Source organism: Curtobacterium oceanosedimentum, assembly GCF_020297365.1.
Classification (GTDB): domain Bacteria; phylum Actinomycetota; class Actinomycetes; order Actinomycetales; family Microbacteriaceae; genus Curtobacterium.
The window spans coordinates 114,330-160,757 of sequence record NZ_JAIXIG010000004.1; the positions used below are offsets into that span (position 1 = coordinate 114,330).

The 46,428-nt window shown below is 72.5% G+C and carries 46 protein-coding genes (1 of these 46 cut by a window edge); 29 read left to right on the forward strand and 17 right to left on the reverse strand.

The window, feature by feature from the left end:
• The 3 genes in view from LEL83_RS02930 to LEL83_RS02940 are tightly spaced (at most 10 nt apart) and all read left to right on the forward strand, a layout consistent with a single transcriptional unit that may run on beyond the window.
• A protein-coding gene (locus LEL83_RS02930; RefSeq protein ID WP_198658169.1) for a carbohydrate ABC transporter permease crosses the window boundary here: on the forward strand, positions 1-16 show its 3' portion. It extends 941 nt beyond the left edge of the window; 16 of the gene's 957 nt are visible here — the last part of the coding sequence; its start codon lies off the left edge, out of view; its stop codon occupies positions 14-16.
• Positions 13-924, forward strand: a complete 912-nt coding sequence (locus LEL83_RS02935; protein ID WP_225557692.1) for a carbohydrate ABC transporter permease — start codon at positions 13-15, stop codon at positions 922-924. Before LEL83_RS02930 ends, LEL83_RS02935 begins: the two co-directional genes overlap by 4 nt.
• A gap of 10 nt (positions 925-934) precedes the next feature.
• A complete protein-coding gene (locus tag LEL83_RS02940) occupies positions 935-3,391 on the forward strand; it encodes a TIM-barrel domain-containing protein (RefSeq protein WP_225557693.1) in 2,457 nt (818 codons plus the stop codon).
• Between the two features lie 116 nt (positions 3,392-3,507).
• Here the strand turns inward: LEL83_RS02940 and LEL83_RS02945 are convergent, their stop codons facing one another.
• Entirely contained in the window at positions 3,508-4,554 is a 1,047-nt protein-coding gene (locus LEL83_RS02945; RefSeq protein WP_225557694.1) for a LacI family DNA-binding transcriptional regulator, read from the reverse strand.
• Between the two features lie 295 nt (positions 4,555-4,849).
• Here LEL83_RS02945 and LEL83_RS02950 point away from each other — a divergent pair, with 295 nt between their 5' ends.
• The 3 genes from LEL83_RS02950 (at position 4,850) to LEL83_RS02960 (ending at position 7,319) form a co-directional block, all read left to right on the forward strand.
• On the forward strand, positions 4,850-5,848 hold the full coding sequence (locus tag LEL83_RS02950; protein ID WP_225557695.1) for an AraC family transcriptional regulator: 999 nt from the start codon (positions 4,850-4,852) through the stop codon (positions 5,846-5,848).
• A 132-nt stretch (positions 5,849-5,980) separates the two neighbouring features.
• Positions 5,981-7,093 carry a fatty acid desaturase family protein gene (locus LEL83_RS02955; protein WP_198658173.1) on the forward strand — a complete coding sequence of 371 codons (1,113 nt, stop codon included), beginning with the start codon at positions 5,981-5,983 and terminating at the stop codon, positions 7,091-7,093.
• Between the two features lie 7 nt (positions 7,094-7,100).
• On the forward strand, positions 7,101-7,319 hold the full coding sequence (locus LEL83_RS02960; RefSeq protein ID WP_308009852.1) for a cold-shock protein: 219 nt from the start codon (positions 7,101-7,103) through the stop codon (positions 7,317-7,319).
• Between the two features lie 163 nt (positions 7,320-7,482).
• Here LEL83_RS02960 and LEL83_RS02965 read toward each other — a convergent pair whose 3' ends face one another.
• From LEL83_RS02965 to LEL83_RS02985, 5 genes are all read right to left on the reverse strand, one after another.
• On the reverse strand, positions 7,483-7,902 hold the full coding sequence (locus LEL83_RS02965; RefSeq protein WP_225557696.1) for a hypothetical protein: 420 nt from the start codon (positions 7,900-7,902) through the stop codon (positions 7,483-7,485).
• 80 nt (positions 7,903-7,982) lie between these two features.
• A complete protein-coding gene (locus tag LEL83_RS02970; RefSeq protein ID WP_225557697.1) occupies positions 7,983-9,740 on the reverse strand; it encodes a hypothetical protein in 1,758 nt (585 codons plus the stop codon).
• Entirely contained in the window at positions 9,740-10,024 is a 285-nt protein-coding gene (locus LEL83_RS02975) for a hypothetical protein (RefSeq protein WP_225557698.1), read from the reverse strand. The genes LEL83_RS02970 and LEL83_RS02975 overlap by 1 nt, the downstream gene beginning before the upstream one ends.
• A 123-nt stretch (positions 10,025-10,147) precedes the next feature.
• The gene (locus LEL83_RS02980; protein ID WP_225557699.1) at positions 10,148-10,657 is read right to left on the reverse strand and encodes a hypothetical protein; all 510 of its coding nucleotides are present in this window, start codon (positions 10,655-10,657) and stop codon (positions 10,148-10,150) included.
• Positions 10,658-11,147: 490 nt separating this feature from the next.
• Positions 11,148-11,828, reverse strand: a complete 681-nt coding sequence (locus LEL83_RS02985) for a hypothetical protein (RefSeq protein ID WP_198657756.1) — start codon at positions 11,826-11,828, stop codon at positions 11,148-11,150.
• A 212-nt stretch (positions 11,829-12,040) separates the two neighbouring features.
• Here LEL83_RS02985 and LEL83_RS02990 point away from each other — a divergent pair, with 212 nt between their 5' ends.
• On the forward strand, positions 12,041-12,535 hold the full coding sequence (locus LEL83_RS02990; RefSeq protein ID WP_263867111.1) for a GNAT family N-acetyltransferase: 495 nt from the start codon (positions 12,041-12,043) through the stop codon (positions 12,533-12,535).
• A gap of 40 nt (positions 12,536-12,575) precedes the next feature.
• On the opposite strand, the gene LEL83_RS02995 is transcribed toward LEL83_RS02990, so the two are convergent.
• Together LEL83_RS02995 and LEL83_RS03000 are read right to left on the reverse strand one after the other, a co-directional pair.
• A complete protein-coding gene (locus tag LEL83_RS02995; RefSeq protein WP_225557701.1) occupies positions 12,576-13,805 on the reverse strand; it encodes an MFS transporter in 1,230 nt (409 codons plus the stop codon).
• Positions 13,802-14,335 carry an ArsR/SmtB family transcription factor gene (locus tag LEL83_RS03000; RefSeq protein WP_225557702.1) on the reverse strand — a complete coding sequence of 178 codons (534 nt, stop codon included), beginning with the start codon at positions 14,333-14,335 and terminating at the stop codon, positions 13,802-13,804. The genes LEL83_RS02995 and LEL83_RS03000 overlap by 4 nt, the downstream gene beginning before the upstream one ends.
• Positions 14,336-14,583: 248 nt before the next feature.
• Between LEL83_RS03000 and LEL83_RS03005 the strand changes: the two genes are divergently transcribed.
• The 3 genes from LEL83_RS03005 (at position 14,584) to LEL83_RS03015 (ending at position 16,937) form a co-directional block, all read left to right on the forward strand.
• Positions 14,584-15,504 carry an ABC transporter ATP-binding protein gene (locus LEL83_RS03005; protein ID WP_225557703.1) on the forward strand — a complete coding sequence of 307 codons (921 nt, stop codon included), beginning with the start codon at positions 14,584-14,586 and terminating at the stop codon, positions 15,502-15,504.
• Positions 15,501-16,364 carry an ABC transporter permease gene (locus tag LEL83_RS03010; protein WP_225557704.1) on the forward strand — a complete coding sequence of 288 codons (864 nt, stop codon included), beginning with the start codon at positions 15,501-15,503 and terminating at the stop codon, positions 16,362-16,364. The genes LEL83_RS03005 and LEL83_RS03010 overlap by 4 nt, the downstream gene beginning before the upstream one ends.
• 93 nt (positions 16,365-16,457) lie before the next feature.
• Complete coding sequence (locus tag LEL83_RS03015; protein ID WP_225557705.1) at positions 16,458-16,937, forward strand: hypothetical protein; 480 nt, start codon at positions 16,458-16,460, stop codon at positions 16,935-16,937.
• A 12-nt stretch (positions 16,938-16,949) separates the two neighbouring features.
• Here LEL83_RS03015 and LEL83_RS03020 read toward each other — a convergent pair whose 3' ends face one another.
• Positions 16,950-17,555: a dihydrofolate reductase family protein gene (locus tag LEL83_RS03020; protein ID WP_225557706.1), complete on the reverse strand. Its 606-nt coding sequence runs from the start codon at positions 17,553-17,555 to the stop codon at positions 16,950-16,952.
• Positions 17,556-17,701: 146 nt separating this feature from the next.
• Here LEL83_RS03020 and LEL83_RS03025 point away from each other — a divergent pair, with 146 nt between their 5' ends.
• The 6 genes from LEL83_RS03025 to LEL83_RS03050 all read left to right on the forward strand — a co-directional run bounded on the left by LEL83_RS03025 (position 17,702) and on the right by LEL83_RS03050 (position 25,759).
• A complete protein-coding gene (locus LEL83_RS03025) occupies positions 17,702-19,624 on the forward strand; it encodes a family 43 glycosylhydrolase (RefSeq protein ID WP_225557707.1) in 1,923 nt (640 codons plus the stop codon).
• A gap of 290 nt (positions 19,625-19,914) precedes the next feature.
• Complete coding sequence (locus tag LEL83_RS03030) at positions 19,915-20,790, forward strand: EamA family transporter (protein WP_225557708.1); 876 nt, start codon at positions 19,915-19,917, stop codon at positions 20,788-20,790.
• A gap of 183 nt (positions 20,791-20,973) precedes the next feature.
• Positions 20,974-21,906, forward strand: a complete 933-nt coding sequence (locus LEL83_RS03035; protein ID WP_225557709.1) for a phosphate/phosphite/phosphonate ABC transporter substrate-binding protein — start codon at positions 20,974-20,976, stop codon at positions 21,904-21,906.
• A 135-nt stretch (positions 21,907-22,041) separates the two neighbouring features.
• On the forward strand, positions 22,042-22,878 hold the full coding sequence (gene phnC, locus LEL83_RS03040; RefSeq protein WP_225557710.1) for a phosphonate ABC transporter ATP-binding protein: 837 nt from the start codon (positions 22,042-22,044) through the stop codon (positions 22,876-22,878).
• The gene (locus LEL83_RS03045; protein ID WP_225557711.1) at positions 22,875-24,653 is read left to right on the forward strand and encodes a PhnE/PtxC family ABC transporter permease; all 1,779 of its coding nucleotides are present in this window, start codon (positions 22,875-22,877) and stop codon (positions 24,651-24,653) included. The genes phnC and LEL83_RS03045 overlap by 4 nt, the downstream gene beginning before the upstream one ends.
• A complete protein-coding gene (locus LEL83_RS03050; protein ID WP_225557712.1) occupies positions 24,650-25,759 on the forward strand; it encodes a TIGR03364 family FAD-dependent oxidoreductase in 1,110 nt (369 codons plus the stop codon). Before LEL83_RS03045 ends, LEL83_RS03050 begins: the two co-directional genes overlap by 4 nt.
• A gap of 4 nt (positions 25,760-25,763) precedes the next feature.
• Here LEL83_RS03050 and LEL83_RS03055 read toward each other — a convergent pair whose 3' ends face one another.
• From LEL83_RS03055 to LEL83_RS03065, 3 genes are read right to left on the reverse strand one after another with little or no spacing between them, the layout of a single operon-like run.
• Positions 25,764-26,882 carry an alpha-D-ribose 1-methylphosphonate 5-triphosphate diphosphatase gene (locus LEL83_RS03055; RefSeq protein ID WP_225557713.1) on the reverse strand — a complete coding sequence of 373 codons (1,119 nt, stop codon included), beginning with the start codon at positions 26,880-26,882 and terminating at the stop codon, positions 25,764-25,766.
• Complete coding sequence (locus tag LEL83_RS03060) at positions 26,879-27,949, reverse strand: alcohol dehydrogenase catalytic domain-containing protein (protein WP_225557714.1); 1,071 nt, start codon at positions 27,947-27,949, stop codon at positions 26,879-26,881. The genes LEL83_RS03055 and LEL83_RS03060 overlap by 4 nt, the downstream gene beginning before the upstream one ends.
• Entirely contained in the window at positions 27,946-28,641 is a 696-nt protein-coding gene (locus LEL83_RS03065) for an HAD family hydrolase (RefSeq protein WP_225557715.1), read from the reverse strand. The genes LEL83_RS03060 and LEL83_RS03065 overlap by 4 nt, the downstream gene beginning before the upstream one ends.
• 173 nt (positions 28,642-28,814) lie before the next feature.
• Here LEL83_RS03065 and LEL83_RS03070 point away from each other — a divergent pair, with 173 nt between their 5' ends.
• Positions 28,815-29,531, forward strand: a complete 717-nt coding sequence (locus tag LEL83_RS03070; RefSeq protein ID WP_225557716.1) for a GntR family transcriptional regulator — start codon at positions 28,815-28,817, stop codon at positions 29,529-29,531.
• A 157-nt stretch (positions 29,532-29,688) separates the two neighbouring features.
• Positions 29,689-31,107 (forward strand): protein kinase domain-containing protein, encoded by a 1,419-nt coding sequence (locus LEL83_RS03075; RefSeq protein WP_225557717.1) that lies wholly within the window; start codon positions 29,689-29,691, stop codon positions 31,105-31,107.
• 196 nt (positions 31,108-31,303) lie between these two features.
• On the opposite strand, the gene LEL83_RS03080 is transcribed toward LEL83_RS03075, so the two are convergent.
• The gene (locus LEL83_RS03080; protein WP_225557718.1) at positions 31,304-32,101 is read right to left on the reverse strand and encodes an SDR family NAD(P)-dependent oxidoreductase; all 798 of its coding nucleotides are present in this window, start codon (positions 32,099-32,101) and stop codon (positions 31,304-31,306) included.
• 110 nt (positions 32,102-32,211) lie between these two features.
• Here LEL83_RS03080 and LEL83_RS03085 point away from each other — a divergent pair, with 110 nt between their 5' ends.
• The gene (locus LEL83_RS03085) at positions 32,212-33,117 is read left to right on the forward strand and encodes an AraC family transcriptional regulator (RefSeq protein ID WP_225557719.1); all 906 of its coding nucleotides are present in this window, start codon (positions 32,212-32,214) and stop codon (positions 33,115-33,117) included.
• A gap of 119 nt (positions 33,118-33,236) precedes the next feature.
• Entirely contained in the window at positions 33,237-33,458 is a 222-nt protein-coding gene (locus LEL83_RS03090; RefSeq protein ID WP_225557720.1) for a PLDc N-terminal domain-containing protein, read from the forward strand.
• Positions 33,459-33,464: 6 nt separating this feature from the next.
• Here LEL83_RS03090 and LEL83_RS03095 read toward each other — a convergent pair whose 3' ends face one another.
• The 4 genes from LEL83_RS03095 to LEL83_RS03110 form a co-directional block, all read right to left on the reverse strand.
• Positions 33,465-33,950: a tetratricopeptide repeat protein gene (locus tag LEL83_RS03095; protein WP_225557721.1), complete on the reverse strand. Its 486-nt coding sequence runs from the start codon at positions 33,948-33,950 to the stop codon at positions 33,465-33,467.
• Complete coding sequence (locus LEL83_RS03100) at positions 33,947-34,756, reverse strand: DUF6807 domain-containing protein (RefSeq protein ID WP_225557722.1); 810 nt, start codon at positions 34,754-34,756, stop codon at positions 33,947-33,949. Before LEL83_RS03100 ends, LEL83_RS03095 begins: the two co-directional genes overlap by 4 nt.
• Positions 34,757-34,766: 10 nt before the next feature.
• Positions 34,767-35,450 (reverse strand): class I SAM-dependent methyltransferase, encoded by a 684-nt coding sequence (locus LEL83_RS03105; RefSeq protein ID WP_225557723.1) that lies wholly within the window; start codon positions 35,448-35,450, stop codon positions 34,767-34,769.
• A 225-nt stretch (positions 35,451-35,675) separates the two neighbouring features.
• Positions 35,676-36,425 carry a FadR/GntR family transcriptional regulator gene (locus LEL83_RS03110; RefSeq protein WP_225557724.1) on the reverse strand — a complete coding sequence of 250 codons (750 nt, stop codon included), beginning with the start codon at positions 36,423-36,425 and terminating at the stop codon, positions 35,676-35,678.
• A 230-nt stretch (positions 36,426-36,655) separates the two neighbouring features.
• Between LEL83_RS03110 and LEL83_RS03115 the strand changes: the two genes are divergently transcribed.
• From LEL83_RS03115 to rlmN, 9 genes are all read left to right on the forward strand, one after another.
• Positions 36,656-38,053, forward strand: coding sequence for an MFS transporter (locus tag LEL83_RS03115; protein ID WP_225557725.1), 1,398 nt, complete (start codon positions 36,656-36,658; stop codon positions 38,051-38,053).
• Complete coding sequence (locus tag LEL83_RS03120) at positions 38,050-39,780, forward strand: dihydroxyacetone kinase family protein (RefSeq protein ID WP_225557726.1); 1,731 nt, start codon at positions 38,050-38,052, stop codon at positions 39,778-39,780. Before LEL83_RS03115 ends, LEL83_RS03120 begins: the two co-directional genes overlap by 4 nt.
• 26 nt (positions 39,781-39,806) lie before the next feature.
• On the forward strand, positions 39,807-40,292 hold the full coding sequence (locus LEL83_RS03125) for a ribose-5-phosphate isomerase (RefSeq protein WP_225557727.1): 486 nt from the start codon (positions 39,807-39,809) through the stop codon (positions 40,290-40,292).
• Positions 40,292-41,092 (forward strand): triose-phosphate isomerase family protein, encoded by an 801-nt coding sequence (locus tag LEL83_RS03130; RefSeq protein ID WP_225557728.1) that lies wholly within the window; start codon positions 40,292-40,294, stop codon positions 41,090-41,092. The genes LEL83_RS03125 and LEL83_RS03130 overlap by 1 nt, the downstream gene beginning before the upstream one ends.
• Complete coding sequence (locus tag LEL83_RS03135) at positions 41,089-41,934, forward strand: sugar phosphate isomerase/epimerase family protein (protein WP_225557729.1); 846 nt, start codon at positions 41,089-41,091, stop codon at positions 41,932-41,934. Before LEL83_RS03130 ends, LEL83_RS03135 begins: the two co-directional genes overlap by 4 nt.
• Positions 41,931-42,848 (forward strand): phosphogluconate dehydrogenase C-terminal domain-containing protein, encoded by a 918-nt coding sequence (locus tag LEL83_RS03140; RefSeq protein ID WP_225557730.1) that lies wholly within the window; start codon positions 41,931-41,933, stop codon positions 42,846-42,848. The genes LEL83_RS03135 and LEL83_RS03140 overlap by 4 nt, the downstream gene beginning before the upstream one ends.
• A gap of 338 nt (positions 42,849-43,186) precedes the next feature.
• Complete coding sequence (locus tag LEL83_RS03145) at positions 43,187-43,381, forward strand: hypothetical protein (protein WP_225557731.1); 195 nt, start codon at positions 43,187-43,189, stop codon at positions 43,379-43,381.
• 193 nt (positions 43,382-43,574) lie between these two features.
• Positions 43,575-44,459, forward strand: coding sequence for a C40 family peptidase (locus tag LEL83_RS16140; protein WP_225557732.1), 885 nt, complete (start codon positions 43,575-43,577; stop codon positions 44,457-44,459).
• A gap of 92 nt (positions 44,460-44,551) precedes the next feature.
• Positions 44,552-45,784, forward strand: a complete 1,233-nt coding sequence (rlmN, locus tag LEL83_RS03155) for a dual-specificity RNA methyltransferase RlmN (RefSeq protein ID WP_225557733.1) — start codon at positions 44,552-44,554, stop codon at positions 45,782-45,784.
• Positions 45,785-46,428 lie beyond the last annotated feature (644 nt).

A 46,428-nucleotide genomic window follows, 5' to 3' on the forward strand; every position in this document is an offset into this window, starting at 1 on the left:
CCTGCGACTCGCATGACCGCCATCGACTCCCGCCCACCCACCGACACCCGTGCGGTGACCACCGGCGGCGCCGGACGCTCCGGCCGTGGCCACCGTCGTCGCCTCGGCGGCACCAACTGGACCCTGACCGTCCTGCTCGGCCTCGCGTCGCTGACCGTGCTGATCCCGCTGTACGTCACGCTCTCGATGGCGTTCAAGACGAGCGAGCAGTCCGTCGACGGCAACGCGCTGTCGCTGCCGTTCCCGTTCAACCCCGGCTCGTTCGCCGAGGCCTGGCAGCTCACGCGCTTCCCGGTGTCGTTCTCGGTGTCGCTCGGCGTCGCGGCGCTCACCGTGGTCGCGACGCTGCTGCTCAGCTCGTTCGCCTCGTACGCGATCGTCCGGAACTGGCACAAGCGGTTCTTCCGGTGGTCGTTCGTGTACCTGCTCGCGGCGATGTTCCTGCCGTTCCCCGTGGTGGCGCTGCCGCAGATCAAGCTGACCGCCGAGATCGGGCTCGACAACCCGGTCGGTGTCGGGATCCTGCACGCCATGTTCCAACTGTCGTTCAGCGTGCTGCTCTACTCGGCGTACCTCCGGTCGATCCCGGTCGAGCTCGAGGAGAGCGCCCGCATCGACGGGGCCTCGACGTGGCAGATCTTCTGGCGGATCATCCTGCCGCTGCTCGGCCCGATGAACGCCACGGTGGGCATCTTCGCGTTCCTGGCGTCGTGGAACGACTTCATGATGCCGTCGCTCATCACCGCGGACCCGGGCCTGCAGACGCTGCCCGTCGTGCAGAACATCTTCCAGAGCCAGTTCGGCACGAACTACAACGTCGCCTTCGCCTCGTACCTCATGGCGATGGCGCCGACGATCATCGTCTACCTGTTCGCGCAGCGCTGGGTCATCAGCGGCGTGACGCAGGGCGCGGTCAAGAGCTGAGAGGCACCACGTGAGCAGCACCACCGACACCAGCCTTCCCACCATCCGGCCGTTCCCGGGGTCCGACCCGGTCGCCGACCCAGCGGCCGTCGTCACCGGCGACCACTGGCGCATCACCGTGCTCGACGCCGGCGCCTTCCGGGTCGAGTGGAGCGACGACGGCGGGTTCGAGGACCGCGCGTCGACCTTCGCGATGCGCCGCCGACTGCCCGTGCCGACGTTCACCGTCGAGCCGGTCGGCACCGGCGTCCTGGTCACCACCGAGCGGGCACGACTGCGCTACGACGGCCGTCCGTTCAGCCCGAGCGGCCTGGTCGTCGAGACGATCGGGCCCGACGCGAACCGCTGGCGCTGGGGGCAGGAGCCGCGCGACCTCGGCGGCACCGGCCGCACCCTCGACGACGTCGACGGCCGGATGCCGCTCGAGCCGGGGATCCTGGCCCGCGACGGGATCACCGCGCTCGACGACAGCGAGTCGTTCCTGTTCGCCGACGACGGCTGGATCGGCACCCGCGTGCCCGGTCGCCGTGACGTGACGGTGTTCGCGTACGGCCGCGACTACGGCGACGCGCTCCGGGCCTACCACGCGGTCTCCGGGGCACCGTCGCGCATGCCGCGGTGGGCGCTCGGCAACTGGTGGAGCCGGTACCACCCGTACAGCGACACCTCGTACCTCGAGCTGCTGGACCGCTTCGCCGACGAACACCTGCCGTTCTCGGTTGCCGTGATCGACATGGACTGGCACCGGGTCGACTCGGTCCCACCGCGCTTCGGCAACGGCTGGACCGGCTACTCGTGGGAGCCGTCGCTGTTCCCGGACCCGTCGGCGTTCCTGGGCGAGCTGCACCGCCGGGGCATGCGCACGACGCTGAACCTGCACCCGGCCGACGGCGTGCGGGCGTTCGAGGACGCCTACCCCGCTGTGGCACGGGCGATGGGCGTCGACCCCGATACCGAGCAGCCGATCCCGTTCGACCCGACGGACCGGCGGTTCCTGCAGGCCTACTTCGAGCAGCTGCACCGCCCGCTCGAGGAGCAGGGCGTCGACTTCTGGTGGATCGACTGGCAGCAGGGCCGCGAGACCGGGCTGCCCGGGGTCGACCCGCTCTGGCTGCTCAACCACTTCCACCTGCTCGACTCGGCGCGGGACACGGCGTCCGGCGACGCGGGCTCGGACGCGCCCGCCGACGCAGCCTCGGCCGCGACCGCCGACGCGACCGCAGCCGCCGCCCCCGTCGACGGCATGACCTTCTCGCGCTACGCCGGCCCCGGCAGCCACCGGTACGCCGTCGGGTTCTCCGGCGACGCCGTCGTCTCGTGGGCGTCGCTGGCGTTCCAGCCCGAGTTCACCGCCACCGCCGCGAACATCGGCTACCCCTGGTGGAGCCACGACATCGGCGGTCACACCCGAGGGGTCCGCGACGACGAGCTCGCCACGCGCTGGGTGCAGTTCGGGGTGTTCTCGCCGATCATGCGCCTGCACTCGGCGAACAACCCCTTCATCCGCAAGGAACCGTGGGTGTTCCCGGCCGAGGCCCGCGCCGCGATGGGGGAGGCGCTCCGCTTCCGTCACCGCCTGGTGCCGTACCTGCACACGATGAACCACGGCACGGCCGACGGGACCGCCCTGGTGCGTCCGCTGTACCACCTGGAACCTCGCCGCGACGAGGCCTACCGCGCCCCGAACACCTACGCGTTCGGCTCCGAGCTGCTCGTCGCCCCGATCGTCGCACCGCGCGACCCCGCATCCCGGCACGGCGTGGCCCGGGCCTGGCTGCCGCCGGGCACCTGGACCGACGTCTTCACCGGCACGGTGTACGCCGGCGACCGCTTCGTCGACCTGCACCGGACGCTCGACACCGTCCCGGTCCTGCTGCGCGCCGGCGGGATCCTGCCGCTCGCCGCCGAGGACCAGCTCGACGCCACCGCGAACCCGACCGCGTTCGAGGTCCTCGTCGCCCCGGACGCGCCGGGAGACCTCACCCTGGTCGAGGACCGTGAGGGCGAGGGCAGCCGGACCGCCCGGACCCGCCTGAGCTGGGATCCCGAGCTCGCCGAGTTCCGGGTGCACGCGACCACCGGTGCCCTCGACGTCGTGCCCGCACGTCGCGAGTGGCGGGTCACGTTCCTCGCCGCGCCGGCGGACGGACAGCAGACGTCGACCCGGACCGCCGACCGGTTCTCGGTCGACCTGTCGGTCGACACGGTCGACGGGGCGGTCCTCGCACTCGCCGGGCCGCCGGTCGTGGGCGTGGACGCTCGGGACGCCGTCCGGCGGGCGCTCGAGGGCGCGCAGGCCGGCAACCCGGAGAAGCTCGAGGCGTGGGAGATCGTGGCGAAGGACCTGCCGCGCGCCGACCGCATCGTCGAGCTCGGCACGGTCGGTCTGCCCGACGCCGTGCGGGACGTCGTCGTCGAACTGCTCGGCAGCGTGCACCCGGGGGAGTCGACGCCCTCGGGCCGCTGACGTCCGCAGTCGGGTCTGCGGACGTCGGTCCGTGACCGGGCCCGCCCTGACCCGGGCCCGGTCACACAGCGGACGGGAGGACCGTGGCGGCATCGCCACGGGCCTCCTGTCCGTCGTCAGGCGCCCTGGTGCGCCGCCCGGTCGGACGTGCCGTCCGCGTGCGGCGCGCTCTCGCCGACGACCAGGCGGTGCCCGACCGTGACCAGACGGCCGGGCACGTCGGAGCCGTCCATCCGCTCCACCAGCAGGTCGAGCGCCGTCCCGGCCAGGGCGACCGTGTCCGGCGCGACCGAGGTCAGGCTCGGCACCAGACTCGCACCGAGACCCATGGCGTCCCACCCGACGATCGCGACGTCCCGCGGTGCGTCGAGTCCGCGGAGTCGCATGGCGCGCAGGGCACCGAGAGCGGCGAGGTCGTCACGGCAGAGCAGGCCGTCGACCCGCAGCCCGGCGTCGAGCGCCGCACCGAAGGCGGTCTCGGCACCCGCGGCGTCACCGACCGCGCGCGGGACGAGCAGGTCGTCGTCGATCGGCAGCCCGGCGGCGGCGAGCCCGGCGCGGTACCCGTCCAGCCGGAGTCCGGACGTGCGCGACGACGGCCCGGTCTCGTGGCCGAAGAAGCCGATGCGGCGACGACCGAGCGCCACCAGGTGCGCGACCGCTCCGGCCGCGGCCGCCGCGTTGTCGATGACCACCTGGTCGGCGTGCGCGGGCCGCTGGTCCTCGCCCAGGAACACCACGGCGGTGTCGCCACGGATGCGGTCGATGGCCTCGGGGGTGAGCACCTGGGGGTGGATCACCACGCCGTCGACCACGCCGGCCTCGCGTCCCCGCACCGCGGAGCGCTCACCGTCCGGGTCGCCGCCGGTCTCCTCGAGCAGCAGCTGGTAGCCGCGGTCCGAGCAGACCCGTGAGAACACGTGGGCGAGCTCGGCGAAGTAGGGCCGTCGCAGGTCCGGGAACGCGAAGGCGAGCATGTTCGACCGGCCCGTCGCGAGTGATCGGCCGGAGACGTTGGGGCGGTACCCGAGCTCGTCGACCGCGGTCTGCACCCGCAGGCGCATGGCGTCGCTGACGTGTCGGTAGCCGCGCACGACGTTGGACACGGTCTTCATCGACACGCCGGCGTGTGCAGCGACGTCCTGCAGCGTGACCTTGCCCATCCGCTCACCGTAGCCGGAAGGCCGAGCGCGAGCGCACGCGCGCGATCATCGGGGTTCCCCGGAGTGGAGTCAACCCCTGTCGCGGGGGCCGCCACGTGCGCATACTGAGCGCGTCAGCCGCCGCCGTCGACCGGTGCGCGGGACCGGAAGCCGCGTGACCGGGAGGACCAGGGGACCCGATGGAAGCTCCGACCTCCTCGCGCCCGGACCGGCACACGCGCCCCGCCGGACCATCGTGCTGACCGCCGTCCACGGCCCCGACACGGCGCGTACCGTCTTCGTCCGCATCGACCGCATGCGGGGTCGCACGGAACGCTCCGGTACCGACCGGGCCTTCGCGGAACGGGTGCTCGCCCGTGCCGGACACGGCAGCGACGTCGTCGTCGATGCGTCGCGCCGACCGTTCCGGTTCCGCTACCGCACGCGCCGCGACGGCCCCGTGAGCCTGGTCACGGTGTCGGTGTCGACCGGCTTCTCCGGGCTGTTCCGGCCGGCCGGCCGAGTCGTGGTGGCCTGGTCCGCCGCGGGCGGAGTGCGGGTGGAGGCCGACGACGGCACGGTGCTGGAGACCCGACCGGGGACTCCCGCCCTGCTGCCGACCGCGGGGCCGTTCACCGTGCAGGTCCCACCCGGCACCCTGCAACTCCTCAGCATCGACCGCGCGCTCGTCGAGCGGGTCCTGCGCGACGGCTCCTCCGGCGGCCGCACCGTGCTCCCGGAGAGCGGAGCGGGACCCGACGAGTCCGGGACGCCGGCGTTGCGCCGCGCCGTCGAGGCGGTCGCCGTGGCCTCGGGCAGCGACACGACGACCGTCGAGACCCGGGCCACGGTCCAGTGGGCCCTGGTCGAGGCGGTGGTCGGGACCTTCGGTGTCCGCCGACCCGGGACGGTCGGCCGGTCGGCCCGGCCCTCCACGGTCGAGCTGGCCGAGGCCTACCTCGAGGAGCACTGCGCGCTCGCCCTGACCCTCGCCGACGTCTGCGACGCCGTCGGCGTGAGCCCCCGCACGCTGCAGACGGCGTTCGTCCGGACACGCGGCACGTCACCGATGGCGTACCTGCAGCAGGTCCGGCTCGACCGGGTGCACGCGGCGCTGCTCGCCGCCGACCGACGCGAGGCGAGCGTGAGCGAGATCGCGGTCCGGTGGGGGTTCCGCCACCTCGGCCGCTTCTCGGGCACGTACCTGCAGCGGTTCGGGGAGTACCCGGCGCAGACGCTGCGCGCCACGAGGGACGAGGACGAGGACGAGGACGGAGACGGGGCCGGAGCCGGGGCGCGGCAGGACGTCGGCTGACCGGGCGGCTCACGACGTGTTCCGGACAGCACGGTCAACACGCATGTTCGGCACCTAGGGTCGCCCCAAGCGCAATCGCGTGAACTCTCTCGAACCGGCTGAAGGGTCGGTCCGTCAAGAAGGTCGGTCCTCATGACCACCACCACTCCGCTCGCAGCGGGTTTCACCCGCACCCGCCCCGCCACGGGGCCCCGCAAGGGCACCTCGACCTACTCCGCGCTCCTGGCGCAGGTGAAGGAGAACGGCCTGCTGCGCCGTCGCACCGGGTTCTACTGGGCGCTGTTCAGCGCGCTCGTCGGCAGCCTCGCCCTCGCCTGGGTCGCGTTCGCCTTCCTGGGCGACTCGTGGTTCCAGCTCATCGTCGCCGGCGTCCTCGGCGTGCTGTTCACCCAGTTCGCGTTCCTGTCCCACGAAGCGGCACACCGCCAGGTCTTCGAGTCGCAGAAGTGGAACGACCACGCCGGGCGCTGGCTCGGCACGTTCCTCGTCGGCCTCAGCTACTCGTGGTGGATGAACAAGCACACCCGCCACCACGGCAACCCGAACACCGTCGGCAAGGACCCGGACATCTCGCCGGACGGCATCCGGTTCCTGCCGGAGGACGCCGCCGCGGTCCGTGGCCCCCTGATGCGCACGTTCATGCGGTTCCAGGGCTGGCTGTTCTTCCCGCTCCTGACCCTCGAGGGCATCAACCTGCACCGCTACGCCGTGGTCTCCGTGATCACCGGCAACGGCACCAAGGCCGACGTCAAGCACCGCTGGATCGAGGGCGGCCTGCTCGTGGCCCGCTTCGCCATCTACCTGACCGTCGTGTTCTGGTTCCTGCCCTTCGGCATGGCCTGCGCGTTCCTCGGCGTGCAGCTCGCCGTGTTCGGTGTGATGATGGGCGCCTCGTTCGCCCCGAACCACAAGGGCATGCCGACCATCGCGCACGACGCCAAGGTCGACTTCTTCTCGCGCCAGGTGCGCACCTCGCGCAACATCCGCGGTGGCTGGTGGGTCTCGTTCCTGATGGGCGGCCTGAACTACCAGGTCGAGCACCACCTGTTCCCGTCGATGCCGCGGCCGGCGCTCAAGCAGGCCCGCCTGCTCGTCCGCGACCACTGCGACACCCTCGACGTGCCCTACACCGAGACCACGCTGCTCCGTTCCTACGGCATCGTCGTCCGGTACCTCAACCGGGTGGGGCTCGCCGCCCGCGACCCGTTCGCCTGCCCGATGGTCGCGCAGCTGCGCATCCACTGACGTCGTGTTGGCGATCTTGCCCACCGGCACCGTGAAGTGGTTCGACCACGCCAAGGGCTACGGGTTCATCCACCCCGATGACGGGTCCGCGGACCTGTTCGCGCACTTCTCGAGCATCGTCGAGACGACCGACGCCCGGCCGCTCGCCCGGGACGACCACGTGCAGTACGAGGTCGGCCCCGGCAAGAAGGGGCCCCAGGCCAACACCATCTCGGTCATCCGCTGACGCGGACGACGAACGACGCCCCGACCGCATCGGTCGGGGCGTCGTTCGTCGCCGTCCGTCGCGTTCCCGGCGTCGAGACCGAAACTCGCGCCCGCGGACAGACTCCGCGCGCCTGCGGGCGAACGGTGTCCGTCGAGCCGAGACCCGGGCGCGTGGGACGGGCTCAGTCGTCGTTCAACGACCCGGGGAAGCACTGCGAGAACGACGACAACCGGATCTTCTTCGTGTCGTTGTAGATCGTGACGAGGTACTGGTCGTCGTCCACCCCGGTGACCGTCAGCCGCTTCGCGCCCTTGCGGGTCGTGTCCGTCGCCGCCGTGTACCCGTCGTCCTGGACCGCGGCCGTGATGGCCTCGTAGGTCGCATCGACGTCGATCTCACGGGCGAGCGTGATCGCGACACCGCCCGCGGCCGACACCTCGGTCTCCGAGCAGGCGAGCAACGTCCAGTCGATCGTGCGCTCGTCGGCGACCGCACCGTCGGGCAGAGCGGCGACGACGCGGTCCTGGATCTCGGTCGTGCGCTGCTCGGCAGCGACCCGGGACGCCGTCCTGGTCACGGCCGGTTCCGATGGTTCCGTCATGGATGGTCCTCCAGCGCATGCAGTGATGGACAGTGTGAGCGTCGTCACGAGGGCCGCGACGGTCCAGGTGGAGCGTGTGGTCACTCGAAGATCTCCTCGGCGAGTTGGTCGAGCACGGCACGGTTGCCCTCGATGCGTGCGACCTTGTTGTGCTGGTCCATCAGGTTCCCGAAATCGTACGGGTTCACGTCCTCGGGTGCAGGACCGTAGTACGCATCGTGCCCGAACGCCGGGTTCCATCGCGGATTGTTGCCGTCCCAGACCTGTCGGGTGCCCTGCGCGACCTGCAGGATGTCGACGTACGAGTGGTCGGTGTAGGTCGTCAGCTGGTTCGGTTGCCAGGTCGGGGGCATCCCGGCCCCGGACAACGACGTGACCTGCCCGTACTGGGTGCCGAGGGTCTCGGACGTGGTGATGTTCGCCAGACCCCAGCTGTGTCCGATGGCGGTCCGCTGGGCGTTCGCGAGGTTCGGGTCGACGTCGAGTCCCGCCGACAACTGCCGGAGTCGTTCGGCGGGCGCGAGCGCGAATTCCGGGTCGTTCGCCTCAGCGACCCCGGCCGGTCCGGGCGTCTCCTCGCCGGGGAAGACGCCGTCCTTCGCCACGAAGACGACCGTGTCGTCGGGTGACTGCTGGTGCAACCACTTGCCGACCTGTTGGACGCCGCCACTGTAGAACGAATCGAGGTTGCTGAAGGTCCCTGGCACGTACGTGATCACGTGCTTCGTGTCCGGCGAGGGAGTGCCGATCATCTCGATGATGCGGTGGTCGTCGGGGTCGTACAGGTACAGCTGGGTCTTCGGGGGATCGGCCGTGACCCGGAGCAGGTACTCCTCTTCGACGGCCAATCGGTCGATCTCGTCCTGGGTCTTCTTGTCGGTCCGGCCGGTCAGCTGTTCCGACCACGCCTGTGCGAGCCGGAGCGCCTGGAGGCGGGACTGGACGGTCGACAGGCGGTTCCCGGCCAGGTTCTTGTTGGCCGCGACGCGTGCCGCGGGCGGTAGACCGTTCAGTCCGCCGATCACAGACGGAACCGCTGCGATCAGCGCCTGCTGCTCTGGGGACAGGGTCGCGTCGTCGCCGTTCCCCACGGACTGCCACCAGGCGCGCACCGCACCCGGGTCGGCCTGCTGGATCGACTCGACGACGTCGGGATGTGCCCGCAGGAACGCCGCGGCCTCGTCGGCGCTCATACCCTGGAACAGGGCGAGCAACGTCAACGGGGTGGCGCTCGCGATGTCGGAGGCGGTGAGCTTGCGAGGGAGCCCGTTCGCCTGCCGCTCGGCGAGGGATCCGGAACACTTCCGGTCGGCCGAGCGACGCTGTTCGACCAGGGCGTCCCACTCCATGTCGAGGGACCGCGTCGTCGCGACTGCTCGAGCGAGCTGGTCACCGGCCTGGTTCGCGGAGGACTGCCGTTCAGCGCGGTCCTGCGCCGTCGCGTCCTCGTCCTGCGAGGCGGAGCGCACGTCCTCCTGGGCCGACTCGGACGCCGACTGCGCTGACGCGAGCGCCTGAGCAGCCGCGGCGCGGGCGGTCTCCAGACGCTGCTGCTCCTGCTGGACGGCTTCGAGGTCCTTGGCGTACTGCTCCAGCGCGGCCGCCTGCTCGTCGAGTGCCGTCCGGAGCATCATCGTGTCGGCGCTGAAGTCGCCGATGTTCGACATGAAGGGTTCCTTGGCGCGACCCTTCCAGTCGGCGCTCTGACCATCGCTCGCGATGCCACGCAGGGCCCGCTCGACGTCTCGCAGGTCGTCGGCCTTGGTCCGTCGTGCGGTCGCCAGGGCGGCGATCGCGGCGGTGTCGCCCGCGCCGGGGTCGGTCGTCGTCCAGGACATCAACGTCCCCCAGACCGACCCGCGAGGTCGTCCTCGACCGCGGAGATCTGCGCCGCCACCTCCGACGGGTACTGCCCGATCGCAGTGAGCGACTGGGCGAGCACCTCGGCGCGGTCTGACACGGTGGAGCCCGCCGACCCCAGTGCGGCCGCGACCTCGGCGGAGCCGAGCGCGTCCTCCCGCGGATCGCTGAAGGCTCGGTCCAGCCGGACGGCCTGCGGCACGGGCGTCAAGGCATGCGTCAGCGCATCGAGCGTGGACGTGTCGACCTGCAGATCCCCCATCGGTCACCCCCCCCGTGGCCCGCGATCAACCTAGCAGCGGTCGCGCCCACGCGGCAGGCCTGAGGAGGGATCGGTGCGGTGGTCTGGAAGCGCGATGGGGATCGGTGCCGTGCATCGGTGTGCTCAACGATCGGACAAGGAGCCCCGGTAGCAGGGCGAGAACGAGGCGATCCGGACGGTCAGCGACTCGTTGTCGACAGTGACCAGGTACCGCTCGCCGGTGCCACGGCTGAGCGCGAGCCGTTCGAGGCCCCTGCCGGTCCGGTTGGTCTCGGCAGTGAACGAGGGATCCGCCGAGAACTCGGACCGGATTCTGCCGTATGCGGGATCCACTGTTTCCGACTCCGTCAGCCGCAGGGTGATGCCGCCGGCAGACTGCACTTCTGAATCAGGACATGCGAGCAGTACCCACTTCCGATTCATCGCAGACGAGACCTTCTCGGCGTCGAACGTGTCGGCGATCGTTCGTTGCACAGCACCCGCGCGCTCCTCGGCCGCAGCGCGGGCGTCCGCTTGATCGGAACCCGATGAGGCCGTCGGTGTTGCCGTCATAGGTTGCCCTCCAGCGCACGCGGTCAGTGCGAGGGCGATGATCGCCCCGATGGCGGATGAGACGGCCGGGTGTCTGGTCACGGGAAGATCTCCTCCACGAGGTCGTCGAGGACGTCCTGGTTCTCTTCGATCCGAGCAACCTTGTCGTGCTGGTCCACGAGGTTCCCGTAGATCGTACGGGTTCACGTCCTCGGACGGTGGCCCGGAGCGCTCGCTGTGGCCGCACGCATGGTTCCGGCATGGATCGTTCCCGTCCCACATCCCGCCCGTCGCTTGCCCGACTGCCGAGGGTCTCAGAGGTCGAGGAGTTCGCCACGCCCCAGATGTGCCCGTTGGCCGTCGTCTGCGCGTCCGTCAGGGTGGTCGGGAGGCGCTGTGGTCTGGAGGTGCGGTGCGGGCTGGCGCCGTGCCTCCCGTCCGTCACGTTCCGCCGGGCGACAGTGCACGCCCGTCGGTGCCCGTGGGGTGTCGGCCACCCCCGTGTCGACGGGGCCGGCGGTGTCGGGAGCACGTGAGTCGGCCCGGGCCACGTGTTCGCGTGATCCGGGCCGACTGGGGTGGTGCGGGGGTGTTACTTGATCTGCGCGGTGATGGTGGCGGTGCCGACGAGCAGGCCGCGCTTGACGGCGTCGGTCTTGAAGGTCTGGTTCAGCAGGCCGGCGGCGTCTTCGGAGATGTGGACGGTGGTGCCGGTCAGGATGGCGTTGTCGCCCTCGAGCTGGAGGGGCTTGAGGGTGCCGCCGTGCAGCTCGAACAGGAACGCGTTCGGGGCTGCGACCTTGCCGTTGACGAGGACGTCGCCGTAGAGCTTCGAGGAGCCGGGGTTGACGACGAAGTTCTCGAGGGTGACGGTGGTGTCGCCGGCCTTGAGGGTCAGGCCGGAGTCGTCGTGGTTGAGCAGGCCCTGCACGTAGGGGCGGTAGTCGCCGTCCGGGGACCAGTAGGTGACCGAGCCGGAGGTGATCGGGAATGACACGGAGCCGTCCTCGAGGGTCGCGTCTCCCGAGACGCCCGGGGTGAGCTTGAGGGCGGTGAGGGCGTCGGTGAAGCCGGAGTCGAGCTTGACGGCGGTGGAGCCGCCGAGGACCTCGGGGACGGAGGCGACGGGGGCGGGGATCTTCGACTCGGACGAGGACACCGTCTGCACGTTCGGGGTCGAGGCCTGGGCGGAGGAGATCCCGAACGCGGCGCCGCCGAGGACGAGGGCGCCGGTGGTGGCGAGGGTGATGGAGGTCTTGAGGCTCTTACGCATCGTGATCAGTCCTTTACGGTTGTCGCGCTCGGCGCGGCTGCTGGGTGCGCGCCGAACACACCCTGGTGCAGGGTGGAGAACCAGCGATGTGCGGCTGGTGAGCGCTCCGGGTGTTTCCCGGTCGTTGCAGGTGATTCGGCACCCTCCGCCAGATGGATTGGAACGGATCGCGAGAAGTTCTGACGCCCTAGGCTCGGACGATGCGGGGACTGATGATCCGACCGACCACGGCAGACGACTGGGAAGCGGTGCGGGCGCTCCGGCTCGAGATGCTCCGGGACACACCGATCGCCTACGCCGAGCACCTCGCCGACGCCGAGACCCTCGACGAGCACGAGTGGCGGGCGCGGGGCCGACGCGGCCAGGGCACCGCGGGCACGTCGCTCGCAGCGGTCGACGCCGACGGTCGGTGGGTCGCCACGATGGGTGCCTACGTGCCGGATGCCCGCACCGGACCGGTCCTCGTCGGGGTGTACGTCGCCCCGTCGCACCGCGGTCGGGCGGCCGGTGTCGCGGATTCCCTGCTCGACGCGGTCGAGGCGTGGGCGGCGGAGCGGGCCTCGTCGCTGCGGTTGCACGTGCACGAGGACAACCAGCGCGCGCGGGCCTTCTACGCCCGCCGTGGCTACGAGCCGACGGGGACGACCGAGCCGTACGTGCTCGACCCTGCGCAGCGCGAGATCGAGATGATCCGGCAGCTCAGCTGAACGGCGACGGCCGGAGCGGCGGCGACCGCAGAGCGATCGCTCAGCCCCGCACCGGTGCGTCCGTCGTGACCCGTCGGACGCTCCGCGTGCACGCCGCGGCCGCCGTCGCGACCACGATCACGACGGCGCAGCCGACCAGTGTCGTCGGGGTCCCGACCGCGTGGGACACCGGCCCGACCACGGCCTCGCCGAGGGGGACCGCGACGAAGGACCCCACCATGTCGTACGAGTAGACCCGCGACAGCACCGATCGGGGCACGTTCGACTGCAGGGCGTGGTCCCACGCCACGGCGAAGAGCTCGATCGCGACCCCGCCGAGCGCGAACGCCACCAGGAGCGTCGGCAGTGCCGGTGCGATCCCGAGCGCGAGGACGGGGAGCGCCGCGACCGCCATCCCGGCGACGCCGATCCCGAGCGCGTGCCGGGGCCGCCACCGCAGCGCGACCAGGGCACCGAGGGCGAGGCCGACCGTCTGCGCGGCGACGACCAGCCCCCAGGCCGCCCGCCCGAACGAGTCGTCGGCCACGACCGGACCCAGCACCGTCGTCGCGCCGACGAAGGCGGCGTTGAGCACCGCGAACTGGGCGACCACCGTCCACACCCAGCGGCGTCCCGAGAACTCGACCCATCCCTCCCGGATGTCCGCGACCACCGACGGACGGGTGCCGCCGGGGGCCGCGGGTCGGCGCGGCAGCCGGATCCCGGCGTAGAGGGCGGCGGCGACGGCGAAGCCGAGCGCGTCGACGGCCAGCCCCCAGCCCGCCCCGACGACCGCGACCAGGCCGGCACCGGCGGACGCGCCGACGATCGTGCCGCCGTTGACGCCCAGCCGGATGACGGCGTTGGCTGGTCGGAGCAGGCTGTCGGGCACGGTCTCGGGCACCATGGCCGCCGTGGTCGGCAGGCTGACCGCGGCGACCGCACCGTTCAGCACGCTCAGGACGACGAGCAACGGGATCGTGGCGGTGCCGGTCAACACGAGGGCTGCGACGGCGGCCTGCGTCAGCGCGGCGCCGATCGACGTCGCGACGAGCACCACGTCGCGGGGGAGACGGTCGGCGATCACCCCGCCGAACAGCAGGACGGCGACGTTCGCGACCGACCGTGCCGCGACGACGAGTCCGAGGTCGACGGGGGAGCCGGTCAGGTCGAGTATGGCGAACGCCAGGGCGATGGGCGCGACGGCGTTGCCGACGATGCTCACCGTGCGGGCCGCGAGCAGCCAGCGGAACGGCGCGTGGCGGAGCACGCTGCGGGTCGACGTGCTCATGGTCGCCGCATCGGGAACATCGAGACCGTCATCGACACCGGTCCGGTGCCCGGAGTGCGGGGGCGCTGCGCGGCTGCGTGGAGCAGGGCGGAGGCCTGGCCGACGTGGTGCACCACGCGGCGCCACGTCTCGGGGTGCACCCACAGCTCGGCGTCCGTCGAGACGCCGGGGCCGGTCGTCCGCTGCTCCGATCGGCGTCGGAGTTCCTCGGCCAGGGCCTCGACGTACACGAGCTGGTCCTCGACGGAGACGTCGCCGGTGTCGGCCGCCGTCTGTGCTCCGACGTCGAACCGCAGCGCCGACGACTCGTGCCGGTACCGCTTCGCCTCGCCGCCACGGAGCCGGACGACCTCGACCACGGCGACCAACCCGGCCCGTTCGAGCACGCGCAGGTGGTAGCTCGCGGTGGCCTGCGATAGACCGAGCTCCCGTGCGGCCTCGGCGGCGCTCATCGCGGTGCTCGTCACCAGCGACAGCAGGCGGAGCCGGATCGGGTGGGCGGTGGCCCGGAGGGTCTGGAGGCTCGACATGCGCCCATGCTCGTGCGCCACGGCCTGCACCGTCAAACGGCCCTTTGGGGGTCGGCCGGGCTCGAGCTGATCGACGGCCTTTCGCGCCCAGCGACACCTCACGGGCCGCGGCGCGCGTGAACTGTCGCCCAGCGCGAAACCCCGCGTGAGCGGCGACGCGCAGCGCCCCGCCCTCCACCCGGAGACGACCGACATCTCCGCCCAGCGGCGGACGCGCCCGCCGCCGGCCCGCCGGTAGCGTCGATGCCGTGATCGAAGTCGACCATCTCACCAAACAGTACGGTCCCAAGACCGCCGTGGACGACGTCTCCTTCGTCGTGCACCCCGGCAGTGTGACCGGCTTCCTCGGCCCCAACGGTGCCGGGAAGTCCACCACGATGCGCATGATCATGGGGCTCGACCGACCCACCTCGGGCACGGCCACCGTGAACGGGCGGCCCTACACGACCTTCCGCGACCCGCTCCGTCAGGTCGGCGCCCTGCTCGAGGCGAAGGCGGTGCACTCAGGTCGCAGCGCCTACAACCACCTGCTGTCGCTCGCCGCGACGCACGGCATCCCGAAGTCCCGGGTGCACGAGGTCATCGACATGACCGGCCTGGAGTCCGTCGCGAAGAAGCGCGTCGGCGGGTTCTCGCTCGGCATGGGGCAGCGCCTGGGAATCGCTGCCGCACTGCTCGGCGACCCGAAGACCCTGATCCTCGACGAGCCCGTGAACGGCCTCGACCCCGACGGGGTGATCTGGGTCCGACAGCTCGCCCGTCGCATGGCCGCCGACGGTCGCACGGTGTTCCTCTCCAGCCACCTCATGAGCGAGATGGCACAGACCGCCGACCGCGTGGTCGTGCTCGGACGGGGCAAGGTCCTCGCCGACGCCCCGATCGCCGAGTTCGTCGCGGGCGGGGGAGCGAACGGCGGCGGCAGTCGTGTCGTCGTCCGCACCCCGGACCCGCAGCGTCTGTTCAAGGCCATCGGTCCGAACGCCTCGGTGTCGCAGCGCGAGGACGGTTCCTTCCTGGTGGTCGGTCCCGACGCACCGACGGTCGGGAACATCGCCGCACAGGCCGGCGTCCCCCTGCACGAACTCACCCCGACCGGCGCGAGCCTGGAGGAGGCCTACATGGCCCTCACCCGCGACGACGTCGAGTACCGATCGGAGGGCGACCGATGAGCGCCACCACCTCGCCGACCACGCCGTCGACCCGGATGCACGGCTCGACCCACCTGTCGTTCCCGCACCTGGTGCGGAGCGAGTGGATCAAGCTGCGGAGCATCCGCTCCACGTTCTGGTGCTACGCGATCCTCGTGGTCGTGACCATCGGCATGGCCGCGCTGGTCGGTGCGAACACGAACACCGGCGGACAGGACATGCCGACGGACCTCGCCAACGGCACGTTCGTGAACGCGAACACCGTCGGCGTCCTGCTGTCCTCGCTCGTCGTCGGCGTGCTCGGCGTCCTCATCATCACGGGTGAGTACGGCACGGGACAGGTCCGTTCGACGTTCACCGCCGACCCCCGTCGCACCGGCGTGATCCTGGCGAAGGCGACCGTCCTGGCCGTCACGACCTTCGTGGTCAGCGCCGTCGCCACCTGGATCGGCGTCCTCGTCTCGCTGCCGCTGCTCGGGGGCAACGGTGTCGACCCGGAGATCGGTGACCCCTCGGTCTTCATGCCGATCCTCGGCTCGTCGGTGTTCCTGACCCTGCTGGCGCTGCTCGCCTACGGCATCGGGCTGCTCGTCCGCTCGAGCGCCGGTGGCATCGCGATCACGCTCGGCCTCCTGCTGGTCGTGCCGACGGTGCTCGCGCTGATGAGCGGGCTCATGAACGTCGACTGGCCGATGGACGTCGCGACGTTCCTGCCGGACTCGGCCGGTGCCCAGCTCTACGCGTACTCGTACTCCGGCGCCAGCGATGCCGACACCGGCGGCGTCGAGCTGAACGGCTGGGGCGGCTTCGGAGTCCTCGCGGCCGAGGTGCTCGTCATCGGTGGCCTCGCCCTGACGGTCGCGCGCAGCCGCGACGTCTGATGCGACCACCCACGGCCGGGAGGCGCGGTGCCAGCCGGCACCGCGCCTCCCGTCGTCCGCGGCGCGGGTCCACCGCGTCACTAGGCTCAGCGCGTGCGTTCCGTCCCCGCCCTGCTCCTGCCCGCGATCGCGGGTGTGCTCCTGCTGGCCGGCTGCGCCGGCCCGCCGCCCGTCGACGAGGCCGCGCTGCACGCATGGGAGAAGCGGCAGCGAGCGGTCGAGTCGAACGCCGAGCTCGGCGTCCTGTTCGCCGCGGTGTCACCCGGGGACGACGACAGCGACGACCCGGGCACGGGCGTCACCATCACGTTCCCGCACCCGGAGCCGGTCGACCACCTCGAGTTCTCGTGCTTCGGAGACGGGCACATGAGTGGTTCCTTCACCATCGGGTCGGCGGGCGCCTCACAGACCCGACCGACAGAGCCGATGTCCTGCCGGGACGGTTCACAGCGGATCGACCTTCCACCGGAGCTGCGGCGCCGAGCGGACAGCGTTTCCTTCAACGGGATCGACAGTGACCGGGACAGCGCGTGGTACGTCCGGATCATCGCCGCCGAGCCCGTCCAGGACTGACGCCCCGAGGGCTCAGGTCCACCGGACGTCGTACCGGTGCAGCGTGACGCCGTTGTCGTAGCGCTGCTGCTCGATCAGGTCCAGCTGCACGAGCCGCCGGAGGCCCGACACCGGCGGGTCGAACAGCGGCCGCCCGGCGCCGAGCACCGACGGGTGCGTGAAGAGCATCACCTCGTCGAGCAGTCCCGCGTCGAGCAGTTGACTCGCGATGCTCGGACCGGCCACGCCGACGTCGCCGTGTCCCGTCGCACGGATCGCGGCGAGCTCGGCCATGGCGTCACCGTCGCCGCCGATCACACGGGTGTCGTGATCGGCGGTCGTCCGGGTGCGGGAGACCAGGACCTTCGGCTGGTCGGTCCAGATCGCGCCGTACTCGCGCAGGTACGCCGGCATCGACTCGTCGTCGCGGGCGTCCGGCCAGAACGGGTCCATCAGGTCACGGACCACCCGACCCTCGACCGACAGGGTCATGGCGGCGGCCCGGCGGTTGAACTCCCGGTGCAGCGGTTCGTCGATCCGGATCCAGTCGGGGCCGTCCGTGCCGTCGTGCTCGCCGGGGGCCCGTTCGACGAACCCGTCGACGGAGACGTTGATCCAGTACACGAACCTCGCGGGCATGGCGGGACTCCTTCGTCGCACCGACCGGACGGAACCGGGCCGGACCGTGGCGGTCCGGTGCGGCCGAGCGTACGCTCGCGGACGTCGCCCGTCGACACCCGCAGTCCCTCCAGAGCACCTCCCTCAACGACGAGAGCAGGTCCGGCATGCGCCGATCGTCCACCGCACTCCTCGCCGTCGTGACGTTCCTCGGCGTCGCGACCACGGGCCTCCAGGCCGTGCCGGCGGATGCGTCCGCCGTGCCGGGCGGGACGCCCGGGGCGACAACCACGTCGGCAGGGTCGTCCACCGGCGCCGACCGCCACGGCCGCGTCGCGCCGACCCACCGCAACCCGGTGGCCCTCGCGCTGCCGGACGGGCAGACGGCCGCGAGCTGCGCGGACCCGACGGTGATCCGCGGGGCCGGGCGCGACCGCAACTGGTACCTGTACTGCACCACCGACGCGCTCACCGCGACGGAGCAGAACCCGGACGGGTCGCTCGTGCAGCACGCGGTGCCGACGTACCGGTCCACCGATCTGACGCACTGGACGTACGTGAACGACGCGTTCCCGACGAAGCCGGCGTGGGTCGGCGAGGCGAACGGGGTCTGGGCGCCGGACATCGTGTACCGGGCCGGCGAACGCGGGCGTCCCGGCACGTGGTTCCTGTACTACGCGGCGTCGGACACCCCGTCGGCGACGGGCCCCACCGGTGGCGGATCGGCCGTCGGCGTCGCGACGAGCTCGAGCCCGACGGGGCCGTGGAAGGACTCCGGCGGACCGGTCGTGGCGCCCCAGGCCGCACCGAACGGCGACGGGCAGCGGTGGGCATTCGACCCCGAGGTCATCACCGACCGCGGCACGACCTACCTGTACTTCGGCAGCTACTTCGGCGGCGTGAACGTCCGTCGCCTCAGCGCCGACGGCCTGCGGTCCGAGCCGGCGTCGGAGCGGCAGATCGCGATCGACAACCGCTACGAGGGCGCGTACCTGATGCGGCACGGCGGCTGGTGGTACTTCATGGGCTCCGCCACGAACTGCTGCAACGGTGCCCTGACCGGGTACGGCGTCTTCGCCGCCCGGTCGCGCAGCCCCCTCGGACCCTTCGTCGACCGGGACGGCGTCGCGATCACCGCGACCCGGGTGGGAGGCACGCCCCTGCTCGCGCAGAACGGCAACCGGTGGGTGGGCACCGGCCACAACACCGTGGTCACCGACTTCGCCGGCCAGGACTGGATCATCTACCACGCGGCGGACCGCACCGACCCGACCTACGCGGGGCAGCCGACCTACACCAAGCGCCCCGCCCTGATCGACCCGCTCGACTGGCGCGGCGGCTGGCCGGTCGTCCGCGGCGGTGCCGGTCCGTCCGACTCGGTGCAGCCCGGCCCCGCCGCGCAGCCGGGGCAGCGTTCCGCGTACCGGCCGCGTCCGGTCCCGGACGACGTGCCCGGCCGGACCATCCGCAGCCTCTCCACCTCGTTCGACGGCACCACGCTGCCGCCGGCGCTCAGCTGGACGCGGGAGCCCGACGCCTCGACCTGGACCGTCGCCGACGGCACGTTCCGGTGGCAGACGCAGGACGCCGACATCCACCCGCCGCAGACGCCGCTCGCGTCGGTCCTGTCCGAACCGGCACCCCGCGGCGACTGGGTGGTCGAGACGACCGTCGGGGTCGACACCCCGGCGACGGGTGACGGCCGCAACTACGTGCAGGGCGGGCTGATCGTGTACGGGAGCGACGGCGACTACGTCCGGCTGACGTCGAACTCGATCTTCAACACCCGGCAGACCGAGTTCGGCAAGCAGGCGTCCGGGAAACCCGCCGGGGCGCCCAGCTACGGCAACATGGTCGTCGGTCCGGTCGGGGACACCACCACCCTGCGGATCGTGCACCGGGCCGTGGCGGGTGAGCACCGGTACACCGCGTACACCAGCCTGGACGGCCGGCACTTCGTCCGCGGCGGCACGTGGACGGCGGACCTCGGCAGCACACCGCGGATCGGGCTCATCTCGCTCGGCGGAGCCGGGTTCACGAGCACCTTCGAGGACCTGCGCGTCAGCACGGTGGCCACCCACCGGCGCTGATCCCACGCGGACGGGCACCCGATCGCCGCGATCGGGTGTCCGCCCGCCGACCCGTCGGACACCGGGGTGCGAACGGCCGGTGAACCGCGGGACCGGCCTGTCCGGACAGGTTGGAGGCGGCGGTCGGCCCCGTGCTACCGTCCCGCGACAGCGCCTAGGGTTCCGGGACTCCCGTCCGACTGGTCCGAGCGGCGCCACGGTCCGCCACCGAACGCGGGCCGTCATCTGAACGGACAAAAGCCTGGAGGACCACGTCCCGCCGCACCGCGCGTCGGGCGGAAGGTCCTGCCGTGACGCCGTTCGCCGTCCTCCTCGTGCTGTCCGCCGCCGTCGCGCACGCCGGCTGGAACGTCCTCGCCCACGGCGTCAGCCGGATCGGTCTGCCGTTCCTGTGGCTCGGCGCCGTCTCGAGCGTCGTCGTCTGGGTCGGCGTGGTGCCGTTCACCGGCGGCCTCGGCACGGGGAGTCCGACGGATCTGCTGTCCGGCGTCGTCGTCTCCGGCCTGCTCCACGTGGCGTACATGCTCGTGCTGCAGCGCGGATACCGCGTCGGCCAGCTGTCGACGGTCTACGCGACCGCTCGGGGCACCGGTCCGACCATCAGCGTCGTCCTCGCGGTCACGTTGCTCGGCGAGCGGCCCTCGTGGTGGGCGCTGGCCGGGGGAGCGCTCGTCCTGGTCGGGGTCGTGGCGGTCGGGCTCGCCGACCGCGGGGCGACACGGCCGGAGGTGCGTCGTCCCCGTCGGCGCATCGACCCGGGCATCGTCGCCGGGCTCCTCACCGGTGTCGCGATCGCCGCGTACACCGTCTGGGACGCCCACATCGTGCGCGGCGGCGCCGCCCCGGTGGCGTTCATGGTCGGCTGCACCCTCGTCGAGGTCGTCTGCTTCGGGGTCGCCCTCGGCCCGCGCCGCCGCGACGTGCTGCCGGTGCTCCGCGCGCACTGGGGGCGGGTGCTCGCCTTCGGGGTGCTCTCCCCGCTGTCGTACATCCTCGTGCTGCTCGCCGTGACGATCGCCCCGGTCGCCCTCGTGGCCCCGATGCGCGAGGTGAGCGTGGTCCTCGTCAGCGTGTTCGGTGCGCTGGTGCTGCGGGAGGGGCGGGCGGCCACACGCATCGGCGCCTCGGTCGTCGTGCTCGCGGGGATCGCGCTGCTCGCGGTCTGAGCCGCGCGCCTGTCCGGACAGGTGCCTGCCGAGTTCACCTCCCCGTCACCGTCGGTGCACCGTCTGGGCACGGCTGTCCATCCGGCGGATGCCACAGTTGCCGCGTCCTGAGTGCCACAGCCGCACCCGCCGACAGCGGACCCCCACCCGCTGCGCCGGACCGCCACCGTCCGAAAGGCCACCATGCCCACCACCGCCCGCAAGCCGCTGCTCGCCCTCGTCGGGGCCCTCGTGCTCACCGCCGCCCTCAGCTCCTGCGCCGCCGGCTCCACGGCCGCCACCGGCGACGACGACGCGTCGACCGCCACCCGCTACGCCGCCGACGCGGACACCCTCGTGTTCGGCGTCGTGCCCGACTCCGTCGACACCGAGACCAACTACCAGCCCCTCATGGACTACATCGCGCAGGAGACCGGCAAGGAGGTCGAGTACCACGAGTCGACCGACTACGCGGCGCTCATCGAGGCCTCGGTCGCCGGCAAGGTCGACGTGGCGTCGTTCTCCGGCTTCACCTACGTGACCGCGAAGAACAACGGGGCGGAGATCACGCCGATCTCGTCGATCATCACCGCCGAGGGGCAGGAGCCGGGCTACTACTCCGAGGCGATCGTGCCGAAGGGCAGCGACATCACCGCGATCGACGGCTTCGCAGGCAAGAAGGTCTGCTTCGTCGACCCGTCGTCGACCTCGGGCTACCTGTTCCCGAGCTACGAGCTGCTGCAGGCCGACATCGACCCGACGAAGGACGTCACCCCGGTGTTTGCCGGCAAGCACGACGTCAGCGTGCAGAAGGTCGCCGCGGGGACCGAGTGCGAGGCCGGCTTCGCCGAGGACAGCGAGGTCGAGAAGAGCGACGACGTCGAGGTGGTCGGCCGGACCATGGTGCCCGGCGCCCCGATCGTCGTCTCCGACACGCTGCCGACCGACGAGAAGCAGGCCCTGACGACGGCGCTCGCCGACGTCACCATCGACGACATCATCGCCGCCGGTGTGGAGAGCGCCGACAGTGACGGCTTCCGCAGCGTCTTCTACGCCACGAAGCCCGTCGACGACGAGTACTACGACCTGATCCGCGACATCTGCGAGACCACGAAGTCGAGCACCTGCCAGGCCTGACCGCCGCCGCTCGACACCACGCACGCGACGCCGCGCACGCGACACCGCGCAGGCGACGCCGCGCAGGCGACACCGCGCACGCGTCGCCGTGCGCGCCGAACCACCCGCCGGACCCCCGACAGCTCGAGGAACCCCATGACCGACCAGCGCGACCACGACCAGCCAGCAGCCGTCGAGATCACCGCACTCACCAAGCGGTTCGGTGACACCACGGCGTTGCAGGACGTCTCCCTGACCGTCCGACCGGGCGAGGTCGTCGTCCTCCTCGGGCTGTCCGGGTCCGGCAAGTCCACCCTGCTGCGGCACGTCGACGCACTCGAACGCCCGACCTCGGGCACCGTGCGCGTCGGCGGCACGGTGGTGCACGACCTGTCCGGCCGACGGCTGCGCCACCTGCGGCGCCGCGTCGGGTTCGTGTTCCAGCAGTTCGAGCTCGTGCCGGCGCTGACCGTGCTCGAGAACGTGCTGACCGGGGCGCTCGCCACCCTGCGCGGCCCGCGGCTCGGGCTGTGGTCGTACCCGCGGGCCCTGCGGTACCGGGCGCTCGAGCACCTGGACCGCGTCCGGCTGCTCGACCGCGCCTACCAGCGGGCCGACACGCTCTCCGGCGGACAGCAGCAGCGGGTCGCGATCGCGCGGGCCCTCATGCAGGACCCGACCGTCCTGCTCGCCGACGAGCCGGTCGCGTCGCTCGACCCGGAGTCGAGCGCGCAGGTGATGACGCTCATCCGCGAGATCGCCGCCGACCAGGGCCTGACGGTGCTCTGCAGCCTGCACCAGGTCGACCTCGCGCTGTCCTGGGCCGACCGCATCGTCGGACTGCGGCACGGCGAGGTCGTGCTCGACACCCGCACCGCCGGACTCGGCAAGGCGCAGGTCATGGAGATCTACGGCCAGGTCGCCACCTCGACCGAGGAACTGGCCGCCGTCGACGTCCTGCGCGCCGCGACCGCCGTGGAGGAGCCGGCATGACCGCCGTCACCGACCGCCCCCTCGTCCGTCCCGGGCGCTCCCGTGCCGAGGTCGTCGCAGCGGCACCGCGCCGCCGCGTCCGGCCCGAGCGCGTCGCCGCCGGCCTGACCCTCGTCACCCTGGGTGTCCTCGCCTGCGTGGCACTCGCCCGCATCGACGTGTCGGTGCCGAACATCATCGCCTCGTGGAGGAACGCGCAGAACTTCTTCCAGCGCGTCGGCGTCGTCCGCTTCCCCGACGCGGCGACCCTGCTCCAGCAGACCGCCCTGACCCTCGGGCTCGTGCTGCTCGGCACCCTGCTCGCCGCCGTGCTGAGCGTGCCGGTCGCCTACCTGGCCGCGAGCAACACCAGCCCTGGTCGGGCGTGGGTCGCGGCCGCACGGTTCGTGAGCGTGCTGACCCGGGCGGTGCCCGACGTGGTGCTCGCGATGGTGTTCGTGCTGCTCTTCACCATCGGTCCGCTGCCCGGCATCCTCGCCATCGGCATCCACTCGGTCGGCATGATCTCGAAGCTGTTCGCCGACGCCGTCGAGCAGATCGACGAGGGGCCGCGCACCGCGATCCGCGCCACCGGCGGCAGCCGCCTCCAGCAGTTCACCGCCGGCGTCCTGCCGCAGGTGCTGCCGTCGTGGGTGGCCACCGTGCTGCACCGCAACGACATCAACCTGCGCGGTTCGGTGATCCTCGGGTACGTCGGGATCGTGGGGCTCGGTCGGGAGATGTCCTTCGCGTTCAAGTCCCTCGACTACTCGCTCGGCATCGGGTACGCGATCGTCATCTTCGCGCTGTGCGTGCTCATGGAGGTCGTCTCGAGCGCGGTGCGCGCCGTGATGCTGGGCGTCGCGCCGTCGGGCCGGGGTCTCGGCACGATCGCGGTCCGGGCGGGCATGCGTCGACGGGCGCGGCGCCGGGGTGCGCCGACCGCTCCCCAGGCGGGGTCCCGCACGACCGGGCGCACCGGTCCCGCCGTCCGCTCCCACACGCCGGAGCAGGCCCTGCGCCGCCCCTGGACCACCGCCCGGGTCCGGACGACGGTGTGGTCCTGGGTCGCGGTCCTCGTCGTGGTCGGCAGCGTCGTCGTCTGCGACATCGCCTGGGGTGACCTCGCCACCGTCTGGGCGAAGGTCCCGCCGGTCGCCGTGCAGTTCTGGCCGCCGTCCGCCGGCAGCTACGGCTCCCAGGTGATGGTCGCCGCCATGGTCGACACCGTCGGGATCGCGCTCGCCGCGACGCTGCTCGCCCTGGTCGGCTCGATGGTCGTCGGGTCCCTCGCGGCCCGCAACGTCGCCCCGACCCGGAGCGTGCGCGGTGCGGCGCGGCTGCTGCTCGTCGCGGTGCGCGGGGTCCCCGAGACGATCCTCGCCGTCGTGCTCATCGTCGTGACCGGGCTCGGTGCGCAGGCGGGGACGCTCGCCCTGGCCTTCGGCGGGATCGGTCTGCTCGGCAAGCTCGTCGCCGACTCCCTCGAGGAGGTGCAGGCCGGGCCGGAGCGCGCCCTCACCGCGACGGGGGCCACCCGGTCCCAGCGCTACGCCGCCGCCACGCTGCCGCAGGGGATGCCCGCCGTGGTCGGCCACACCTTCTACCTCGTCGACACGAACATCCGAGCCGCGACCGTGCTCGGCATCGTCGGCGGCGGTGGCATCGGCTACTACCTGCTCAACGCCGCCCAGGGTTCCGACTACGGGACCGTCACCGGGATCGTGCTCATGATCCTGGTCACCGTTCTCGCGGTCGAGGGCATCGCCGTCTGGATCCGGCGGGTGTCCCGGTGAGCGCCGCGACCGAGCGCGTCGACGTCCTCGTCGTCGGCGCCGGCATCGTCGGCCTCGGCGTCGCGTACGAGGCGATGCTCCGCGGTGCGCGGGTCGCCGTCGTCGACCGCGCCGCCGGGGTGGTGGGTGCCAGCGTCCGCAACTTCGGGCACGCCTGCGTCACCCCGCAGACCGGCGCGGCCGCCGGGTACGCCCTGGAGGCCCGCCGCCGGTGGCTCGCGCTGGCTCCACTCGCGGGGTTCACGGCGCGGGAGCGCGGGGCGCACGTCGTCGCCCGGCGGCCGGAGGAGCTCGCGGTGCTCGAGGAGTACCGCGACGGCGGCGCGGACCTGCGCCTGCTCGACGGGGCGGCCGTCGCCGCCGCCGTCCCGGTCGACCCGGCGACCGCGGTCGGGGGCGCACACCTCGCCCAGGACCTGCAGGTCGACCCCCGGGAGGCGGCACCCGCCATCGCCGCGTGGCTCGCCACGCAGGGTGTCCGGTTCCACTGGCGCACCGCTGCGCTCGGCGTCGAGACCGGCGCGGTCCGCACCGCGCGCGGGACCATCGAGGCCGACCGGGTCGTCGTCTGCACGAACCACGACGTCGACCAGCTGTTCCCCGCCCTCGCCGAGGCGGCCGGGGTCGTCCGGTGCCGGCTCCACATGCTCCGAGCCGCGATCCCGCTGGCCTTCCCGCTCGCGACGCCCCTGCTCACCGGGTGGTCGCTGCTGCGCTACTCCGGGTTCGCCGGCATGCCGAGCGCCGGCGCCCTGCGTGCGGCCCTGTCCGCGGACCTGCCGGACGGCATCCGCTGGGACCTCAACCAGATGTACACGTCGCCGCCGGACGGCAGCGTCATCGTCGGGGACACCCACGAACGGGAGGTCGACGCGCCGCCGTTCCAGGACGAGGACGGCTTCCGGCTGCTGGTCGCCGAGACGGAGCGGTTGTTCGGCGCGCCGCTGCGGGTCCTCGACCGGTGGCAGGGCGTGTACGCGTCGTCGCCGCACCAGGAGTTCCTCGTCGAACGCCCGCTGCCCGGCGTGGACGTCGTCACGGTCACCACCGGCATCGGCATGACGACCGGGCTCGGCCTCGCGCCGTCGGTGCTCGACGCTGCCTGAGGGCTCAGCGGCGCACCAGCACCCGTTCGCCGGCGACCCACACCCCGACGACGCGGGCGTCGCTGACGGCGACGACGTCCGCGCGACGGCCGGGCACCAGGACGCCACGGTCGTCGAGGCCGGTGCGACGGGCGGGGGCGGCGCACACGGTCCGCAGCAGGTCGGCGAACGGTGCGGTCCCGGCACCGGCGGCCGCGCGCAGCCCCGGGAGCAGCGAGCCGAGGTGGTAGTCGGAGGTGACCACGTCGGCGACCCCGGCGGCGATCGCGGCACGCGCCGACAGCCCGGACCCGTGCGATCCCCCTCGCCACAGGTTCGGTGCCCCGACGACCACGCCGAGGCCGGCCGACGCGGCCGCCGTGGCGGCGTCGAGCGTCACCGGGAACTCGGAGATGCCGGACCCCAGGCGGGCCGCGGTGCGGACGGCGTCCACCGAGTCGTCGTCGTGGGCCGCGAGTGCGACCCCGGCCTCGTGGGCCAGCGCGGCGATCCGCTCGCGCCGTCGGGGGACGCCGTCGGCGCCGCTCCGGAACCGCGCCAGGCGGGCGTCCAGGGCGTCGTCGTCGAGCCGGTCGAGGGCACGGTACGCGCGCCGCCAGCCCGCCTCGTCGGGGTACTGGCCGCGTCCCGGGGTGTGGTCCATCGACGAGACGAGGCCGATCACGCCGGCGTCGTCGTCGTCGAGCATCCGTCCGAGCGCCTCGACGGTGTCGTCGTGGGTGACGTCGACCCGCAGGTGCACGCGGACGTCGATCGGCAGGGCCGTGCGCGCGAGTGCCCCGAGCACGGCCGTCGCGTGCGCCGCGCTCCTGGTCGGCACCGTGTCCGGTTCGACCGAGCAGCACAGGAAGGCGGTGGTCACCCCTGCGAGCACCGCGTCGGCGGCGAAGGCGTCCAGGGCGTGCGGCAGCGGTACGTCGACGCCGGGGCGCGGCTGCTCGAAGCGGGCGAGCGAGTCGGCGTGCACGTCGACGAAGCCGGGCAGCAGCTCGACGTCGCCGAGGTCGACCACCTCGTCGCCCGGGTCGGACGGGTCGGACACGACGACACCGTCCCACACGTGCAGGACGGTGTCGTCGGTGCCGTCACCGCGGTGGACCCGGGCGGCGCGGTAGGTCGTCATCCGACCATCATCGGCGACGGGACGACCCCGCGCCGCAGGTACCCGGCCGAGGGGGGCGTGACCACCGCGTGCCCGACGCCCTCGAGCCCGACGGCGGGCTCGACCAGGTCGGCGAACGGCAACCCGGTCGTTGCGAGGAAGTCGACCGCCGTGGCGAGGTGCCGCGGCGCGTAGTTGTGCACCCCGACGATCCGGAGCAGGCGGCGCACGATGCGCTCGGGGTCGAGCGAGACGGGTCGGCTGGTCGACACCGCCCCGACGAGGACCGCCGTGCCGCCGACGTCGAGGGCCTCCACGGCGGTCTCGACCGCGTCCGGCCACCCGGACAGCTCGACCGCCACGTCGACCGTGCCGACCGGCTCGCCCGGCGCCACCGCCGACGCGGCACCGAACCGAACCGCCAGGGCCCGGCGCTCGGCGTTCGGGTCGGACACCACGACGCGGGCACCGGCCGCCACGGCCATGCCGACCGCGGTCACGCCGAGCATGCCGGCGCCGGTCACCAGGACGTCCGCGCCGGCGAGCGGCCGGTCGATCGCGTCGAGCGCGGCGGCGACGGTGGCGGTCGCGCACGCCGCGGGGGCTGCGACGACCGCGGACAGCGTCTCGGGCACGACGGCGATCGCCGTGCCGGGCAGGAGCACGCAGTGCGTGGCGAAGCCGCCGTTCAGGGTCCACGCCGCCGTCGACCGCTCGTGCCCGTACTTGCGCACCGAACGGCACTTCTGCGGCATCCCCGCCGCGCACCGGTCGCACGCGCCGCACGACGCCGCCACCGACCAGACGACCCGCTGGCCGACCGCGACCGGCTCCCCGGTGACGGTGCTCGGGGGCGTCCCCGGTGCGACCGCGACCACGCGGCCGACCTGCTCGTGCCCGAGGACGCTCGGCGTCGGTCCCGGCCGGTGGCCCAGGGCCGTGTGCAGGTCGCTCCCGCACACCGTGGCGGCCTCGATCGCGACGAGCACGGCGCCGGCGGGCATCGGTACCGGACCGCGGTGCCGCTCGACCGTCACCGGCAGCCCCGCGCCGTGCCACAGCGCGTACCGGGCGTCGACCGACGTCACGCGACCGCGGGCTCGAGCGCGTCGACGGTCGCGAGCAGCGCGGGCACCTCCGCGACCGAGTCGACGACGTGCGTGTGCGGCACGGTCGCGAAGTCCGCGTCGCCGTGCGTCCCCGTCCGCACCCCGACCACGACCGAGGCGCCGGCCCGGGTCCCGGTGAGCAGGTCGGCCACCGTGTCGCCGACCACCGCCACCTGCCGGACGTCGTCGGTCCCGGTGCGGAGCACGGCCGTCAGCACCATGTCCGGCCAGGGGCGACCGCGGCCCGCGTCGGCGGGCGACAGCGCGAGGTCGACCAGCCCGTGCCAGCCGAGCGCGTCGAGGACGGCGTCCCGGGTGGTCGGGGAGAACCCCGTCGTCAGGGCGACCCGGGTGCCGGACGCACGCAGGGCCTCCAGGGCGTCCACCGCACCGTCGACGGGCCGGACACCGCGACCGACCGTCGCCGCGTAGGCGTGCTCGAAGGCGGTGTTCGCCGCGACCGCGCGCTCGCCGTCACCGTCGAAGAGTGCGGTGAACACCGCGATCTTCGACTGCCCCATCGTGTCGAGCGCGTACTGCACGGCCTCGTCGTGGCGGGTGGTGCCCGCCTCGAGTCCGACGTCGGTGAGCGCGGTGCGGAAGGCGTCGACGACGACGCCGCCGTCGTGCACGGTGGTCCCTGCCATGTCGAGGCAGACGAGCGAGATCATGGGGCTCCTGTGGTCCTGGCACCCGCGTCTGCGGGGCTGTCGCCAGCGTCCGGGGGACCGGTGACCGACGGCCGGTCGCCGGGTGTCCGCCAGGTGAACAGCGTCGACCGGCTCCCGTGGGCCTGTCCGGACAGGTGTGCGCCGGGGGTGGCCGTCCCGGTACAGTCCGCAGCGTGCCGGAAACGCGTTACCTCGACATCGCCGCCACGCTCGAGTCCGAGCTCGCCGGCGCACCCGTCGGGACCCGTGTCGCCAGCGAGTCCGAGCTCGCGGCGCGCTTCGGCGTCGGTCGATCGGCAGCGCGGGCGGCCCTGCAGCACCTGCAGCGCCGCAACCGCATCCGGCGGGTCAAGGGCGTCGGCAGCTTCGTCGCCCGACGCATCGACTACCGGATCGGCTCGGACGCGGCACCCTCCTGGAGCCACACCGTGCGCGCCGCCGGCGGGGAGCCGTCGAGCGTGACGCTGTCCTGCGCCCCCGCACCGGTCCCGCCGTCCGTCGCCCCGCACCTCGGGCTCGCACCGGGCGACCCGGCGCACCGGCTGACCCGACGCTCCCTGGTCGACGGACTCCCCGCTGCCTGCGGCGTGGAGTGGGTGCCCCGCACGGTGGTGCCCGAGCTCGGGCAGGCGCTGCGGGTGCGCGACTCCCTCTACGAGGTGCTGCGCGAGGCGGCCGGTGCGCGCCCCGTCCGACGCTGGGTCCGGGCGAGTGCGGACGTCGTCACGGACGAGGTCGCCCGGCACCTGGACCTGGACGACGTGACGCTCGGGTGGTTCATCGAGAGCTGCACGGTCGACCAGGGGAGCGGGCGGCCGCTGCTCGTCAGCCAGCGGTGGATCCGCGCCGACGCCATGCGGGTGCTCTTCGAGGCCGGCGCGACGGGCTGACCGCTCGGGTCGTGTCCTGCCCGGCCGAGCGGGGCCGCTGGTCCGTCGGCAGCCGCTGCACGGCGCCGCGTTGCGCCGCAGAACGACGGGTGCGTCCATCGTTCGCTCCGGGATGCGAAGATGCATCAATGCTGCCGGATCCGAGAACGAGGGTTGGATGACTCCGACGGAGGAACACGACGCGAGCGCGCCGCTGCTCGACGGGCGCTACCGCCTGGAACAGGCGATCGGTCAGGGCGGCATGTCCGTCGTGTACCGCGGCGTCGACGAGAGCCTGCACCGCCCCGTCGCGATCAAGGTGTTCCACGCCGGCATCGTCGACATCGCCCGGCAGGAGGCCGAGCTCGGCGTGCTCGCATCACTCGAGCACCACAACCTCGTCAGCCTGCTCGACGCCGGCGTCGTCCTGGGGGCCGACGGCAACCGGCAGCGCTACATCGTCATGGCCCTCGTCGTCGGGCAGGACCTCGAGGAACGCCTCGCCGTCGGCCCGCTGGCCTCGCGCCACATCGCCGAGATCGGCTACGACATGGCCGAGGCACTCGACTACATCCACGCCCACGGCGTCGTGCACCGCGACATCAAGCCGTCGAACATCCTGCTCGTCGACTACGGCAACGACTCGGACCGTGCCCGTGCGCGCCTGACCGACTTCGGCATCGCCCTCGCCGCCGGCGTCGAACGGCTCACCGCCGACGGCGTCACGACGGGCACCGCGGCGTACCTCAGCCCGGAGCAGGCGCGCGGCGCCGACGTCGGACCGGCGAGCGACGTCTACTCGCTCGGCCTCGTGCTGCTGCAGTGCTTCACCCGCCGCCGCGAGTTCCCCGGCTCGCTCGTCGAGTCCGCGGTGGCACGACTGTCCCGCGACCCGGTGGTGCCCGAGCCGCTGCCCGACCACTGGAAGCAGCTGCTCCGGGCGATGACCGCGCAGGACCCCGCCGCCCGTCCGCTCGGAGCCGAGCTCGTGGCGCTGCTCCGCGACGTGGTGATCACCGAGACGGCCGCCGCCGACCACGTCGTCGACCCGTCCGCCGGTGCGGCCGCGGACGCCGCCGCCGCGCGCGCCGACATCGAGCGACCGGCGACCCTCGACTCCCTGCCGGACGAGTCACTGCAGCGCACGACCGCGATGGCCGCCCGCCTGTTCGACGCCCCGATCGCCCTGGTCGAGGTGCTCGACGAGGACCGCGAGTGGTCGCAGTCGTACATCGCCGAGGGCGTCGACGAAGCGGCGCGGAGCATCAGTTTCCGCAACGGGTTCGCACCGGTCCCCGTCCCCGTGGTCATCCCCGACGGCTCCGCCCACCCCGAGATGCGGAACAGCCCGCTCGTCACCGGCCCGCTCGGCATCCGGTTCTACGTGAGCGTCCCGCTCGTCAAGCACGACGGGTCGACGATCGGCACCCTGGCCGTCCTCGACACCCGGCCGCGTGAGGCCACCGAGGACGACCTCGCCAACCTGCACGACCTCGCGGCGCTCGCCGTGTCCCAGCTCGAGATCCGGCAGGAGTCCCTCCGCACCACGAGCGACGCGCTGCCCCTCGCGCGTCCGGCGGGCGAGCGGACCGCCTGACGGGAGGCCCGGTGCCAGCCCGCACCGCGCCTCCCGTCCGGCGGTGGTCGCGCCCACCGCGCGCCGACGCCGTCCGCCGAGCGGTCACGGTCCGTCGCCCGGCGCGCTCCCGCGCGACGGCCTGTGACCGATCGACCACCTGCCGACGGTGTGTCCCGACCACTCGCGGTGCCGTCGCCCGCTCCGCGGGGCGCGCTCAGGCGAGGCGGGTCGCGGCGAGGCCGCCGTCCACGTCGATCGTGGCGCCGTGCACGAAGGCCGCCTCGTCGGAGGCCACCCAGCGCACGGCGAAGGCGACGTCGACGGGCCGGACGGGCGCTCCGGCGGGGGTGCCCGCCGTCATCTGCGCGAGCACGTCGTGCGAGTCCGCGTTGCCCGGCGTCGCGGTGGCGCCGGGCGACACGGTCGACACCCGCACGCCGTGCGGTCCGAACTCGGCCGCCCAGGCACGGGTCAGCTGCTCGACGGCGGCCTTCGTCGCCGGGTAGAGCGCCGTGAACGGAACGCCGACGCGGGACATCCACGAACCGATGTTCACGATGACACCCGATCCGCGATCCACCATCGCAGGAGCCAGTGCTCCGACCAGCACGTGCGGCGCGCGGACGTTCGTGGCCCAGAGGGCTTCGGCGTCGTCGTCGGCGAGCAGCGCGGTCGGTCCGACCGGGTAGACACCGGCGTTGTTGACCAGGACGTCGACCCGGCCGCCGAGCGCCTCGGTGGCGCGCGCGGCGAGGTCGCGGACCGCGTCGGGGTGCGTGTCCAGGTCGCCGATCACCGCCACGGCGGTGCCTCCGGACACGGTGATGGTGTCCACCACGGCCTGCGTGCGCCCGGGGTCGCGGCCGGCGACCGCGACGGTGGCGCCGGAGGCAGCGAGGACCCGGGCGACGGCCGCACCGATGCCGCTCGAGGCGCCGGTCACCAGTGCGGTACGGCCGGCCAGTCGGTCGTCGGTGGTCAGGGAGTCGAGGAGTGCTTCGTTGGTCTGCATGCTCCGATGCTCGGGCCTGCGTGCCTCGCGCCGGTTGCCCAGGACTCCGGAGTGCTTGCCGGATCCGGCACCGGCACCCTTGGCGCCCGAGACCTCGACAGAATGAGCACATGGACGACGTCACCTCGGACCGGCTGGACCGTGCGCTGCAGAGCGTCCTCGCCCATCTCGACGACACGGAGCGCGCCGGACGGCTCGGCCTCCGCCTGGCGAGGGTCGACCGTCCGACCGACCTCGGCTACCAGCGCTACACGCCGTCGGTGTCGGTGGTCCTCGCCGGACGGAAGCGCTCGATCGTGGGGGATGACGACCAGCTCTGGGGTCGGGAGCGCTTCATCATCACGCCCGTCGACCTCCCGGTGATCGCCGGGGTGGTCGAGGTCGAACCGCCCGCGGGGTTCGTCGCGGTCGTCTGGCAGCTCGACCCCACGGTGGTCGCCGAGGTCGCGACGGCGATGTCCCGTCCGCACCAGGACGAAGCGCCACCGGCACGACTCGGCAGCTGGACCCCGGCCCTCGCCGACGCGTTCGCCCGGCTCGTCGGACTGCTCGATGCTCCGGAGGACATGGCGGTCCTCGCCCCGCTCGTCGCCCGCGAGGTCGTGCTCCGCCTGCTGCAGACCGACCAGGCGCCGCGCATCCTCGCAGCGATCGGCAACCGGGACGGGGACGTCGTCGCAGCGGCCACGACCCTGCTCACCGAACGGTTGGCGGACCCGTGGTCGGTGGCCGACCTGGCCGCGGCGGTCCGGACGAGCGAGTCGACCCTGTTCGCGCGCTTCCGGCAGGTCACCGGCATGAGCCCGGTGCAGTACCTGCGGCGGCTGCGGCTGGGGGAGGCCCGGCGGCGGATGATCGTGCTCGGGGACACCGCTGCCCAGGCCGCGGTGGCGGGCGGGTACCGGAGCGCCTCGCACTTCTCGCGCGACTACCGCGCCATGCACGGCCGACCACCGGCTGCCGATGCCGGTCGGGCCCGCGAACTGCTCGCACGGGGCGAGGTCGCGATCGCCTGACCCGTTCGCGAGCGCGACCGCCCGCGTCGTCAGTCGGACGGATGATGCGGACGGATCCGGGCTGGCCGTACTGTCGTCGATGTGGGCGACGACCGTCGCCGCGGAGAGGACTGCTCGTGTTGACCAACCTGTCGGGGGCACACACCGTGGTGCTCCTCGTGATGCTGGGGCTCGAGGCCGTGGCGCTGGTGCAGGTCTGGCGCGATCGACGGCGCACGCAGGTGGTCAAGGTGCTGTGGACGGTGGTCATCCTCGCGCTGCCCGTGGTCGGCGTGCTGGGCTGGGCCGTGAACTGGCTGCTCGGCAAGGCGGCGGACGCCCTGCAGCGCCGGAACGCCTGACGCGCGTCAGTCCTCCGTGAGGGCCGCGGCGTAGGCGCGGACGGACCGGTGGTACCGGGGGAGCGTCGGCTCCACGGCCTCGATCGCGACTCGGAGTGCCTCGGCGGACCGTCCCGCGCTGTGCAGGGCGAGCGCGAGGAACACCCGCGGTGCCGCTCCGGTGGCGGGGTGCTCCGGGGCGTCGCGGAGCATCGCGACGGCAGCGTCGGTCCGGCCGAGGTTCCGCAGCGTCGAGGCGTGCTGGACGACCATCCTGGCGGCGCGGTCCGGGTCGACGGAGTCCAGGCCGGCGGCGGTCGCGGCGGCGTACTGCACGTCGGCGTCGGCCTCGTGTCCGCCGGAGTCGAAGGCGCCGCCGAGCTCGAACGCGCCGAGTGCCGGGTGCGGGGCGTCGGCGGCGAGGTCGCGCATCAGCTCGATCCGCTGCCGGTCGTCGATCGTCTCGTCGTCCCACAGCGCCGCGACGCGTGACTCCCAGTCCCCGGTGCTCATCCGGCGAGGGTACCGCCGTCGGTGACCGTCGCGCGGAACGAACGGACCAGCGCTGCGCCGGGCTGCACGACGGCGGGGGAGTCCCACGCCACGGCCGACCCGATCGCGGGGTACTCCTCGGCGCGGACGAACCAGGGGTCGTCGTGGTCGACGGCCTCGATCCGGATCGTCGCCGGGGCATCGCCGAACTCCGCCGACCAGGTGATCCAGGGCGCGACCGACCCGTGCACGGCGGCCTCGCCCTCGGCGTCGGCGGTCCGGACGACGATCCCGGTGCACTCGGGGAACCGCCAGAAGAAGCCGCCGTACCCCGCTCCGACCCGGCCGTTGCTGCCCGGACCCCCAAGGCGCACCGCGGTGTCGCCCGAGGTGCGGAACGATGACGACCAGGACAGCTCCCACCCGCCGGCGACCGCGCGCCACCGCAGGGCGCGGTCCTCACGCAGGACCACCGCGCGGTCCGGGCCCAGCCAGACGAGCGCCTCGGCGGACGTCGTGCCGTGCCGCTCGGCGTGCACGCCCTCGACCGAGCCGTGGTCGTCGCGCCGGACGTAGCCGAGCCCCTCGACGTAGGTCGGGCCGCCCCAGCAGTTCACGCCGTCGACGTCCGGGATCGCGACGCCGACGCCGCAGTGCCAGTCGTGGTCGGTCGGGTGGTGCGCGCTGACGACGGTGCCGGCGAGCGTCCGGACCGGGTGCAGGTACGGCCGAGGGGACGACGTCGCGGCCGAGCCGGATCCGTCACGCCCGACGGCGACCTCGACGCCGTCCACCACGAGTGCGCGTGTGCCGTCGTCGGTGCTCACGCCACCGACGCTACCCGCGCGTCAGTCGGGCGAGCACGACGCTGTCGAGCACCTCGTGCGGGTCACCCTCCGGCGTGGTCGCGGTGCGCGGCCGGACCTCGGCGACCAGCACGTCCCACCGGTCGTCGAGCTGCAGGGCCGCGAGGTCGTCGACGGGCGAGGGGAAGCGGTACTCGAGGAGCTCCGGCGGCAGGTCGTCGTGCGGGGGTGCGGCGTGCGCTGTGACGAGCAGGTGCCCACCGGCGGCGACGAACCCCGCTGCCCGGTGCAGGATGTCGGCTCGCGGGATCGCCACCGGCCACGACTGCAGGAACGACGCCGTCACCAGGTCGAACCGCGCGGCGGTCTCCCACTGTGCGAGGTCCGCGGCGACGAACGCCGTCCGGTCCTCCACCCCGGCGGCGACAGCGGCCCGCGAACCACGCTCGAGCGCCGTCACGGACAGGTCGATCCCCGTCACGTCCCACCCCTGTTCGGCGAGCCACACCACGTCGCCACCCTCGCCGCAGCCGAGGTCGAGCGCCCGCCCCACCGGCAGCCCCCACGTCACCGAGGCGAGCACGGCGTTCACCCGCCCGGACCAGATGCCGTCGCGCTCGGCGTAGCGGGCCTCCCACCACTCGCGAGCGGACGGTGCGGAGGTGGGGTCGGTGGCGGCGGCTCCGGCGGCCGTCCCGTCGTGATGGGTGTGCATGCACGTACTCCAGCGCACCTGCCGAGCCGCACCCAAGCGCTGTTGCCGACCCGGCAACACCGCACCGTGCGGGGCACGCGCGATCCGTGCCTCCCGTCCGGCCGGATCGTGAGCAGAAGGTGTCGGGTCGCCTCGACGGACCCGACCATTCCTGCTCACGAAGCGCGCACGAGCGCGAGCACGCGCCCGCGCACGAGCGCGCCCGAGCCCGAGCGCACGCGCCCGCTACTCGTCGGCGGGCAGCGGCTCGGCGTGCTCGATGCGGGCGCTCGCCGTGGCCATGTGCGCGTCCATCGCGTGCTGCACGGCGGGCACGTCCCGCGCGCGCAGGGCCTCGAAGACGGCGCGGTGCTCGTGGAACGCGGCCTCGGTGGCCTGCCGGGTCTGCACGCGCCGCGCGACCCAGACGCTCAGCATGGAGCGCAGGCTCTGCAGCAGGTCCGCGAGCACGTCGTTGCCCGACGCCCGCGCCAGCAGGACGTGGAACCGGACGTCGGCGTCGATGAACGCCTGCGGGTCGTCGAGCGTCGCCTCCTGCCGGACCAGGTACTCGCCGAGCTCGGTGACCTGCTCGTCGGTGGCGCGCTGAGCGGCGAGGATCGCGGCCGTGCGTTCCAGCGACGACCGGATCTCGAGCAGCTCGCGGGTCCGGTTCGACGCGAGCATGAGTCCCCACGACAGGGTCGTCGGGAGCAGGTCCGAGGTCCCGCCCTGCAGGTAGGTCCCGGACCCGGGACGGATCTGCACGATGCCCAGGATCTCGAGCGCGGCGAGTGCCTCGCGGACGGCCGAGCGACCGACGCCCAGGCGCTCGGCCAGGATCCGCTCGGACGGCAGCCGGGACCCTGGTGCGAGCTCGCCGGCGGTGAGCAGTGAGACGAGCTGCCGCGCGACGACCGACGCGGGCGAGCCGACCGGCACGGACTCCAGTTCGAGTCGGATGTTGAGCGGATCGTCCGGGCTGAACGCGGGCATGCAGTGAGCGTACCGGTCGGTCAACCGGTTGCCGTCGGAGCGGTTCCTGCGCTGCGTGTGGCACGGACGCAGATCTGCTTTTTGGTCAACCGGTTGACAAGTCCGCCGGCGGCGGACCACACTGGACCAGGCGCACCGATGCGCCCGCTCCCGATCCGCGCGCACCGCGGACGAACCCGACGCAGACGCCGGGGCCGGAGTCGGACCACCCCCACCGAGCAGGAGTCATCGTGGACATCCCCGCCACGCGAGGCATCCCCACCTCGGTCGTCGAGAAGACGGCCATCCGCAAGATCGCGATCCGCATCGTGCCGTTCGTGGCACTGATGTTCTTCATCAACTTCCTCGACCGCACCGCGATCTCCTTCGCCGCCCCGAACGGCATGGAGGCCGACCTCGGCCTGACCGCCGCCCAGTTCGGGTTCGCGTCCGGTGTGTTCTTCATCGGGTACCTCGTGCTCGAGGTGCCGTCCAACCTCGCCCTGCACAAGTTCGGTGCCCGTGTCTGGCTCGCCCGCATCATGATCACGTGGGGCATCGTGTCGCTACTCTTCACGTGGGTGCAGAACTACCCGCAGCTCGTCGGACTGCGCTTCCTGCTCGGCGTCGCCGAGGCCGGGTTCTTCCCCGGCGCGATCCTGTTCCTGTCGACGTGGGTCCCGGCCCGCCACCGCGGCAAGATGCTCGCACTGTTCTACCTGGCCCAGCCGCTCACGAGCGTCATCGGCTCCCCGCTCGCCGGGTGGCTGATGACCCACGAGGGCATGCTCGGCGGGCTCGCCGGTTGGCGCTTCATGTTCCTCTGCGTCTCGATCCCGGCGATCGTCGTCGGCGTCCTGTGCCTCTTCGTGCTCAAGGACAAGCCGTCGCAGGCGAAGTGGCTCGACGAGGACGAGAAGACCTGGCTCGAGGGCGCACTGGCGGCCGAGAACAAGGAGAAGGCCGGTCACGGCAAGGGCGGCCTGCGCGCAGCCTTCGGATCCGGACGCGTCTGGATGCTCGCCGCCGTCTACTTCGGGTTCATCTACGGCCTCTACGCGCTCAGCTTCTTCCTGCCGACGATCATCGACGGCTTCCAGGAGCAGTTCGGCACCACCTTCGACCTGTTCCAGAGGGGCCTCATCACGGCCATCCCCTACGTGCCGGCCGCGGTCGTCCTGTACTTCTGGTCGCGTGATGCCTTCCGTCGCGGTGTCCGGGTCTGGCACATCGCCGTCCCCGCCCTGGTCGGCGGCCTGAGCATCCCGGTGGCGCTGTACATGAACAGCCCCGCCGCCACCGTCGCCGTCATCGCGATCACCGCGTGCGCCATCTTCGCCGCACTGCCGAACTTCTGGACGGTGCCGACGCAGTTCCTGACCGGTGCCGCCGCGGCAGCCGGCGTCGCCCTCATCAACACCGTGGGCAACCTCGGCGGGTTCGCAGCCCCGTACATCACGGGTGCGGTGAGCGAGTGGACCGGCGGGTACCAGGTGCCGATGTTCATCGTCGGGTTCTTCATGGTGCTGTCGAGCGTGCTGATGTTCGTGCTCGGCCGGAACACCAAGCGCAACGAAGCAGCCGCCGCCGCGACCGTCGCCGCAGCCACGGACGGGCCCACCGCCGTCGCGAAGGAGGCCGGCGCGTGACCCGCCTGTTCAACGACCCCGCCGACTTCGCGGACGAGATGGTCGACGGCTTCGTCGCCGCGAACCGCGGCCGCGTGCGCCGGGTGCACGGCGGCGTCGCCCGCTCGACCACCAGCCCCGAGGGGACCGTCGCGGTCGTCGTCGGCGGCGGTTCCGGCCACTACCCGGCCTTCGGCGGACTCGTCGGTCACGGGCTGGCCGCGGGCGCGGCGATGGGCAACCTGTTTGCGAGCCCGAGCGCCCAGCAGGTCACCGCGGTCGCGAAGGCGTCCGACCACGGGGGCGGCGTGCTGCTGAGCTACGGCAACTACGCCGGCGACGTGCTCAACTTCGACGCCGCCGCACGCGGACTGGCCGACAGCGGGATCGAGGTCCGCACGGTCCGCGTGACCGACGACGTCGCGAGCGCCCCGAGCAGCGAGGTCCACAAGCGTCGTGGCATCGCGGGGGACCTCTGCGTCTTCAAGGTCGCCGGTGCCGCCGCGGAACGCGGTGACGACCTCGACGCGGTCGCCGCGATCGCGACCCGGGCCAACGACCGCACGCGCAGCTTCGGTGTCGCGTTCTCGGGGTGCTCCCTGCCCGGTGCCGACGAGCCGCTGTTCACCGTTCCCGAGGGTCGCATGGCCGTCGGCATGGGCATCCACGGCGAACGCGGCATCGCCGAGGCCGACGTCCCGACCGCCGACGGTCTCGCCGACCTGCTCGTCGGCAAGCTGCTCACCGAACTGCCGTCCGACGTGGCTGCGACGGGCACGACGGCGCAGCGCGTCGTCCCGATCCTCAACGGCCTCGGCTCGGTCAAGTACGAGGAGCTCTTCGTCGTCTTCGGCGCCGTCCAGCGCAGGCTGTCCGACGCCGGCATCGTCGTCGTCGAGCCCGAGGTCGGCGAACTCGTCACCAGCTTCGACATGGCGGGCGTCTCGCTCACCCTGTTCTGGCTCGACGACGAACTCGAGCAGCTCTGGGCCGCCCCCGCCGACGCCCCCGCGTACCGCAAGGGCGGCGCCGTCCCGCAGCAGCCGGTCCCGGTCGAGGTGCTCGAAGCCGGTGCGGTCGTACCGGTGACGCCCGGCACCGAGGAGTCCCGGGCCTCGGCCGCCCGTGTCGCGAGCGCCATCGCCGCGATCCGCGCGACCATCGACGACCACGCCGACGAGCTCGGCCGCATCGACGCCGTCGCCGGTGACGGCGACCACGGCATCGGCATGCAGCGCGGTTCCACCGCCGCCGACCGTGCGGCGCAGGACGCCGCCGCCCGTGGCGCCGGTGCCGGTTCGGTCCTCGCGATCGCCGGAGATGCCTGGTCCGACAAGGCCGGAGGCACGTCCGGTGCGATCTGGGGTGCCGCCCTGGAGGCACTGGGTCGCGTCCTCGGGGACGACTCCCGTCCGACACCTGCCACCGTCCAGAGCGCGGTGCAGGCCGCCGCCGAGGCCGTCCTGGCGTTCGGGGCCGTCCCCGGCGACAAGACCATGGTCGACGCACTCGTGCCGTTCGACCAGGTCTTCTCCGCCCGGGTCGACGCCGGCGACGAGCTCGTCGACGCCTGGTCGGCCGCCTCGGCCGCAGCACAGACCGCGGCGGACGCCACGGCCGACCTGTTGCCGCGGATGGGCCGCGCCCGCACCCACGGCGAGGACGCCGTCGGCACTCCGGACGCCGGCGCGGTCTCCTTCGCGCTCATCACCGCCGCGGTCCTGGCGACCATCGTCGTCTCCGACTGACCTCCACCACGAAAGGCACCACCCGCATGAGTGAGCAGCAGTTCCGCATCGTCGTCGGTTCGGACGACGCCGGCTTCGACCACAAGGAGGTCATCAAGGCCGACCTGGCGAAGGACCCCCGCGTGGCCTCCGTCGTCGACGTGGGCGTGGACGCCGACGGCCACACGGCCTACCCGCACGTCGCCGTCGATGCCGCACGGATGGTGGCGAACGGTGAGGCCGACCGGGCCATCCTGATCTGCGGCACCGGCCTCGGCGTCGCGATCGCAGCGAACAAGGTCCCCGGCATCCGCGCCGTGACCGCGCACGACTCGTTCTCGGTGGAGCGTTCGATCCTGTCGAACGACGCCCAGGTCCTCTGCATGGGCCAGCGCGTCGTCGGGATCGAGGTCGCACGTCGGATGGCGAAGGAGTGGCTCGGCTACACCTTCGACCCGTCGAGCGCGAGCGCCGAGAAGGTCCAGGCGATCTGCGCCTACGACGGCTCCGCCCCGGTCGGGACCGACGCCTGATGTCCGCGACCACGGCGACCGCCCCCGTGACGATCGGGGTGTCGCTCAAGATGTACTTCTCCCACGCCCGCACGCTCGAGTGGGCAGCCGCCGTGGCCGACATCGCCCGGACGCACCCCGCCGTCCGGTCCGGCGCGGTCGAGCTCTTCGTGGTGCCGACGTTCCCGTCGCTCGTCCCGGTGCGTGCGGTGATCGGGGACGCCCCCGTGACGCTCGGCGCGCAGGACCTGGCGTGGGCGGACGGCGGCGCGTTCACCGGCGAGGTCTCCGGCGCGGAGCTCCGGGAGATCGGCGTCGACCTCGTCGAGATCGCACACGCCGAGCGACGCGGACTGTTCCACGAGACGGACGACGAGATCGCGGGGAAGGTGCACGCGGCGTTCCGCAACCGGCTGCGGCCGCTGATCTGCGTCGGCGAGACCGAGCGCGCCGCCGACGGGGACCCCGCGGCCGCGGTGGCCGAGGTCACCGCGCAGCTCGACCGCTCCACCGCGACGGCCACCGCTGAAGGCATCGTCGGACCGGTCATCGTCGCCTACGAGCCGGTGTGGGCGATCGGTGCCCCGCAGCCCGCGCCCGACGAGCACATCGTCGCGGTCCTCGCAGGCATCGAGCAGCACCTGGCGACCCGTCCGGAGCTCGCCGGCTCCGTCGTGATCTACGGCGGCAGTGCCGGTCCGGGCCTGTTGACCCGGGGTGCCGGGCGCATCGGCGGCCTGTTCCTCGGTCGCTTCGCCCACGACCCCGAGGCGGTCCGGACGATCCTCGACGAGGCGCACGCCCTGGCGGTGCCCCGATGACATCGCTGCTCGGCCTGTCCACCTACGCCTACTCGTGGCGCATGTCCGACCGCGTCCCGTCGCCGATGTCCCTCGACGACGCCCTGCGCGACGCCGCGGCCCACGACGGCGTCGACCTGTTCCAGATCTGCGACCACCTGCCGTTCGACACCGCGACGGACGAGCGCCTGGCCACCGTCCGGTCCCTGGCCGGCGACCTCGGCCTCACGCTCGAGGCCGGCACCCGCGGCACGCGCCCCGAGCACCTCGCCCGGTACCTGCACGTCGCGCAGCGCCTCGGGGCGACGCTCGTCCGCTCGATGTGGAGTTCCGGCGACGACCTGCCCGACGTCGCCGAGACCGAACGGCGACTGCGGCAGGCGCTGCCCGCGTACGAGCAGGCCGGCGTGACTCTCGCGCTCGAGACCTACGAGGTTGTGCCGACCGCCGACCTCGTCGCCGTGGTCGAGCGCATCGACAGCCCGGCGCTCGGCATCTGCCTCGACCCGGCGAACACCGTCGCGAACCTCGAGCACCCGGACGACGTCGTCGCCAGGTGCGCCCCGCACACCCGGAACTGGCACGTCAAGGACTCCGCCTTCACCCGCTCGCCGGGCTGGGTCGGGTTCCAGTACACCGGCGTCGCGATCGGCACCGGGGTCCTCGACTACCGCGCCGTCCGCGCCGCGATCGAGCCCGACGCCCGTGGGATCAACCGCGTCATCGAGTTCTGGCTGCCCTGGCAGGACGAGCACGCCGGCGCGGAACCGCTGCCGGGCGAGACCCCCGCGCAGACCACCACCCGCATCGAAGCGGCGTGGACTGAACAGACCATCGAGTACATCAGGAGCAAGGAATCATGACCGACACCGTCACCACCACCCACACCGTCGCTGCCGGATCCGGTACGGCTGACGTCACCGTCGCCGTGATCGGTGCCGGCGGCAAGATGGGCACCCGCGTCTCGGACAACTTCGCGAAGAGCGAGTACACCACGCTCTACAGCGAGGCGTCGCCCGCCGGCCAGGAGCGCATCCAGGCCCTCGGTCGCGAGATCACCGACAGCCTCGACGCCGCGAAGGTCGCCGACGTCGTCATCCTCGCCGTGCCGGACGTCCTGCTCGGCACGATCTCCGAGCAGCTCGTCCCCGTCATGAAGTCGGGCGCGAGCATCCTCACGCTCGACCCCGCGGCCGCCTACGCCGGCCTGCTGGCGAAGCGCGAGGACATCCACTACGCCGTCGCGCACCCGTGCCACCCGTCGGTGTTCCTCGAGCGCACCACCAAGGCCGAGTGGGACGACACCTTCGGTGGCATCGCCGCCCCGCAGGAGGTCATCGCAGCCTTCGACGCGTCGGAGTCACTCGGCGACGAGGGCGATCGCGCGAAGGCCGTCGCCGAAGCGGTCATCACCACCATGTACGCCCCGGTCATCCAGGTGCACTGGGTCACCGTGAAGCAGCTCGCCGTGCTCGAGCCGACCCTGGTCGAGACGATCGCCTGCATGATCGGCGACTTCCTCAACGACGCCCTCGAGGAGACCGTCACCGGCGTCGGCGTGCCCCGCGAAGCCGCTCGCGCCATGCTCTACGGCCACACCTGGATCGCGCTCACGAACGGCCTGCGCGGCTCGAACCCGTTCTCCGACGCCTGCCACATCGCGATGGGCTACGGCCGCGAGAAGCTCATCAAGGAGGACTGGAAGCAGGTCTTCGACGACAGCGAGCTCGACTCGGTCATCGCGAAGATGCTCAAGATCGACGCCGTCCGCCGCTGATCCCGGCTGGTCCCACGGACCGGAACGCTCCGCCGACCCCTTCCGGTGGGGCGTTCCTCCGTTGCTCGGACTCGCCGTCGAAGCGCCGCCGACCGTCGCGGTCCGTCGCGGTCCGTCGGGAGGCACAGCGCGGCTCCGTCAGGTCGTCGCACGCCCGGCGAGCAGGGCGCCCAGGGCCGCCCCCGCAGTGTCCAGCGAGATCACCATCCGCGCCTGGCTGCCGCGCAGTCGCGCGACGTCAGGGGCAGCAGGACCCCGGCCGAGCCGAGCCCGCGCCGTTCGGCCACGGAACGCAGCTGCCCGTCCCTCAGCGCTCCGCACGCGTACCGTCCGGGGCGATGACCGACGCGCCCACCCCCAGCACCCCCTCGCACTACGAGTCCGCCGACGGCGTCGACCCGATGTCCGTGACGACCTACCGTCAGGTCCGCAAGGCCGTCCGCCGCGGGCACGCCCTGCCCACCGAGGAGGGCGAACCGTCCCTCACCGACCTCGTGAACGCACCAGGGAACGGGACCGACGAACCGCGCTGACGCCCGCGGCGGCAAGGCGCTCGTTCCTGTGACGAGCCGCAGGCAGACCCCGGCGCTGCCCAGCCGCCGGAGCCGCCGTGACCAATACGTTATCTTCCGGATCGCCGATCCTGACCCGGAAGGACCCATGGGACGCCACGCCCTGCCTGCAGCAGCCGAAGACCGTCAGCCCGCACGAGCGCACACGCACCCCGTGGCCGACACCGTGCCGCTGACGCCGGGCGCACAGCAGCTCCGTCCCCGTGGGCGCCGCGCAGCGTCCAGCCCCGCCGCTGACCGGTCGGCCGTCGACGAGCACTCGGCTCCGACACGTGCTCCGCGCACGCAGCCGCGGCCCGTCCCGGTGGCCTCCGCCGGCGCCGCCGTCCTGACGCGGACCGCCACGCTGCGTGTCGAGCGCGCGACCGACCCCCGGCACGTCCGCCGTTCCGTCAACGCGAAGCGCGCGGCGATCCTGCTCGCCCCGGCGCTCGCCGTCACCTCGAGCCTGACGCTCGCCCTCCCCGCGAACGCCGACACCCTGCCGGCCGACACCCGGTCCGGCACGACCACGGCGCAGGCCGCGCAGACCTTCACGGTGGCGCACGACGTCCAGGTCCCCGTCGTCTCCACGGACGGCATGACGACCACGACCACCGTGGTGTCCTACCCGACGCTCGACCTGCGCTTCGGTGTCACCACGGCCAAGGCGCAGTCGGCGTTGTCCGCGGCGCTGTCCGCCGGCGGCGACCGCGCCACGATCGTGCAGACCGCCCTGCAGTACATGGGGGATCCGTACGTCGAAGGCGGCGCGAATCACGACGGCATCGACTGCTCCGGACTCACGATGGTCGCGTACCAGGCCGTGGGCATCGAGCTCGCGCACTACGTACCGACGCAGGACGCCGTCGCGACGACCATCCCGGAGTCCGAAGCCCTGCCCGGGGACCTCGTCGTGTACGACGACGAGGACCACGTGGGCCTGTACCTCGGCCAGGGCCTGGTGCTCCAGGCGCCGCACCCCGGCGAGGTCGTCGACATCGTGCCGATGTACTCGGCGGCGCACCACTTCGCCCGCGTCCTCCCCGCCGGCAGCTGACCGACGAACGGTCGCGCGGCGGTGGCGCCGACCAGCAGGACCACCGGAACGGGGCGTTCCCACGCGCCACAGGCCTCCCGTATCCTGGAGTGATGGCTTCCGACACCCGCACCCCGTTCGAACAGCAGCAGTCTGCTCGTCCGCAGGTGCGCCCGCGCACCGAGGGCTGGAAGCAGGCGACGGACACCGACGGTCGTCCGCTCCTGCAGTTCGCGTCCCCGAAGCGGGGCAAGCCGCCCGTGCACCTGGCCGACCTGACGCCCGAGGAACGCGAGGCCCGCGTGAAGGAACTCGGCCTGCCCGGGTTCCGCGCCAAGCAGCTCGCGACCCACTACTTCCAGCACTACACGTCCGACCCGGCCAAGATGACCGACCTGCCCGCCGCCCAGCGCGAGCAGCTCGTCGCCGGGATGCTGCCGCCGCTGCTGACCGAGACGCGGCGACTGGCGACGGACAACGGCGACACGATCAAGTTCCTGTGGAAGCTGCACGACGGCGCCCTGGTCGAGTCGGTCCTCATGCGGTACCCGGGGCGGATCACCCTGTGCGTGTCGTCGCAGGCCGGGTGCGGCATGAACTGCCCGTTCTGCGCCACCGGCCAGGCGGGGCTGACCCGCAACATGTCCACCGCCGAGATCATCGAGCAGATCGTCCGGGCCAACGCCGCGATCGCCGCAGGTGAACTCGGGGGCGATCCCCGCAAGGGTGGCAAGGACCGCGTCGACGCCGAGCGGGTGACCAACATCGTGTTCATGGGCATGGGGGAGCCGCTCGCGAACTACAAGCGGGTGATGGACGCCGTGCGCCTGATGGTCGCGCCGCAGCCGATGGGCCTCGGGATGAGCGCGCGCGGGATCACCGTGTCGACCGTCGGACTCGTGCCGGCGATCAAGAAGCTGGCGGACGAGAACATCCCGCTCACCTTCGCGCTGTCCCTGCACGCACCCGACGACGAACTCCGCGACGAGCTCATCCCGGTCAACTCACGCTGGAAGGCCGACGAGGCGATCGACGCCGCTCACGAGTACTACGTCAAGACGGGCCGTCGGGTCTCGATCGAGTACGCGCTCATCAAGGACATGAACGACCACGCCTGGCGTGCGGACCTGCTCGCCGAGAAGCTCAACAAGCGCGGCAAGGGCTGGGTGCACGTCAACCCGATCCCGCTGAACCCGACGCCGGGGTCCGTCTGGACCTCGTCGGAGGAGCACGTGCAGGACGAGTTCGTCCGTCGGCTCAACGCCGCCGGCATCCCGACGACCCTGCGCGACACCCGCGGCAAGGAGATCGACGGGGCGTGCGGCCAGTTGGCCGCAGCGGAGTAGGTCAGGACCGGGCTCGATCGCGATCCCGGTCGGGTCGGGCTTCGGTCCTGCTCGGTCGTGTGGGTCCGGTCCGTCGGTTCCTTCGTTCGTTCGGGAGGCACGGTGCGCGTTGGCACCGTGCCTTCCGTCGTTCCCGGGGCCGGTCGGGTACCCGTGTGCGCCTCGATCCGCGTGTTTCCGGGGGAGTCGGGGTACGACACGCCCGGGATGTGGGCTGGCTTGGCGCTGGTGTTCACCTCTGCGTAAAGTAATCACTCGTTGCCGCTGAGGCGGAGAACGGAACGGCCGAGACGGTCACAGGGTTCAACCCCTGGGACGCAGTCCGGACGGGGTCCCGCTCAGGCAACCATCCCCGTGAACAGTCGGAGTGATTCGGCGTGTGTTCGGGTGGTGCAAGACGAATGCCTCTCTGGCGATGCTCGTGTTTCGGGTGGAGCGGGGAGTGCGTCTGGTCCTTGAGAACTCAACAGCGTGCACATTGTCAATGCCAATTTTATTGACCTCGTGCCTGGCCTTTTGGCTGGGTTTGAGACAATTCCTTTTGGATTGAAGATTGTCAGTAGACAGTCGACAGTCAGAATCAACTCGCTGACGCTTTCGGGTGTTGGTTGTAATTTTTTACGGAGAGTTTGATCCTGGCTCAG

What these genes read in the sequence shown, in the direction of transcription:
- LEL83_RS03025 (WP_225557707.1), top strand. Translation starts at nt 17,702, where the DNA reads ATGCGCCGATCGTCCACCGCACTCCTCGCCGTCGTGACGTTCCTCGGC.
- LEL83_RS03135 (WP_225557729.1), top strand. Translation starts at nt 41,089, where the DNA reads ATGACATCGCTGCTCGGCCTGTCCACCTACGCCTACTCGTGGCGCATG.
- LEL83_RS03020 (WP_225557706.1), bottom strand. Translation starts at nt 17,555, where the DNA reads ATGCCCGCGAGGTTCGTGTACTGGATCAACGTCTCCGTCGACGGGTTC.
- LEL83_RS03125 (WP_225557727.1), top strand. Translation starts at nt 39,807, where the DNA reads ATGAGTGAGCAGCAGTTCCGCATCGTCGTCGGTTCGGACGACGCCGGC.
- LEL83_RS02935 (WP_225557692.1), top strand. Translation starts at nt 13, where the DNA reads ATGACCGCCATCGACTCCCGCCCACCCACCGACACCCGTGCGGTGACC.
- LEL83_RS03145 (WP_225557731.1), top strand. Translation starts at nt 43,187, where the DNA reads ATGACCGACGCGCCCACCCCCAGCACCCCCTCGCACTACGAGTCCGCC.
- LEL83_RS02945 (WP_225557694.1), bottom strand. Translation starts at nt 4,554, where the DNA reads ATGGGCAAGGTCACGCTGCAGGACGTCGCTGCACACGCCGGCGTGTCG.
- LEL83_RS03010 (WP_225557704.1), top strand. Translation starts at nt 15,501, where the DNA reads ATGAGCGCCACCACCTCGCCGACCACGCCGTCGACCCGGATGCACGGC.
- LEL83_RS03000 (WP_225557702.1), bottom strand. Translation starts at nt 14,335, where the DNA reads ATGTCGAGCCTCCAGACCCTCCGGGCCACCGCCCACCCGATCCGGCTC.
- LEL83_RS03035 (WP_225557709.1), top strand. Translation starts at nt 20,974, where the DNA reads ATGCCCACCACCGCCCGCAAGCCGCTGCTCGCCCTCGTCGGGGCCCTC.
- LEL83_RS02950 (WP_225557695.1), top strand. Translation starts at nt 4,850, where the DNA reads ATGCGGGGTCGCACGGAACGCTCCGGTACCGACCGGGCCTTCGCGGAA.
- LEL83_RS03085 (WP_225557719.1), top strand. Translation starts at nt 32,212, where the DNA reads ATGGACGACGTCACCTCGGACCGGCTGGACCGTGCGCTGCAGAGCGTC.
- LEL83_RS03140 (WP_225557730.1), top strand. Translation starts at nt 41,931, where the DNA reads ATGACCGACACCGTCACCACCACCCACACCGTCGCTGCCGGATCCGGT.
- LEL83_RS03110 (WP_225557724.1), bottom strand. Translation starts at nt 36,425, where the DNA reads ATGCCCGCGTTCAGCCCGGACGATCCGCTCAACATCCGACTCGAACTG.
- LEL83_RS03130 (WP_225557728.1), top strand. Translation starts at nt 40,292, where the DNA reads ATGTCCGCGACCACGGCGACCGCCCCCGTGACGATCGGGGTGTCGCTC.
- LEL83_RS02995 (WP_225557701.1), bottom strand. Translation starts at nt 13,805, where the DNA reads ATGAGCACGTCGACCCGCAGCGTGCTCCGCCACGCGCCGTTCCGCTGG.
- LEL83_RS02975 (WP_225557698.1), bottom strand. Translation starts at nt 10,024, where the DNA reads ATGGGGGATCTGCAGGTCGACACGTCCACGCTCGATGCGCTGACGCAT.
- LEL83_RS02955 (WP_198658173.1), top strand. Translation starts at nt 5,981, where the DNA reads ATGACCACCACCACTCCGCTCGCAGCGGGTTTCACCCGCACCCGCCCC.
- rlmN (WP_225557733.1), top strand. Translation starts at nt 44,552, where the DNA reads ATGGCTTCCGACACCCGCACCCCGTTCGAACAGCAGCAGTCTGCTCGT.
- LEL83_RS03065 (WP_225557715.1), bottom strand. Translation starts at nt 28,641, where the DNA reads ATGATCTCGCTCGTCTGCCTCGACATGGCAGGGACCACCGTGCACGAC.
- LEL83_RS03045 (WP_225557711.1), top strand. Translation starts at nt 22,875, where the DNA reads ATGACCGCCGTCACCGACCGCCCCCTCGTCCGTCCCGGGCGCTCCCGT.
- LEL83_RS03080 (WP_225557718.1), bottom strand. Translation starts at nt 32,101, where the DNA reads ATGCAGACCAACGAAGCACTCCTCGACTCCCTGACCACCGACGACCGA.
- LEL83_RS03075 (WP_225557717.1), top strand. Translation starts at nt 29,689, where the DNA reads ATGACTCCGACGGAGGAACACGACGCGAGCGCGCCGCTGCTCGACGGG.
- phnC (WP_225557710.1), top strand. Translation starts at nt 22,042, where the DNA reads ATGACCGACCAGCGCGACCACGACCAGCCAGCAGCCGTCGAGATCACC.
- LEL83_RS02970 (WP_225557697.1), bottom strand. Translation starts at nt 9,740, where the DNA reads ATGTCCTGGACGACGACCGACCCCGGCGCGGGCGACACCGCCGCGATC.
- LEL83_RS03055 (WP_225557713.1), bottom strand. Translation starts at nt 26,882, where the DNA reads ATGACGACCTACCGCGCCGCCCGGGTCCACCGCGGTGACGGCACCGAC.
- LEL83_RS02990 (WP_263867111.1), top strand. Translation starts at nt 12,041, where the DNA reads ATGATCCGACCGACCACGGCAGACGACTGGGAAGCGGTGCGGGCGCTC.
- LEL83_RS03095 (WP_225557721.1), bottom strand. Translation starts at nt 33,950, where the DNA reads ATGAGCACCGGGGACTGGGAGTCACGCGTCGCGGCGCTGTGGGACGAC.
- LEL83_RS03105 (WP_225557723.1), bottom strand. Translation starts at nt 35,450, where the DNA reads ATGCACACCCATCACGACGGGACGGCCGCCGGAGCCGCCGCCACCGAC.
- LEL83_RS02985 (WP_198657756.1), bottom strand. Translation starts at nt 11,828, where the DNA reads ATGCGTAAGAGCCTCAAGACCTCCATCACCCTCGCCACCACCGGCGCC.
- LEL83_RS02965 (WP_225557696.1), bottom strand. Translation starts at nt 7,902, where the DNA reads ATGACGGAACCATCGGAACCGGCCGTGACCAGGACGGCGTCCCGGGTC.